The organism is Chryseolinea lacunae (assembly GCF_016735595.1).
In the GTDB taxonomy this organism is placed as follows: Bacteria; Bacteroidota; Bacteroidia; order Cytophagales; family Cyclobacteriaceae; genus Chryseolinea; species Chryseolinea lacunae.
The window spans coordinates 1-57,671 of sequence record NZ_JAERRB010000006.1 but is presented as its reverse complement, the minus strand read 5'-3'; the positions used below and the strand labels follow the sequence as shown (position 1 = coordinate 57,671).

At 50.5% G+C, this 57,671-nt stretch carries 34 protein-coding genes; 29 read left to right on the top strand and 5 right to left on the bottom strand.

The window, feature by feature from the left end:
- Nucleotides 1-93 precede the first annotated feature (93 nt).
- The 7 genes from JI741_RS17940 to JI741_RS17910 all read left to right on the top strand — a co-directional run bounded on the left by JI741_RS17940 (nt 94) and on the right by JI741_RS17910 (nt 11,098).
- The gene (locus JI741_RS17940) at nt 94-1,020 is read left to right on the top strand and encodes a YybH family protein (RefSeq protein ID WP_202012155.1); all 927 of its coding nucleotides are present in this window, start codon (nt 94-96) and stop codon (nt 1,018-1,020) included.
- Nucleotides 1,021-1,160: 140 nt separating this feature from the next.
- A complete protein-coding gene (locus JI741_RS17935; protein WP_202012153.1) occupies nt 1,161-2,258 on the top strand; it encodes a winged helix DNA-binding domain-containing protein in 1,098 nt (365 codons plus the stop codon).
- Between the two features lie 291 nt (nt 2,259-2,549).
- Nucleotides 2,550-8,321, top strand: coding sequence for a tandem-95 repeat protein (locus tag JI741_RS17930; RefSeq protein WP_202012150.1), 5,772 nt, complete (start codon nt 2,550-2,552; stop codon nt 8,319-8,321).
- A gap of 238 nt (nt 8,322-8,559) precedes the next feature.
- Nucleotides 8,560-9,144 carry an outer membrane beta-barrel protein gene (locus JI741_RS17925; RefSeq protein WP_202012148.1) on the top strand — a complete coding sequence of 195 codons (585 nt, stop codon included), beginning with the start codon at nt 8,560-8,562 and terminating at the stop codon, nt 9,142-9,144.
- A 46-nt stretch (nt 9,145-9,190) separates the two neighbouring features.
- Entirely contained in the window at nt 9,191-9,805 is a 615-nt protein-coding gene (locus JI741_RS17920) for an outer membrane beta-barrel protein (RefSeq protein ID WP_202012146.1), read from the top strand.
- A 15-nt stretch (nt 9,806-9,820) separates the two neighbouring features.
- Nucleotides 9,821-10,243: a GNAT family N-acetyltransferase gene (locus JI741_RS17915; protein ID WP_202012144.1), complete on the top strand. Its 423-nt coding sequence runs from the start codon at nt 9,821-9,823 to the stop codon at nt 10,241-10,243.
- A gap of 36 nt (nt 10,244-10,279) precedes the next feature.
- Complete coding sequence (locus tag JI741_RS17910) at nt 10,280-11,098, top strand: sugar phosphate isomerase/epimerase family protein (protein WP_202012142.1); 819 nt, start codon at nt 10,280-10,282, stop codon at nt 11,096-11,098.
- 36 nt (nt 11,099-11,134) lie between these two features.
- Here the strand turns inward: JI741_RS17910 and JI741_RS17905 are convergent, their stop codons facing one another.
- Nucleotides 11,135-12,307 (bottom strand): LacI family DNA-binding transcriptional regulator, encoded by a 1,173-nt coding sequence (locus JI741_RS17905; protein ID WP_202012140.1) that lies wholly within the window; start codon nt 12,305-12,307, stop codon nt 11,135-11,137.
- A 233-nt stretch (nt 12,308-12,540) separates the two neighbouring features.
- Here JI741_RS17905 and JI741_RS17900 point away from each other — a divergent pair, with 233 nt between their 5' ends.
- The 9 genes from JI741_RS17900 (at nt 12,541) to JI741_RS17860 (ending at nt 28,297) form a co-directional block, all read left to right on the top strand.
- Nucleotides 12,541-15,582, top strand: a complete 3,042-nt coding sequence (locus JI741_RS17900; RefSeq protein WP_236676149.1) for a SusC/RagA family TonB-linked outer membrane protein — start codon at nt 12,541-12,543, stop codon at nt 15,580-15,582.
- A gap of 38 nt (nt 15,583-15,620) precedes the next feature.
- Nucleotides 15,621-17,132, top strand: a complete 1,512-nt coding sequence (locus tag JI741_RS17895; RefSeq protein WP_202012138.1) for a RagB/SusD family nutrient uptake outer membrane protein — start codon at nt 15,621-15,623, stop codon at nt 17,130-17,132.
- 20 nt (nt 17,133-17,152) lie between these two features.
- Nucleotides 17,153-18,022, top strand: a complete 870-nt coding sequence (locus JI741_RS17890; RefSeq protein ID WP_202012135.1) for a sialate O-acetylesterase — start codon at nt 17,153-17,155, stop codon at nt 18,020-18,022.
- On the top strand, nt 18,019-19,980 hold the full coding sequence (locus tag JI741_RS17885; protein ID WP_202012133.1) for a glycoside hydrolase family 2 protein: 1,962 nt from the start codon (nt 18,019-18,021) through the stop codon (nt 19,978-19,980). Before JI741_RS17890 ends, JI741_RS17885 begins: the two co-directional genes overlap by 4 nt.
- A 17-nt stretch (nt 19,981-19,997) precedes the next feature.
- Nucleotides 19,998-22,280, top strand: a complete 2,283-nt coding sequence (locus JI741_RS17880; RefSeq protein ID WP_202012131.1) for an FAD-dependent oxidoreductase — start codon at nt 19,998-20,000, stop codon at nt 22,278-22,280.
- A 10-nt stretch (nt 22,281-22,290) separates the two neighbouring features.
- The gene (locus tag JI741_RS17875) at nt 22,291-24,861 is read left to right on the top strand and encodes a glycerophosphoryl diester phosphodiesterase (RefSeq protein WP_202012129.1); all 2,571 of its coding nucleotides are present in this window, start codon (nt 22,291-22,293) and stop codon (nt 24,859-24,861) included.
- Nucleotides 24,862-24,908: 47 nt separating this feature from the next.
- Nucleotides 24,909-26,570 carry a sodium:solute symporter family protein gene (locus JI741_RS17870; RefSeq protein ID WP_202012127.1) on the top strand — a complete coding sequence of 554 codons (1,662 nt, stop codon included), beginning with the start codon at nt 24,909-24,911 and terminating at the stop codon, nt 26,568-26,570.
- Nucleotides 26,571-26,656: 86 nt separating this feature from the next.
- On the top strand, nt 26,657-27,229 hold the full coding sequence (locus JI741_RS17865) for a hypothetical protein (protein WP_202012125.1): 573 nt from the start codon (nt 26,657-26,659) through the stop codon (nt 27,227-27,229).
- A 33-nt stretch (nt 27,230-27,262) separates the two neighbouring features.
- A complete protein-coding gene (locus tag JI741_RS17860) occupies nt 27,263-28,297 on the top strand; it encodes an AI-2E family transporter (protein ID WP_202012123.1) in 1,035 nt (344 codons plus the stop codon).
- 92 nt (nt 28,298-28,389) lie between these two features.
- Here the strand turns inward: JI741_RS17860 and JI741_RS17855 are convergent, their stop codons facing one another.
- The 3 genes from JI741_RS17855 to JI741_RS17845 all read right to left on the bottom strand — a co-directional run bounded on the left by JI741_RS17855 (nt 28,390) and on the right by JI741_RS17845 (nt 36,649).
- Entirely contained in the window at nt 28,390-33,012 is a 4,623-nt protein-coding gene (locus JI741_RS17855; protein ID WP_202012120.1) for a TonB-dependent receptor plug domain-containing protein, read from the bottom strand.
- A 4-nt stretch (nt 33,013-33,016) separates the two neighbouring features.
- Nucleotides 33,017-35,875, bottom strand: a complete 2,859-nt coding sequence (locus JI741_RS17850) for a TonB-dependent receptor (RefSeq protein WP_202012118.1) — start codon at nt 35,873-35,875, stop codon at nt 33,017-33,019.
- Between the two features lie 201 nt (nt 35,876-36,076).
- Nucleotides 36,077-36,649 (bottom strand): OmpH/Skp family outer membrane protein, encoded by a 573-nt coding sequence (locus tag JI741_RS17845; protein WP_202012116.1) that lies wholly within the window; start codon nt 36,647-36,649, stop codon nt 36,077-36,079.
- Nucleotides 36,650-37,096: 447 nt separating this feature from the next.
- Here JI741_RS17845 and JI741_RS17840 point away from each other — a divergent pair, with 447 nt between their 5' ends.
- The 3 genes from JI741_RS17840 (at nt 37,097) to JI741_RS17830 (ending at nt 39,218) form a co-directional block, all read left to right on the top strand.
- The gene (locus JI741_RS17840) at nt 37,097-38,020 is read left to right on the top strand and encodes a helix-turn-helix domain-containing protein (protein ID WP_202012114.1); all 924 of its coding nucleotides are present in this window, start codon (nt 37,097-37,099) and stop codon (nt 38,018-38,020) included.
- Nucleotides 38,021-38,066: 46 nt separating this feature from the next.
- Nucleotides 38,067-38,522, top strand: coding sequence for an SRPBCC domain-containing protein (locus JI741_RS17835; RefSeq protein ID WP_202012112.1), 456 nt, complete (start codon nt 38,067-38,069; stop codon nt 38,520-38,522).
- 150 nt (nt 38,523-38,672) lie between these two features.
- Nucleotides 38,673-39,218 (top strand): RNA polymerase sigma factor, encoded by a 546-nt coding sequence (locus JI741_RS17830; RefSeq protein WP_202012110.1) that lies wholly within the window; start codon nt 38,673-38,675, stop codon nt 39,216-39,218.
- A 27-nt stretch (nt 39,219-39,245) separates the two neighbouring features.
- Here the strand turns inward: JI741_RS17830 and JI741_RS17825 are convergent, their stop codons facing one another.
- Nucleotides 39,246-39,554, bottom strand: coding sequence for a GNAT family N-acetyltransferase (locus JI741_RS17825; RefSeq protein WP_202012107.1), 309 nt, complete (start codon nt 39,552-39,554; stop codon nt 39,246-39,248).
- A gap of 206 nt (nt 39,555-39,760) precedes the next feature.
- Here JI741_RS17825 and JI741_RS17820 point away from each other — a divergent pair, with 206 nt between their 5' ends.
- From JI741_RS17820 to JI741_RS17775, 10 genes are all read left to right on the top strand, one after another.
- Complete coding sequence (locus tag JI741_RS17820; protein ID WP_202012106.1) at nt 39,761-42,175, top strand: ABC transporter permease; 2,415 nt, start codon at nt 39,761-39,763, stop codon at nt 42,173-42,175.
- Between the two features lie 193 nt (nt 42,176-42,368).
- Nucleotides 42,369-42,572, top strand: coding sequence for a hypothetical protein (locus JI741_RS17815; protein WP_202012104.1), 204 nt, complete (start codon nt 42,369-42,371; stop codon nt 42,570-42,572).
- Nucleotides 42,573-43,178: 606 nt separating this feature from the next.
- The gene (locus tag JI741_RS17810) at nt 43,179-44,189 is read left to right on the top strand and encodes a hypothetical protein (RefSeq protein WP_202012102.1); all 1,011 of its coding nucleotides are present in this window, start codon (nt 43,179-43,181) and stop codon (nt 44,187-44,189) included.
- Nucleotides 44,190-44,304: 115 nt separating this feature from the next.
- On the top strand, nt 44,305-45,375 hold the full coding sequence (locus JI741_RS17805; protein ID WP_202012100.1) for a hypothetical protein: 1,071 nt from the start codon (nt 44,305-44,307) through the stop codon (nt 45,373-45,375).
- Between the two features lie 57 nt (nt 45,376-45,432).
- Nucleotides 45,433-49,446, top strand: a complete 4,014-nt coding sequence (locus JI741_RS17800; protein WP_202012097.1) for a PKD domain-containing protein — start codon at nt 45,433-45,435, stop codon at nt 49,444-49,446.
- Nucleotides 49,447-49,462: 16 nt separating this feature from the next.
- The gene (locus tag JI741_RS17795; RefSeq protein ID WP_202012095.1) at nt 49,463-53,932 is read left to right on the top strand and encodes a DUF6443 domain-containing protein; all 4,470 of its coding nucleotides are present in this window, start codon (nt 49,463-49,465) and stop codon (nt 53,930-53,932) included.
- 9 nt (nt 53,933-53,941) lie between these two features.
- Nucleotides 53,942-54,241 (top strand): hypothetical protein, encoded by a 300-nt coding sequence (locus JI741_RS17790; protein WP_202012093.1) that lies wholly within the window; start codon nt 53,942-53,944, stop codon nt 54,239-54,241.
- A 79-nt stretch (nt 54,242-54,320) separates the two neighbouring features.
- Nucleotides 54,321-55,724 carry a putative outer membrane beta-barrel protein gene (locus tag JI741_RS17785; protein ID WP_202012091.1) on the top strand — a complete coding sequence of 468 codons (1,404 nt, stop codon included), beginning with the start codon at nt 54,321-54,323 and terminating at the stop codon, nt 55,722-55,724.
- A gap of 157 nt (nt 55,725-55,881) precedes the next feature.
- On the top strand, nt 55,882-56,799 hold the full coding sequence (locus tag JI741_RS17780) for a DUF2167 domain-containing protein (protein WP_202012089.1): 918 nt from the start codon (nt 55,882-55,884) through the stop codon (nt 56,797-56,799).
- A 274-nt stretch (nt 56,800-57,073) separates the two neighbouring features.
- Nucleotides 57,074-57,361: a hypothetical protein gene (locus JI741_RS17775; RefSeq protein WP_202012087.1), complete on the top strand. Its 288-nt coding sequence runs from the start codon at nt 57,074-57,076 to the stop codon at nt 57,359-57,361.
- The last annotated feature ends 310 nt before the right edge of the window (nt 57,362-57,671 follow it).

The window sequence follows — 57,671 nt, the reverse complement described above, 5'->3', positions numbered from 1 at the left end:
TTTCACATTGTATGTCCCCACACTTCTTGTGAAATTGATTCCAGACAAATTCGACAATGCGTATTGTTTTTAAAGGAATAATAAAATCAAGCTATGCCAAAAATCAAATTCATTCTCCTTCTCGCTTGCCTCGCCGTGATGATTCGAAACGCCTGGTCTCAGACAAAACCCGATGAGCAGGCACAGGCGTATTTGAAACAATTCAGATCTGATGTAGCCAAAAGCATGGTTGGAAAAAAGCCAGAGGCGATAGTCGCCTACTATGACGACAATCTCCGGCTGATGCCCGCGTTTCAGAAAACCATTGTAGGCAAAGCGAATGTGTTGGCATACCGGAAAGCTTTTGCTTCGCGTTTCGATGTTCGGGAATACAACATGATGGAAATGGACGTGATTGACCTGGGTACGCTCGTTGCCGAGGTTGGAACGTTTACGCAGAAAATGAAATTGAAAAGCACTGGCAAAGACTTTGATTGGAAGGGCAAGTATTTAAATCTCTGGAAGAAGCAAGAAAACAAAACGCTGCGTCTCATCACAGAAGCCTGGAACTATGATCACCCAACCGACGATGCCAATCAATTGAAGTTCGCTGACGTGCCCAATGAGGATGTGGCGGTCATGTCGCATGTGAACATAAACAACAATATCAGCTTTGAACTGGCGGCGCTGAATCGCTTGATGGAAGCCACCGTGAGCCAACACGACGCGGCCATCTGGGCACAGTTCTATGCCGACGATGGCATGTTTCTGTATTCCGGACAGCCTTTGCGCAAGGGCAAAAAAGCGTTGGAAGATTTTTTGGTGGAGCATTGCAAGGGACTTCCGGTTTTTGAAAAGCTGGATATCCGTAACGACCACATCGATCATCTTGGAATGTATGTCATTGAGTATGCCAGTCATTTTGCGGCGGTGAGAAGTGGCGACTGGTCGGGTGTGGGGTTGGGTAAAGATTTAAGAATTTGGAGACGGGAAAAGGATGGTTCATTGAAAATCATGTGGCACATCGCGATGTATGATTGAGACCTTGTCCCACGGCTTGCGTGAATTTGAGATTTGGTTCTTTTCAATTTTTAGAATGACGTGCCTTGTTATTTAAAACAGGATGAGAAGTGCGATATTTGAATAGTGTCCGATAAGCGAAGGATATATTCAAACACACCATGACCATCGCAGACCTAGCAAAGCATCGGCTGATCAATCACGGCATCGCTGGATCAGAATTTGAGAAACCACAAGAGGTGGTGCAATGGCTCGGGGCCATGCAGGCGCAGGAGTTTGCCATGGCCAAGTGGGCTATTGCTTTACGCGCACGTGGCGTTGATGATGTGGTGATTGAAAACGCATTCAACCGCGGCGATATTTTGCGTACCCATTTGCTACGACCTACCTGGCACTTTGTGTCGCCCGACGATATTCGTTGGCTGCTCATGCTCACCGCGCCACGCGTGCACGCTGTGAATGCATATTGGTATCGGAAATTTGAATTGGATGCCGGCACGTTGAAACGAAGCCGAGCCGTTTTCGAGAAAGCATTGGCGGGAAAACATTTTTTAACACGCGACATTCTGAACGAGAAACTGGCGGAGAAAAAAATCCATGCCGACGGTCTTCGCCTGGCGTACTTGTTCATGCATGCTGAATTGGAGGGATTGATTTGCAGCGGCCCGCGCCAGGGCAAGCAGTTCACGTATGCATGGCTCGATGAACGTGTGCCCGAAACTAAAACAATCGCGCGCGAGGAAGCGCTGGCCCGGTTGGCCAACCGTTATTTCACATCGCGAAGTCCGGCAACGGTTCACGATCTGTCATACTGGTCGGGCTTAACGCTCAAAGATGCGCAGGCTGCCGCCAACCTGCTCCCGGCAACATTCGAAAATGAAAACGTGAATGGAGTAGAGTATATCGAGAAACCCGGTTCATCCAAAATCAGCGCGACAAGCCAAACAACGTTTCTCATGCCTGACTACGATGAATATGGGATGAGCTATAAAAACAGGGAGGCTTTGGTCGATCCGAAACGTCAACACAAACCGGCGGTTGACACTCCGGGCTCCAATCACATGCTGGTGGTGAACGGGGTGATCAGTGGAACGTGGCAGCGAAAACAAAAATCGCCGGGCGGAATAGAAGTCATGCCATTCTATACGTTCTCAAAACAACAGACACAGGCTGTGGCCAAGGCCGTGAAAGAATACCTGGCGTTTGCCATGCCCAACGATAAAGCGGAAGCGCCGAGGAAGAAAGTCCGGGCAAAGTAGACAGCCCTCATCCGACACATTAAAACTCAGAGCACATACTAGCATATACTATAGACTACCGTGTTCTATCACGACCCCAATCCGGCATTTATAGCCCCTCCCAACCCATCCGTTCCACCAAAAAAGGCTCCCCAAAAATGGAAGACCGTCGGGTTTAATCCCAAAAAAGGAAAATGAAGAGTGGTGTATCTTAAGCAGGACTTTCGTTTTCAGAGCTTAGATGCTGTTTTTCATCCGGATAACGGCTTTGGTACACGCCTTGGATACTAGAGGTCAACACGACCCCTAACTATGAGTACTACCATTCTGGCAAAGACAAAAATTGGCTACAAGCTGCTTGCCGGCATCGTCATCACATTACTGTTGATTACGGCAGCAGCCGTTTCGGCCGCGCCGCTAGCTGGCGCGAAAAAGACGGTAGCGTTTGTTCCGGCCAATGTGGCGCCGGTTTTGGCTGGCATCGAACCGGGGGCGTTGGCCTATGCCGAAGGCGCCGCCGCCACATCAATCACGGCCAACATCACCGTGGCCGATGCAGACAATGCGAACATGGTGAGCGCCACGGTGCAGATCACCGGCAACTATGTGAGCACCGAAGACGTGTTGTCTTTTACGAACGCCTCGGGCATCACCGGCACCTGGGATGTCTCTACCGGAACCCTCACCCTCACCGGTTCGGCCACCAAAGCAAATTACCAAACGGCGTTGCGCGCCGTGAAATATCAAAACACAAATACAGACGCGCCATCCACTACCGCAAGAACCTTGAGCTTCACCGTGAACGACGGAACGGTGAACAGCAACACCGTGTCGCGCAACATCAACGTGAGTGGTGTGAACGATGCACCCGTGCTCTCCGGCATCGAGATGACAAACCTTGCCTACAGCGAAGGGCAAGCGGCCACACAAATCACATCGTCGATTGCCGTTTCGGATGTCGACAACGTAAACATCGCGAGTGCCACCGTAGTGATTTCTGCCGGTTTTGAATCCGGCAAAGATGTGCTGGCGTTCACCAACGCGTTTGGCATCACGGGTTCGTTTAGCGGGAGCACGCTCACGCTGAGCGGTGCTTCGTCACTGGCCAACTATCAGGCCGCATTGCAGTCCGTCACGTTTCAAAACAACAATAACAACAATCCCTCCACGACCACCCGCACCATCACCTTTAGAGTGAACGATGGCGCTACAAACAGCACCACCCTGTCGCGCAACATCACCTTCACGGCCGTGAACGACGCACCGGTGCTGGCCGCTATTGAAGCCGCTGCCCTGACGTTTAGCGAAGGCGGCGCAGCAAAAAATATAAGCGGCGCCATCACAGCGGTTGATGTCGACAACGCAAACCTCACCGGGGCAACCATTCAGATCACCGGCAACTTCGTGGCCACGGAAGATGTGTTGTCGTTCACCACGGCCAACGGCATCACCGGCACTTTCGACGCGGCCACGGGAACCATTGCATTGACCGGCACCGCGACCGTGGGCAACTATCAAACGGCCCTGCGCAATGTGCTCTACAAAAACACCAACACCGACAACCCTTCATCGTCCACACGCACGCTTAGCATTACCGTGACAGACGGCACCGACGCCAGCAACACCGTGACACGAAACATAACCGTCACTCCGGTGAACGACGTGTCGGTGCTGTCGGCGGTTGAACCGGCGGCCCTTTCTTATACCGAAGATCAGGGAGCCACCACCATCACCTCAACCCTTGCCATCGCCGATGTTGACAACACCACGCTGGCCAGTGCCACGGTGCAAATCAATGCGCCCGCTTACAACGCATCGCAGGATGTGTTGGCATTTGCAAACGCGTTTGGCATCACCGGTTCGTTCAACAGCACCACGGGAATTTTGACACTTACCGGTGTCGCCTCTTTGTCGGACTATGAAGCTGCGCTGCGTTCGGTGACGTATGAAAACACAAACCATCTGGCACCGTCCACCACCACACGCGCGGTGGCCTTTAGAGTGAACGATGGCAGTGGCAACAGCAACACCATGATCCGGAACATTACCATTGCCGTGGTAAACGACGCGCCCGTGTTGGCCGCAATTGAATCGGCCGACATGGCCTACACCGAAGACCAAGCTGCCACCGCCATGACTACGACCCAAACGGCAAGCGATGGCGACAACACCAACCTGGCCGGAGCCACCATCCAGATCACCGGCAACTATGTGAGCACAGAAGATGTGTTGTCTTTTACAAACGCCTCGGGCATCACCGGCTCGTTCAACGCCACGACCGGCACCATGACATTGACGGGTAGTGCATCGGTTGTAAATTATCAAAACGCATTGCGTGCCGTACGATACAAAAACAGCAACCTGGCCACGCCATCGCCGGCAACACGGACCGTGAGCTTCACCGTGACAGACGGCAGCCTGAGCAGCAACACCACCACGCGGAACATCACGGTGACACCCGTGAACGACGCACCCACCGTGGTGGCCGACAACGTGACCACGCCGGAAGAAACCACCATCACCATCGACGTGCTGGCGAACGACTCGGATGTGGACGACACTATTGACCCGACCACCCTGGCCATCACCGTGTCGCCGGTGAACGGAACAGCATCGATCGATCCGGTGAACGGAAAGATCACCTATGTGCCCAACGCAGAATTCAGCGGCACCAATACCATTAAGTATACGGTGAAAGACGTAGCCGGGACAACATCACTGGCGGCCACAGTCACCATCACCGTTTCGCTGATCAACGATGCGCCTTCCTTCACGATCGGTGCAGACCAAACGGTGACAGAAGATTTTGGAACACAAACCGTGACCGGTTGGGCCACCAACCTCAACGATGGTGATCCGTTCACCACGCAAACCCTCACGTTCACAGCCACGGCCGCCAACACAGCATTGTTTGCCACGCAACCCGCCATCAGCGGCACAACCGGAACGTTAACATTCAAGCCGGCCAACAACGCGAATGGTTCAACGACCGTTACCGTGACGCTGAAAGACAACGGCTCGAACACGGCGCCCAACGTGAACATCAGTGCGTCACAAACCTTCACCATCACGATCACAGCTGTGAACGACGCACCCGTGGGCGTGGACGATTTTTATAGCACAAGTTCCAACTCGGCATTGACGGCCAACGCGCGCACCAACGACACCGACACAGAGAACAACACACTCAGCCTGTCGCCTGCACCATTGGTGCCACCGGCACACGGTTCGGTGGTGATCAACGCCGTGGGAACGTTTACCTACACACCCGATGGTAGCTTCACCGGCACCGACACGTTTACGTATCAGGTATGTGACAACGGCACCGACAACGGCGTGCCGGCCTCGCGCTGCGGACAGGCCGTGGTGTCGATCACCGTGAATCCTCCCAACGCGAGCTACAACATTGTGGGAAACAACTCCATCGAAACGGCACCCGACTGTTTTATTCTTACCAAAGCGTTGAACAATCAGCAAGGTGCCGTATGGAACCGGAAGCCGCTGGATTTGCGCTATTCGTTTGAATTGAATTTCAATGCCATCTTCAGCGCACCGGGCACCGTGAACGACGCCGGTGCCGACGGCATCATCTGGATGTTGCAACGCGACGACACCCCGCCGCCACTGAACGTGGCCGGTTCGCCCATTGATGCGCGGGGTTCGGTTGGAGAATATTTAGGGGTGGGTGGCATTTCACCCGGCATCGGCATTGAAGTGGACACGTATCAGAACGCCGGCGAACCGGCATACGATCACATTGCCATCAGCAAAGACGGCGACGTGTATAGCATTCTGGCCAGCCCCGTGCCCGCCCTTGTTGACGGCACCAACACACCACTCGATATTGAAGACGGTGTGGAGCATACTGTAAAAATGTCGTGGGATAAACCTTCGAATACATTCAAGGTATACTTCGACGGCGTGGAGCGCATCAGCTATAGCAACGACATTGTGGCCAGTGTTTTTGGTGGCGATGCCACGCATGTGTATTGGGGATTCTCGTCCAGCACCGGAGGGAAGAACAACTACCAGGGCGTTTGCGGCATCACCATGAATACGACCAACCTGAACCCGGTCACAACAAACGATGTGGTCGCGGTAGACGAAGACCAGTCGGTGACCGCTTCGTTTCTGACAAACGACATCGATCCTGAAAGCGGTGTGTTGACGGCGACGGCCGAAACAAAAACAACAACCCACGGCTCCGTAGTGATCAATGCCGACGGAACGTACACCTACACCCCGGCGCACGACTACAATGGAACCGATTCTTTCACCTACCAGATCTGCGACGACTTTTCTACCTCGGGCTGCACAACGGGCACTGTGAACATCACCATTGCTCCCGTGAGCGACAATCCGGTGGCAACGGCCGATGCGTATCCGCTGAATGAAGATGTGACGTTGAACGTTGCCGCAGCGGGCGTGTTGACAAACGACGTGGATGCCGATGGCGACGTTCTGACCGCACTGCTGGTGAGCACTGCCACGCACGGCACGCTGACGTTTAACGCAAACGGAAGTTTCAGCTATGTGCCTGCCGCAGACTATAATGGCACCGACAGCTTCACATACAAAATCAACGACGGCGTGAACAACTCGAATATTGTTACGGTGAGTCTGACCATCAACCCGGTGAACGATGCCCCTGCCGCAGCCAACGATGCGCCAACCGTTCAGGAAGATTCCCAGGTAGTCATTTCTGTGTTGGCGAACGACGTGGATGTTGACAATGCCATTGATGCAACTTCGGTGACGCTGGCTACTTTGCCCGCACACGGAACTGCCGTGCTGAATGCAACAACGGGTGTAGTGACCTATATGCCGGATCTGAATTATTACGGCACCGACTCGTTTACCTATACCGTGAACGATGCAACGGGTGCTACTTCGAACACCGCCACCACGAACATCACGGTGACGCCGGTGAACGATGTGCCCGTGGCCTTTAATGACAACGCTGTGCTCGATGAAGACACGCCCACAACGATCGATGTGCTGGCAAACGACACGGATGTTGACAACTCGCTGGCCCCAGCGTCGGTGCACGTGGTGAGCGCGGCCGCTCATGGCACGACGACACTTGATGCGACAACCGGTGCAATCTTGTATACGCCGGCAAAGGATTACTTCGGCGCTGATTCCTTCACCTACACAGTGAAAGATGTTGACGGCGGTGTTTCTAATGTGGTGACGATTTCGCTGGATGTGCACCCGGTGAACGATGCGCCTGTGGCAGTGAACGACAATGTCGGCACCCTGGAAGAAACGGCGGTAATCATTACCATACTCGCGAACGACAGCGATGTTGACAATGCCCTGGATGCATCGACGGTTACACTGGTGGATGCGCCCGCGCACGGCACGGTTTCGATCGACAATGTTTCTGGAAAAATAACCTACACACCGTCCAATGCCTATCTGGGTGGCGATGCATTTAGCTACACCATCAGCGATGCATCGGGTGCCGCATCAAACGTGGCGGCGGTGAATGTTTTGGTGACGCCCCCCAACCGCAAGCCCAACGCGGTAGACGATGGCCCGATCGTGCACAAATTTTTGATCCCGCTTGCCATTGACGTGCTGGCCAACGACAGCGACGTGGACAACACCCAGAGTGAACTCACCCTGGTGTCGGTGACGCAGCCTCAGGTAGGCTCGGTGAGTATTGTGGACGGCAAGGTGGTATATCAACCCTCGGGTACGGAGTCGGGCGTGGTGACATTCACCTACACCATTTCCGATCCGGCAGGTCTGACCGACGAGGCCACCGTGACCATTGAGTATGTGTATCAACCCCTCACGGTGTCGGAAGGATTTTCGCCCAACAACGACGGCAACAACGATGCCTGGTATATCCGGAGCATCGAAAGCTTCCCCAACAATTCTATTAAAGTGTTTGACCGTTGGGGACTGCTGGTGTATCAGGCAAGTCACTATAACAACACGTCGGTGATCTGGGATGGACGCTCTAACGCAGGGCAGGAGTCCGGAAAGCTTTTGGATCAGGGAACGTATTTCTATGCGCTAAGCCTTGGCGAAGAAACAAAATCGATCAGCGGTTACGTGATGATTGTTCGATAGGTACGCTATTTTACTGGAGCCCGGGAAGCATGACCGTTCTACACGGTTGTGCTTTTTCTTTTTCTAAGAGATCGTCATTTTTTTTAATATCCCCAACGGGATCGGTAGGGTATAAATTTTTTGAAAGCGATCGTGACGCGCTACTTTTGGTCCAAAAGTTGTTTCATAAGAAAGGCTTTACGTGCGTAAAGCCTCCGTTTGTACATGATACGATTAGCTTTAACCAACCAACTCCTATATGAAAAAGTTACTACTCCTGGTGGTCGTACTGATCCCCGCGTTTGCCCATGCGCAATTCAACAAGGGCGATGCTTTTTTGGGCGGCACCATTTCCGGTTCGTCCGACTTCTCGAATAACCTGAGCGTGTCGCCCTTCTTCGGCTTTTTTCTGAATTCCAAAATTTCCCTGGGTGGCCGCGTCGAATACGGTTCGACGCGCTCAGAGCAAAACCTCACCGCAAACGACGGCAGCACGAGTCACCTTGTTACAAGTACCAAAAGCTTTTTTGTCGCCGTGGTCGGTCGTAAGTATTATCCCCTCTCCGATAAATTTTTCTTTGCCCTTCAAGGCGAATTGAACTATGGCAGATCGAATGTGATGAATGAGAACAATGGCGTGGAAAGCCATGACGACGTGTATTCACTGGGCCTCAATGTGAAGCCTGTCTTCGCTTACTTTCCATCACCAAAGTGGGGTATTGAAGGCAGTGTGGGAAGCTTGGGCTATACCTTCAGCAAGGCTCTTTCCGGTTCTTCCAACCACATCGCCTCGCTTGACGCCGGCACTGTTACCCTGGGGTTTGCCTATTACTTCAGGAAATAATCGCTCCTTCTTCAAACCATTTATTTACTAAAGAATCTGCACCCTTATGAAATACATATTACTCATACTTTTCCTGTTGCCCGTTGTGGCAAAGGCACAATTCACCAAAGGCGATGTGTACGTCGGCGGCACCCTCAACGGGTCGTTCAATAAAAATGCTGCCAAGGAGATCGCTCCTTATCGTACGTTCACCGATAGTCGTAGCATCTGGATTTCGCCGCTGGCGGGCTTCTTTTTGTCGGATCGATTTGCATTGGGTGCCAAACTTGGCTTGGGTTTGTCGAAAAGCGAAAACGAATCTACGTTCAACAACAGCACGGCAAAAAGCAGAAGTTATGCTGTCGGCACAGTGGGCAGATACTTTTTTCCGATCAATGAGAAATTTATGTTTGCGCTCACGGGCATTGTCAACTACTCACGGACACGCGATGAGTACCAGGCCAACGACAGTGAGGCCGACGTCAACAAATACTACCTGTTGTCGCTGAACATCAATCCGACCTTTCTTTACTTTCCCTCCAGGCGTTGGGGCTTCGAGGCCAATATCGGAAATATTGGATACGGGCACTTTCACCATTTGGGAGAAGGCAGGTCCAGTGATAGTTTTCAGGCCAGGTATGGATCCATTTCCCTTGGGGTTGCGTATTACATCAGAAAGTAACCTCCCCCATTCACTATGAACTTTACACTCCATCACCGAACACCAACCCTCACAGAATATCAGGTGTTGAGAAGCCTGGTGCTCTGGCCTGCGTTCGAAGAGCGTGCAGCACAGACGAGCCTCAATGCCACCCTTTTTGCCGTGGTGGTGGAAGCTGCCGACGGCCGCATTGCAGGCATGGGTAGGGTGATTGGTGATGGCGTGCTTTACTTTCACATTCACGATGTGATTGTGGCTCCCGACTTTCAACGGCATGGCATAGGCAAAATGATCATGAACGCCATCCTGACCTACACCGAAGCAAACGCGGGCCGAAATGCCCAGATCGCCCTGAGCAGCAGCAAAGGAAGGGAGCCGTTTTATCGCGCGCTGGGATTTACCGAACGACCTTCGGAAAGATTGGGTGCGGGCATGGTGAAAGTGAAATTCGTCGATTGACATTCTTCCGTTACTTTTGTTTCTCTCATCACCCCTATGAACCTCCTCTTCTTCTGTCCCCGCTGGGGAAGTGAACATTTGTCGTGGAACGATTTCTTTGCGAAAGTGAAGCACGCCGGCTATGATGGTGTAGAAATGTCGTTGCCGGAGGATGAAGCGGAGGGCAAGATAATTTCAGACGGTCTCCGCGAACATCAGCTCCGTTTCATCGGTCAGCATTGGGAAACGACCGACAGCGATCTGGACGTTCATGCCGAGGCGTTTGCCAGGCGACTGCGCCGACTGGCCAATGCACAACCGCTTTTCATCAACACACAAACGGGGAAAGATCATTTCACATTTGCACAAAACGAATCGCTGATATCGCTGGCCGCAACCCTTGCAAAGCAGACCGGAATACCCATCGTGCACGAAACACACCGCGGCAAATTCAGTTTTGCATCACACATCACAAAACAATACCTGGAAGCACTCCCGTCCCTTCGCCTCACGCTCGACGTTTCGCATTGGTGCACCGTGGCCGAAACGTTCCTGCACGATCAGCCGGAAGCGTTGGCCCTGGCCATCGGGCGCACCGATCACATCCATGCCCGCGTGGGCTTCACACAAGGACCACAGGTGAACGACCCGCAAGCACCGGAATGGAAAGAAGCACTTGACTTTCATTTGTCATGTTGGGATCGTGTGGTGGAAGATAAAAAACGCCGGGGTGTGAATACCGTCACGATCACTCCTGAATTTGGCGCCCCTCCATACTTGCCACTGCATCCCTACACGCTTACTCCGCTAGCCGACCAATGGGCTAGCAACGTGTTCATGATGGAACTTTTGAAAAAACGATATCAGGAATTCTAAAAATTGAGAAGGAGAGAGGCGTGGGGATCGGATAGCTTAACTCACCAAGGGTTTGCGTAGCGACGATCCGCGCACAATAAGCTGTGTCTTTAAAATTTCTGTTCGGGGCACCAGCACGTCGTCTTCACTTTCAATTTCATGCAATAAAAGTTGAACAACGGTTTTGCCGATCTCGTCGAGCGGTTGGGCCAGCGTGGTGAGGCCGGGTTCGATGAGCGCCGACGTGGGTTCGTTGCTGAAGCCCACAATGGCCAGCTCGGACGGAATTTTAATGCCTTTGCTTTTTGCGATGAGAATGGTTTCGATGGCCGCCGGGTCGTTGACAGCGAAAATGCTGTCGGGCAGGGTTGGGAGTTCCAGTAATTGCCGGGCTGCTGCCTGCGCGCTGGTCTTGGTGAGGTTGTAATACACAATCAGCTCGTCATACACCGGCAAGCCATATTTGCGAAGCGCATCGAGGTAGCCCTGAAGCCGTTGTTTGCCCACTTGCAGATTTTGCGGACCCGCCAAATGCGCAATGCGTGTGCACCCTTGCTGAATCAGGTGTTCCACACCACGATACGCCCCATCATAATCGTCAACCAAAACCTTCGACACATCAAGGCCATCGCAGATGCGATTGAACATGACAAGGGGGATGCCGGCGCGCTGAAACTTGTGAAAGTGGTCGAGACTTTTTGTCTCGGCCGTTACCGACGCCACCACGCCATCCACACGGCTGGCCATGAGCACGTTGGTGTTGGCAATCTCGGTGTCGAGCGACTCGTTCGACTGGCAGATGATGACGTGATAGCCGGCGGGGTTGGCCACCTGCTGTGCACCTATTATAATATAGGGAAAGAAGCTGTTGATGAATTCCGGCACGATGATGCCCAGCGTGAAACTCCGGCTCTTGGCCAGACCCAGCGCGAGCAGGTTGGGTTGATAATCAAGTTGGTGGGCCATGTCGAGCACGGCCTTGCGTGTGTTGGCATTGATGTCGGAGTGGCCCTGCAGTGCGCGCGATACTGTTGACTTTGAGATTTGCAACGCGCTGGCAATGTCCATGATGGTGGTTTGATGCCGGCGGTGGTGATGTGTTTCGGGCGAAAGGAGCGAAGGCTGCGTGAAATAGTAGTCGCACCGCTTGCAATAGAACCGTTGCTTACCCCTGATGATGCCCGATTTGGCAATGGCATCCACCTCCCCGCATTTAACGCATTTGATCATAGTCTCCCTCCTTTGACGGCGCGTTCCATGACTTTCGCCACGTGAAAAGTAGTGAAAAAAGCCGGCCGAAAAAAAGCTGCTATCGATTGAAATCGGGTATGACAAACCGGCACCGCACCTATCGAGAGCGGTTGCGAAAGCGCTCCCGGTACATTCTGAAACACGATTTCAATCGATTTCAATCGTTTTTAGAAAGTCCCACATTACATTTCCACCCATAATTTCAAATGCTTATGAGAAAATGTTCTACTGCAACGCGTGTTTTCCTGCTGCTGGGAATCATGCTGTATTGGCTCGGCAGTCCGGCGTCTGTGTGGGCACAGGGCGCTGCCCTGAAAGGCACCGTGAAGTCCGATGCGGGCGAGGTGCTGCCCGGGGTTAACGTGCTCATCAAAGGATCGTCGCGAGGCACCACTACGGATGGGGATGGCGTGTTTATGCTGGATAATGTGAAACCCGAAGATGTGCTCACCTTGTCGTTTATCGGCTACACCACACAGGAAGTGACGGTGGGCAACCAAACCACACTGAACGTGACCCTGGCCACCGATGTGGAAACCCTTAGCGAAGTGGTAGTGGTGGGCTATGGCACACAACGCAAAATAGAAACCACCGGCTCGATCGCTTCGGTGAAATCGGCCGACCTCGTGCAAACCCCGGTGTCGAACGTGGCGCAAGGCCTGCAGGCCCGTGTGGCTGGTGTGCAGATCACCCAGAACTCGTCGGCTCCCGGCGGGAACGTGAGTGTGCGCATCCGCGGAACAAACTCCATCAACGGCACATCGGAACCCCTATACGTCGTGGATGGCATCCAGATTGCCAACAGCGGAAACATCAACGATGTGAGCCCGCTGTCGACCATCAACCCCAACGACATTGAATCCATTGAAGTGCTGAAAGATGCTTCGGCCACCTCTATCTACGGTGCCCGCGGTGCCAACGGCGTGGTGCTCATCACCACGAAACGCGGAAAAAGCGGATCGACACGGGTGTCGTACGAAGGTTACTATGGCGTCCAGGAAGTGCGCAAGACGCTCGACATGATGAACGCGTCGCAGTTTGCACAGCTGGAAAACGAAGTTTTCAAAACCCAGGTGTATGCCGACCCCGCCGCCGAAGGACAAGGTGTGAACTGGCAGGACCTCATCTTCCGTTCAGCGCCCATCCAAAACCATCAGCTGTCGGTGAATGGCGGATCGGAAAAAACTCAACTCGCCCTGTCGATGAACTACTTCAACCAGGACGGTATCATCATCAACTCAAACTTTAAACGTTACTCGCTGCGTCTCAACATCGATCACAAAATCAACGATCGCGTGAAAATGGGAACCAGCCTCATGGGAAGCTTCAACATCAACAACGGCATCCCTACCGGCTCACAAACCGTTGGCGACGCCGATGTGGTGACAGGGAGTATTGTGGGTGCCGCGCTTGGCGCACCACCTACGTTGAAACCCTATCGCGACGACGGATCGCTTTTCCCCTTTGCCGAACAGCGCGACGGCCGCTACCGCGAAGTGACCAACCCATTGGGATTGGCCGCCATCAAGAACCGCACCGACCTCAAGCGCGTGCTGGTGAATGTGTATGGTGAAGCACAATTGTTGAAAGGACTTACCTATCGCGCCTCGTTCAACGCCGATGTGCAGGGAAGCATCAACAACTACTACTCGCCACGTTCCATCATTGCAACGAAGGATCTCAATGCTACATCAGGATCGGGCCGCAAAGAACATAGAAACGGTCTCACCTTGTTGCACGAAAGCATTCTTACCTACACCACGGTGTTGGCGCAGGATCATACATTGAAGTTCACCGGCGTTTTTGCCACGCAGACTTCTCAAAACGACGTCAACCTGATTCTTGGAAATGGTTTCCCGAACGACGCCACTACCAACGAGCGTCTGGAGTTGGCCAACACCGTGTCGACCAGCAGCTTCAAGTCGAAAGAACGCCTTGACTCGTATATGGGTCGCGTGAACTATGGCTATAAGGATAAGTACTTCTTCGACGTCACGGCCCGCGCCGATGGTTCGAGCAAGTTCGGCGCAAACTATCGCTATGGTTTCTTCCCGGCTGCATCGGCCGCATGGCGTATCATTGAAGAGAGCTTCATGCAGAACGTAACGTTTATCAGCGATCTGAAACTGCGCGGAAGCTATGGCCTCACCGGAAATGCCGGCGCCATCGATCCCTACAAATCATTGTCGCTTCAAACTACGGGTGGCGACTATCAATTTAACCACGGCTACACCAAAGGCCTGAGCCCTGCGGGTATCTCCAACCCGGATTTGCGCTGGGAAAAATCGTTGCAGGCAAACATCGGTCTGGATGTGAGCTTGTTCAGCGATCGCCTCGACCTGACCATTGATGTCTATAAAAAGACAACCAAAGATTTGTTATACGATCAATCGCTGCCATTCTCTTCGGGCTATCAAACCATGATTGCCAACCTGGGGGGCATCGAGAACAAAGGGATCGAGCTGTCGGCGAACGCGCGCATCATTTCGTCGGGCGATTTCAAATGGAATGTGGGGGCAAACTTCACCGCCAACCGGAACAAGGTTACCGACATCGACGGCAAGACACAGGAGAAGTTTATCACCACCTATACGCTATTAAAAGTGGGTGAACCTGTGGGTGTATTCAAAACGTATCTGTTCGACGGCATCTATCAAACCGGCGAGACCATCATTCCGGGTTCGGATGGACGCATCGGCGGAACAAAAGTGAAAGACTACAATGGCGATGGCCGGATCACATCCGAAGACCAGGTGATCACCGGCAATCCCAATCCGAAATTTATCTATGGCATTTCCACGAATGTGTCGTATAAGAATTTTGACCTCAGCATATTTCTTTCGGGCACGTACGGCAACAGCATCTACAACGTGAGCCGTGCCTCGTTCGAAAATCCGCTGGGACAACGCAACCTGCTGGAAGGTGTGGTAGATCATTGGACGGCCGACAACCCAAACAACGAGTACGCAAGCCCGTTACAGGGTGGCCGTCTGCCGATATCCGATCGTTTTGTAGAAGACGGATCTTACCTGCGCTGCAAAAACATCACACTGGGCTACCGTCTGCCGACGATAAAAGGTGTGAGCAGCATCCGTGTGTATGTGAGCACGAACAACCTGTTCACCATCACCAAATATTCCGGCTACGATCCGGAGGTGAACACCTACGCAGGTTCCAACACAACCATTGGTGTTGACAACCTGGTGTACCCGCCGGCTAAATCATTTTTGGGTGGTGTGCAGGTAACTTTCTAAACGACCGCTATTCCCAACTCACGAACATTGATACTACTATGAAATACATTCATTCATTTCTCCTTCTGCTGTGCTTTGTCGTTGTGATGCTGAGTGCTTGCAAGCTCGACGAAGAGCAGTATGTGTACTCGTCTATCTTTACCACAAACTTCTACAAGACATCGTCCGATGCTGAGGCCGCCATTGCAGCAGCCTACGATCCGATCGCCGACATGTATAACGGACCGGCGGCGGTGCTGGTGTCTGACTTCAGCGCCGATCAAACCTATCCGCGCGTAGCCGTTTCGCGCAACACGCTCACGTTGTTTACCTACGACGTGAACTACACGGCGCAGCGCACGGCCGGTCGCTTGTTCGAGTCGCCACAACAAATCTGGATTTCGTGCTACGACGGCATTGAAAAGGCAAACCGCGTGATCGAGAACGTGCCCCGCGCCACCATGGACGCCACACGCAAAAAAGAAATCATCGGCGAAGCGTTTTTCCTGAGGGCTTTCTATCACTGGATGGCTACCAAAAATTTTGGCGACGTGGTGATCAAAGTAAAAGCGAGCGAGCTGATCTCGGATGCATTTTTTCCGAAGAGTGCAAAGGCCGACGTCTACAAACAGATTTATAAAGACCTTGACTCGGCCACAGCAAAATTGCCTGTGCACACGGCGTCGTTGGTGAAAGGCCGTGCGTCGAAAGAAGCAGCGCTGGCCTTGTATGCGAAGGCGGCACTCTATAATGAAGACTGGGCTACGGCCGTGGCAAAAGCGCAGGCTGTGTTGACAAACCCTTACCTTACGTTGATGACGAATGTGCTCGACGTGTATGATGTGACGAAAGAAGACGCTGCCCGTGTGGAAAACATCTTTGCTTTCGAAGCGGAGTCTACAGCGTCCGTCACCGGTTCCACTTCAGCACGCAGTCACCAGATGGTGGGACTCTGCGGCCCTCCCGGCAGCAACGGTCCCAAGTATGGTCTGACAACGTTCGGCTCTTTCTTTGCCTACCAGTCTTTCTTCAACTCGTTTGATCCCGATGACAAACGCAGGCTGTTGCTCGACACCACGTATGTTGACAAGACGGGAAAAACTATTCCGCAAAAGAGCATCACCACCATCACCACGAAAGGTGTGTTGGTTAAAAAATACATGGACCCCATTTCCACATCGGGCAACACCAACAACATTCCGATTCTTCGCCTGGCCGATGTTTACCTCATCGCCGCCGAAGCCGAAGCGCGTCTGAATGGTCCCACGACGCTTGCCTATGGTTTCATCAAAAAAGTGCGCGACCGCGCTGGCCTCGAAGACCTTGATGATGCGTTGGGCACCGACGCGTTTGTGGACGCCGTGATTCAGGAACGTTCATGGGAATTTTTCTCGGAAGGCGACCGCTGGTATGACCTGACCCGCACCGACAAATTCATGACCCTCATTCCGCTGGCCGTGAGCGACTATTATCCTGTGCGCACACCACAACCCAAAAACAAATATTTCCCCATACCACAGGACGAGCTGAACGCAAACACCTTGTTGGTACAGAATGATCCCTGGAAATAGAACGAAACCGTGCGCGAAGAATGAATAGGCAGGCCAGCAACAATGTTGAATTTTGGAAACGACCACACGTGCTGGCCTGCTGTTTCGTTGTCGTGAGTATGTTCGGGTGTATGACGGAAGGAAATGCTCAATCAAAAAGTTTGTGGCTGATTGCCGGGCAGAGCAACGCTGTGGGGCAGGGCGATAGCACCTTGTCGCCGGTGTGTGAGGTGGGGAGCGCGTGGGAGTATGTGTATGCTTCCGACGTTTTGATTCAGTTGGCCGATCCGGTGGGCGAACGCGGATTAAATTTTGAAGCGGCGCACAGCGGAAGCATTGCGCCAGCGTTTGCCAAAACGTTTTCTACCTATGCCCACAAACCGGTGGTTGTGATTGCTGCCGCGCGTGGTGGAAGCGCTTGTCATCGCAGAGCCGAGTTGAACAACTATGGCACGTGGGACACTTCGGGCGACCTGTTGTTGTTTGATGCAGCAATACAAAAAGTGAAGGCTGCCGAAAAGAAAACAAAAGAATCGCTCGAAGGCATTGTGTGGCTTCAGGGCGAGCGCGACGCCAACGCGATTAACGCTGGCACGCTTACGGCAGCGGAGTATGAACAAAGTCTTGTGGATCTGGTGAATCGTTTCCGGAAATCACTGGGCGACCAGGTGCCGTTTTATATTGTGCAGACCGGCTATTACACCGATCACCCCAGGGAAGGTTTTGACGCCGTGCGTGAAGCCCAGAGACATGTAGCCACAGCGTTAAAAAACACATTCATCGCCTACACAGAAACCCATACATTTGAAGCACGCGGATGGATGAAGGATCAAATACACTACAACCAAACGGGATTAAATCATATCGGCACCACCGTGGCCGAAGTCATTTCAAAACGTAACGATCAATGAAAGTCAATTATCTTTTTCTTATTCTGTTTCTTCTTCCTTTTGGTATTCAGGCGCAAGCCTCGAAAACACCGTTGCATGGCGAGTGGGCCTTCGCGCTGGACCCGGTGAACATTGGTGACCGTGAGGACTGGTATAAACCCACATTCCCCAGCAACCGCTGGGACAAGGTGACGGTGCCGCATTGTTTCTCCGTCGACCCAAGATATTCCCTCTATACCGGCACAGCCTGGTACATTAAGAAATTCAAGCAAACAAAACTACCCGCGGGTCATCGTGCTTTTCTTCGGTTTGAAGCCGTGTTTTATAAAGCCGGTATTTGGGTGAACGGCAAAAAGCTTGGCGAACACGAAGGCGGCTACACACCCTTTGAGATCGACGTGACCGAAGCGTTGTCGGAAGAAAATACACTGGCCTTGCGTGTGAACAACGCGTGGGACACCACCACCATTCCCGGTGCCAAGACGCGTGTGAATTTTGAAAACGAAAACAGCGCACAGGTTTTTCCGTGGATAAACTACGGCGGCATCAACCGCGAAGTATACCTCATTGTGCGCCCGACAACATTCATCCAGCGGGTGAAGATTGTGGCCGATCCCGATCTTATAAAGAAAACAGCCTCCATACAAGTAAGGGTCGATGTGGCAAACGCCGATGCTTCAAAGCCTGCACCCGCACTGACCATCTATAACAACAAGACAAAAATTCCTGTGAAGTGGAAATCAAAACCCGGAACCACAGGATCTTATACACTGGAAGGCACACTGGCTGCCAAAGATGTGAAGTTGTGGAACCAGGACGAACCCGTGCTCTATGATGCCGAGGTGGTGGCTGGTGCCGATACGCTTCGAACAAAATTTGGTATTCGCAAAGTGGAGGTGAAGGGCACAAGTCTTTTGCTGAACGGTGAACCCATTCGCATGGGTGGATGCAACCGCCCGCTTGACTATCCGAAGTATGGATCGATGGATCCTGCAATAGTGCTGGAACAGGATCTGAATCTCATCAAAGCCGGAAGCATGGAGCTTTCGCGCATCAGTCACTATCCCGTGTCAACACAATTGCTGGACTGGGCTGATGCACACGGCTTGTTGATTATTGCCGAAGCCGGCAACTGGCAACTCACGCCTAAACAGATGGCGGATCCGGTGATGCGCAAAAAATTTCAGTCACAGTTCAGCGAAATGGTTGAGCGCGATTGGAATCATCCATCGGTGATCGCGTGGAGTGTGGGCAATGAATATCAATCGCAAACCCCCGAAGGCCAGACGTGGACAAAAGATATGTATGCCTACGCAAAGCAACTCGATCCTTCACGCCTCGTCACCTTTGCCAGCATGATGGTATGGCGCGAAAACATTAAGACCGCCGAGGGAGAAGCATCGCAGTATGTTGACTTCATCAGCGCCAACATGTATGGCAACTACCTCGCCAACCTGAAACATATTCACGAACTCTACCCGAACAAGGCCGTCTACGTCAGCGAATTTGGTATCCGCACCGACGGTGTGAAAAACGAACAGGGACGTGTGGATCACCTCGTGAAAGCAATGCAGGATTTTCGGCAGTGCGATTTTGTGGTGGGTGCCTCGGTGTGGACCTTCAACGACTATCAAAGCCGTTTCCCCGGCACAAATGCAAACGGTTATCGTCCGTGGGGATTGGTGTCGCCCGAGCGCGAGTTGCGCGACATGTATTTTACGTGGCAGGAAGAATTTTCTCCGGCAACACTTTCGGTGACACGCACAGGCAACAAACTTTCGGTCACCGTGTCGGCGCGAAAAGATCTGCCCAGCTACACACTTCGGAACTACAAACTTCTCTGTGGCAACCAAACGTTCGACATCGCGCAGCTTAAACCCGGCGAAAGCAAAACGTTTGAGTGCGAGGGCAGCGCCACACAATTGTCGCTGGTGAAACCCGGTGGTTTCACGGTACTCAAAAAATCAATTGGACAATAACGTTAACGGCAGGAGATATGATTATAGCAGAACGCGCATCGTCACGGTCTTTTCAACAAAAGCTCATCGCGTCCGATCTGGTGGTAGTGGGCGGAGGATTGGCCGGTGCATGCTGTGCCATCACGGCAGCCCGTGAAGGCATTAAGGTAACGTTGGTGCAGGACCGGCCCGTGTTGGGCGGCAATGCTTCGAGTGAAGTGCGCCTGTGGGTGCTCGGTGCGACGTCGCACATGGGCAATAACAATCGCTGGGCACGCGAGGGTGGCGTCATAGACGAAATTCTGGTCGAGAACATGTATCGCAACCCCGAAGGCAACGCCGTTATATTCGACACGGTGTTGCTCGACAAGGTGACAAGCGAACCCAACATCACACTGCTGTTGAACACGGCGGTGATGGAAGTTCAGAAATCTACAGACGATACCATTAGCGGAGTGAAAGCATTTTGCAGCCAGAACTCCGTGGAGTACATGCTCATTGCGCCGTTGTTTTGTGATGCTTCGGGCGATGGCGTACTGGGCTTTTTGTCGGGCGCTGCATTTCGCATGGGTGCTGAATCGCGTGAAGAGCTGGGCGAAAAATTTGCGCCCACAAAAGATTACGGCGAGTTGTTGGGACACTCGCTTTATTTTTATAGCAAAGACACGGGCAAACCGGTGAACTTCGTGGCGCCGTCGTATGCGTTGGAAGACATCACGTCTATTCCGCGCTACCGGAAATTCAACACAAAAGAATTCGGGTGCAACCTGTGGTGGATTGAATATGGTGGACGACTGGACACGGTGCATGAAACAGAAACCATCAAGTGGGAATTGTGGCGTGTGGTGTATGGCGTTTGGAATCACATCAAAAACTCGGGCCAGTTTCCCGAAGCGCGCAACCTCACGCTGGAATGGGTTGGAACAATTCCGGGCAAGCGCGAAAGCCGTCGCTTCGAAGGCGACTATATGCTACGACAACAAGACATCGTGGAGCAACGCGAACATAAAGACGCCGTAGCCTTTGGCGGTTGGTCAATCGACCTTCATCCTGCCGACGGTGTGTTCAGCGAAAAGCCCGGGTGCAATCAGTGGCATGGCAAAGGCATTTATCAAATTCCTTATCGCAGCTACTACAGCCGCAACATCAAAAATCTTTTCTTCGCAGGGCGCATCATCAGCGTCAGTCATGTGGCGTTTGGGTCGGCACGCGTGATGGGCACCAGCGCCTATGGTGGACAAGCCGTAGGCATGGCCGCCGTGTTGTGTAAAAGATTGAACGTGTTGCCCGCCGCACTGGGCGACGACAAACACATGAAGACGTTGCAGCAAATGCTGATGCGTTCCGGTCAACACATTCCCGGACTCACGTTGGCCGATCCGGAAGACCTGATGCGGACGGCGACAGTCTCGGCGTCGAGTGTGGCAAGTGTGAACGAACTTCCGGAAGAAGGTTTGCTGAAGACACTCGATCCGGCCGTGGCGCAAATGTTGCCGGTATCAGCGGGTAGCCTTCCCGTGTTCACGGTGCATGCGCAGACGACGACTGCGACATCGCTGGAGGTGGAGTTGCGCATTTGCAGCAAAACCGGAAGCTACACACCCGATGTGGTGCTGGAACAAAAAACTGTGGCACTAACTCCGGGAAGAAATTGTGTGAAGATCGCGTTCGACACCGTGCTGGCGTCGACACAATATGTGTTCATCACGTTTCGTAAGAATCCTGCCGTGCAATTGCACTTCACGTCACGTCGCGTGACGGGCGTGTTGTCGGTGTTTAATCTGGTGAACGAAGCCGTGTCGAACTACGGCAAACAGGAACCACCCGAAGACATCGGCATTGACGCATTTGAATTCTGGTGCCCGCAGCGCAGGCCAGAAGGACAGAACCTCGCCATTAAAATGAGCGAGCCATTGAAGGGCTTTGAAGCAGAAAATATCCGGAACGGCATTGCCCGCCCCACCGACAAACCCAACGCATGGGTGGCAGACTTGAACGACAAAAAGCCAACGTTGACGCTGACGTGGCAAACGCCAAAAATCATCCGCAACATTGTGCTGAAATTCGACACTGACTTCGATCACCCCATGGAGTCGGTGCTGATGGGCCATCCGGAAAACGTGATGCCCTTTTGTGTGCGCCGTTATGTGTTGCGCGATGACGAAGGCCGTGTGGTATATGAGAAGACGGACAACCATCAAACCATGAACGTGATTCGGCTGGCAACGCCCATGCAAACCCGGCAACTGACGCTGGAGGTGGAGCATCCGTCGGCAAACGTTCCGGCCGCTGTGTTTGAAGTGCTGTGCTATGAAAATTGAAATGAGAAGTATGAAGACTATAATGATTTGGGCAGGTGTGTTGATGCTGGCGTTGAGCGGCTGCGGGCAAAAGGAAATAGCGTTGAAAAACGAAAACCTGAACGTGCAATGGAAGAAAGGTAGCGACGGCTGGCAGTTGAATGAACTGCAGGTGCTGGTGAGCAAAACCTGGACACCCGTGGGCACACCGTCGGGCCGCTACACGCTGTTGTTTAGTGAAAACAAACCCGACACAACCTCCACGGTTTTTAAGACCAGCACCGGCGTGGTGTTTCCGGAGAAAATTTATCGCTATCAACAGGACTTTTGGAAACAGGCAACGGCATCCGTTTCGCTGAACACAGCGGGGCAAGCCGTGGACTTCTTTCCCACCGAAGCAAAAACAACATCGCCCGACGCCATCGTGTTTTCAAGCGACAACGACTACCTGACGCTGACCGCCACATGGACACTCGACAAAACATTTTCGTCCGACATCGTTGTGAAACAACACGCCGTGGTGAAGAAAGACGGCTACTATTCCCTCAGCTCTCCAACGCTGGTCACCATCGCCGAGAAGGACATGGCGTGGGCCGCAGTGCCGGGATATTTTCAGGGCAACGCGATTCAGAAAGACTTTGTGCGTGGCTATGCCTACGGTCAGGGTGTTCCCGAGCGACCCGTGATCTACCGCGAGCGTTGCGTGAGCACACTAACGTCTATCATCGACACAAAGGAGAACGTTTCGTTTTCCGTGATACCTGCTCCGGGTTTGGGTCGTGACCCCTGGGCGAAAGATCAAAAGACACACGAAGACTGGAACATTGGTGTGTCGCATAAAAATCGCGCGGCAGCGCTTTCGCCTTCGCTTTATTTTCCGGTGCTGGGCGAAAATCCTTCGCACCTCAAGGCGGGCGACACGCTGTCGTTTGAGTTTCGCTACAGCCTGCAAGACGGCAATTGGTACAAGAGTTTGAATCACGCTGCCAACGACATCTATCAATTCAAAAAAGGACTTGCGCTGCGCACTAATAAAGAGTCGCTCATGCACCGCGTGGAGGCCATGCACCACTACCTCACCGACCCCAAGACATCGCTGTGGAATGTGGAAACCTTTCAGGGCATGAAGATCGGCGGGCAGGAATATCACGGCGGCGTGGTGGGTTCGCAAAACGATGCCATCAAAAATTCGGACTATGGCGCCATGTGGATGCTGGCCAACGCCACCGGCGATCCGATACTGCAAAAGAACGTGTTGCCCTATGCACTCAACTTCAAACTGGCCCAGCAACAAACAAAACCCGGATTTTTTCAGGGCGCCGCCATGGGGCAGTATTACCTGATGAAGCGTAAAATATTTGTGGAGGAATGGGGAGAATTTGTAGAGCCCATCAGCCTCACGTATTACACGATGCTCGACATGGGTAACATTCTTCTGTTCGAACCGGAAAATAAATTGCTTCGAGATCGCCTGCGCCTTGGAGCCGACCTGCTGTTGCACTGGCAGAAAAGCGACGGCAGTTGGGAAGTGGCCTACGACCAGGAAAACCAGAAGCCCTTGTTCACCGACATCCAGGATCTGCGCCCGACATTCTATGGCCTGATTGTGGCCTACAGAATTTTGAAGGATGAAAAATATTTAGCGGCCGCAGAGAAAGGTGCAACCTGGCTGATGAAAGAAGGTGTCGAGAAAGGACAATTCATTGGTGTGTGTGGCGACGCGCGCTATGCCCCCGATTTTGCCACAGCGCAGACAGCGCAGGCGTTGCTCGACCTCTATGACCTCACGCACAAACCACAATACCGCGATGCGGCCATCGCCACCGCGCGGATGTATACCACCTCCATCTATACACACCCCATCCCAACCCGGGCAGCAAAAACCGTGAAGGGAAGGACGCGCGAAGATTGGGAGATCGCGCAAGCCGGTCTGGGCTTTGAACACGGCGGCATCATGGGTTCGGCGCAACGCAACGGTCCCATTCAACTCGCCAGCCATGCCGGCCTGTTTGTGCGGGCCTTCGCGCTCACCGGCGACTCGTTGCTGATCGATATGGCGCGCGCATCGGCCATCGGCCGCGATGCTTTTGTGGACTCGGCCACACACGTGGCGTCCTACTATTGGCAAGCAATGAACAAAGGCTCCGGTCCTTATCCTCACCATGCATGGTGGCAAATTGGATGGATCACCGACTACCTGATGGCCGAAGCACAACTGCGGTCCGACAACAACGTGGTGTTTCCCCGCGGCTTTGTGACCCCCAAAGTGGGGCCGCACCAGAGTTATGGTTTTGCCGCCGGAAAAATTTACAAGGAGTCGGCCAACCTGATCCTGCGCGAAGGACTGTTCTCGGTAGCCAACCCCAACATAGAATGCATCGCCGCACGGGCCACATCGGGCAACCGGTTGTTTGTGGTGTTGCTGAACGACCGCAACGAAACCCTGCACGACATGCTGCGCATCGACGCGGCCAAATGGAAAACCGGGGCCACGGTGAAAAGCATCACCGAACTGACCACGCAGAAAACAACACCGGCCGGGGAATTTGTGGAGATCACGCTGGCACCTTATGGCCTGCAAGTTTTTGCCATCGACCTTTGATTCAATCTCCATCCTAACTTAAGTTTACACCCCACAGCCCGTACTTCATGGAACAACTGGATTTTATTGTGATGATCGTTTTTGCGTTGCTGATTTTTTCCATCGGGCTGGCCTTCACCCGCATGGGCAGCAAGAGCAGCCAGGCCTTTTTTGAAGCCGGTGGTGAAACGCCCTGGTGGATCAACGGGCTGTCATTGTTCATCAGCTATTTTTCGGCGGGCACGTTTGTGGTGTGGGGCTCCATTGCTTACAAGCATGGCGCTGTGGCAAATGTTATTCAACTCACCATGGCGGTGAGCGGTTTGCTGGTCGCCATGTTCATAGCCGCCAAGTGGAAACGCACGGGCACCCGCACAGCGGCGGAATATATCGGCAAGCGACTGGGCACCAATGCGCAGCAGTTCTATACCTATCTCATTCTCATTCTCAGTCTGGTCAACACCGGCGCCGTGCTCTATCCCGTGGGCAAGATGGTGTATGTAGCCACACCGTTTTCGCTGAACGCGTGCATCATTGGCATTGGGGTGGTCATTGTGTTATACACGGCGGCGGGTGGACTGTGGGCCGTGCTGGTCACCGACGTGGTGCAGTTCATCATTCTTATGGCGGCTGTGCTCATCGTTATTCCGGCGGCCTTTGGTGAAATCGGCGGCGTGAACAACCTGTTTGTGAAAGCCCCTGAACATTTTTTCGAACCCTTCACCTCCGACTACACGGCGGGCTTTATGCTGGCGTTCATCGGCTATCAAACGGTTTACATCGGGGGCAACTGGGCCTACGTTCAACGCTACACCAGTGTGGCAAGCGAGCGGCAGGCGAAGAAAGTGGCCTATCTGTTTGCCGGTCTCTACCTTGTAAGCCCCGTCATCTGGATGTTGCCGCCCATGATCTACCGCATCATCAACCCAAACCTGCAAGGTCTTGATCCCGAGGGAGCGTACATGATGCTGTGTCAGCGCGTGTTGCCGGCAGGGTTGATTGGCTTGGTGTTGTCGGGCATGGTTTCGGCCACGTCGAGCAAGGCCAACACCACCATCAATCTTGCGGCTACGGTGTTTGCGCAGGATGTGTATCGCGTGTTTCGTCCACAGGCTTCCGACAAAGAACAGATTCTTGTGGCGCGTGTATTCACGTTGCTGTTTGGTGCGGGCACCATTGGTGTGGCTATGCTGGTGCCACAGGCCGGGGGAATTGTGGAAGTGGTGCTGAGCATCGCGGCCATTGCCGGCGGTGCGTTGTTTGCGCCGGTCATCTGGTCGTTGTTTTCCACACGGCAAACATCCGTTTCGGTGGTCACCACCACCGTGGTGGCGTTGCTCATTAATTTGTTTTTTAAAGTCATTGCACCATCGCTCATCGGCCTCAAGTTTAATCGCACGGTAGAAACGCTGCTGGGCGTAGGCCTTCCGTTGTTGTTGCTGGCGGGTTTTGAAATCTATTATTATCTGAAAGGCATGCACTCGGCGAAGGCGTTGCAACTGCGCCAGGAACAAGCCGTGCCGCCAGTGCTTTCGGAAGCACACCACGTGGAAGCAAAGCGCCAGAATGTGTTTGGCACAACTGTAATCGTGATCGCGTCGGCCGTGGTGGGATTGGGCATTTTTATTCTGGGCACGCTGTCGGCCACCAACACGGTGGTGATGCTGGTGGGCGGTGCCATCTTCACCTTGTCGCTGGTGGGCTATTGGCGCATTCGCACTACGGCCTGACCGGGCGCGCCCGCCTTCGCAATTGTCGGGTTTGTTTTTTATCTTCGTTCATCGCGGGCTGACCAACCTAACCCCGGCGCGAACGCATGGATAAATTTTTCCACATCCGGATGCTCATGGGCACCATACTCGGTTTGAGCATTGCCCACCTGCTGAAAGGCGTTGTGAAAATTATTGAGCACCCCGGGAAAGTAAAATCCTATAGCGTGCACATGCTGTGGGTGTTGTATCTGCTGCTGCTCATCGTGCATTTCTGGTGGTGGGAATTTTCACTCCACCTCATCACCACCTGGAATTTTCTTACCTATCTCTACCTCATCGTCTACACGGCATCATTCTATGTGAACGCCACCCTATTGTTTCCGGAAGTAATGACCGACTATGCCGGCTACAAAGACTACTTCTATTCGCGACGCAAGTGGTTCTTCGGCGTGCTCACCGCCACATTTCTTCTCGACATCATCGACACCCTCATCAAGGGAGAGTCGCACATGACCCACCTCGGCTATGAGTATGTGTTCTACATCGCCTTCCACGTGGTGGGCTATTTGCTGGCGATAAAAATCGAAGACGAGCGTTTTCACAAAGCCTTTGTGGTGACGGTGATTGTGTATCAGTTCGTCTACATCTTCAGGCTTTACTTCACGCTTGAATCCTGACCGGATAATAAAAAAACTAAACCTCTCTCTCGCATGAACGAAAACAAATACCTCACCAATGCCACGCACGCCGTGCTGCTGATTTTGGGTGTGCTTGCCCTGATGATTGTCGGGCAAAAATTATTCATCCCACTCACCTGGGCATTTTTGTTTTCGTTTGTGCTGCATCCGTTTTGTCGTTTCCTGGAGAAACACCGGTTTGGCCGTACCACGGCATCATTGACGGCTGTGTTGGTGTTCTGTTTTGTGAGTGGCTTTATTCTCATATACCTTATTTATGAAGCGGTGCGGATACTGGAGAATGAGCCCGTGTTATATTCTAAAATGAAGGAACAGATCACAGCGCTGCTGGCCAAATTCCAGGAGGCCACCGGCGTTGCGCTGTATGATCCTCAGGCCGAAAGCAATTCATCGTCAGAACCCCTCATGAAAGCGCTGCCGTGGGTGGCCAAACAAGTGAGCTCCATTGGCGAAAACCTGGTGACCGTGTTGCTGGTGCCCATCTATCTTTTTTTCATGCTCACGTTCAGAGGAACGATCAAGCGGTTTGTGCGACACCGCTTCGAACAGGAACACCTTGACTTTCTTTCGCTGCTGTTGAAGAATTCTCGCAATGCCGTGCAGAGCTATCTCAACGGAACGCTGGTGCTCACCGCACTTGTGGCTTTGGTCACATTCATCATCTTGTTGTCGCTGGGCATACGTCATGCATTTTTCTTCAGCGTGTTCTATGCCATCCTCAGCCTCATTCCCTACATCGGACATTTGATTGCCTTCATCATCATCATTGTGTTTGCCTGGGTCACGAAAGACTCTGGCCTGTCGGTGATTCTGGTGGCTGTGGCGTTGTATGTGGTGAATGTGAGTCAGGAAAATTTTCTGCGTCCAAAGCTGATCGGCAATAAAATGGAAATGAACTCGATGGTGGTGTTCAGTGCCGTGGTAGTGGGAGGCATGATCTGGGGGCTGTCGGGCATGGTGTTGTTCATCCCGCTGCTGGGCGTGTTGAAGGCCATCACAGTGAGTCACGGTTCGCTGAAGTCTTACACCACGTTGTTTGAACCGTAAAGCCGGCGAAGCCGCTCACGCGCGAAGGCATGGCGGCTCACCGGCAGAATTGAATTACGCACAACGGCATTATAAAAATCACTTGATCTTTTTTACTGGGCAACATTCACGGTCAACCCCTTTGTCCAATGTTTCCATTCATGACTGTAGTACAAATAAGCTGCGTTGGCTGCGCCCGTATAGCGGCCCGGAATTTCGGCTTTCAGGTCGAGGTTGATGGTGCGTGTTTCAGAAGGTCCCATCTCGCGATAATAGAAAGCGATGCGGTCTTCCAGAATTTCATAGAAGTCAAAGACACCTTTCTCCTGTAGTTCCTTCAGTTGCCACGGTTGCACGGCCAGTCCTGCGGGAATTCCCACAACCGCTAGTGTCATGGGCAAGCCGCTCGCTGTTTTGTTTGCCAACTGAATGCGGAGCCTCACGGTTTCATTTGCACGAACCGACGATTGATTCAGTACGGTTTCAATTTTCACGGGGCAACGTTCGTGCGATGGCGGTGTTTTTGAACTCCACTGCAACTGAAGGCTGTAGGGCAATGGAAGCTTTGTTCCTTCGAAGGCAACGCGAACCGTTTGTGAACCATCGGACGTGAGTTGATGGGCAAAACGATCAAGCACAAGTTTGTCTTTGGTGTCCTTTTCGAAGTGGCGGCTTTGCGAGCGTTGGCCATTCACCGTGAGCGCAACGTCGCCACTTTCCTGGATGGCGCGCATCACGTTGGCATAGGCAGTCAATGCCTGCAGCGACACCGTTATGGCCTGGGTTGACCCGAAGCTTCCATATTGACGATGTTCCAGAAGAAAATGAATGCAGCGATCAACGACAGCCTTATGGAGCAACCCTTCCTTGAGCAACGCTTGCACCCAGAAGCCGATCGTTTCGTTTTCCAGCGACACACCCTGGCTCCAGGTAATTGAATTTTCTGCAGTGACGGACTTCAATTGCGTTGATGTGACATGGTGACGGAAGTGTGTTACAAATTTTTGATAGTCGTCCATTGCGTTCAACTCAAAGGCGGCGTTTGCCAAAAGAGCCATGCGATACAAATCTTTGTTGCTCCACGCTTCGTCGCGCGCGGTTTCATATTCTCTCCGGATGTCTTTGCTTCCGGTGAGTGCCAACGCATAGACGATGTAGGCATTGTTGGTGTTTTTGGGTGCCGAAGAGAAACCATACTTGCCATGATTTTGACGAAACCCCCCAGCGTTATCGCGGCGCGACATCAGCCAGTCGCGTGTTCGCGTGAGCATGGCTTCGTCTACGCCCGGATAAACTTTTTTCATCTCGTGAAATTCTACCAAACCATAGGCACTCAATGCCTCGTGTGCGGGCGGATGTCCAAACCACTCAAAGCCACCGTCCTTTATTTCGTAGGCAGCAAGTTGCTGGTAGCCGCTCTTGATATACCGCAGTGCGATGTCTTCTGCAGCGGGATTTGAGATCCCTGCTTTGCGCAGATACTGCAGGGCGAGAATGTTGGGGAACGTGCTCGACGAAACTTGCTCGAAGCAACCGTGTGGTGCGCGCAGAATGGACTCGGCCCCGGTGAACAGGTCGCTGATCACGTCGGGATAGGCCGTGAGCCTGGCCTGCAACGAACCTTTCTCGACATCGTGCACTGCAAACCGAAACAAAGTGTCCAGCGCTTTTCCACCAAAGTCAAGCTGCACGGGGAAACCCACGGGGTGAACTTGCAGCGACTTGTGAATCTCGTCGCGATAGTCTCCACTGCTTAGCTGTATCGTTACGGGATACACACCGGCTTTCGCCTGGGGCACAAGGGTGATGTAGGTGGTTTGTGTTTGGTGCGCCGCCACATTCACGTTCACCGTTTTGGCAGACGCGGTCAGGGCATCGGGCACGGTGATGACAAGTTCACCGCTCAGGATTTTGGAAGTGGTGTTTTTGATGCGCACAGGGATTTTCAGCGTGTCTTCATAGCCGATAAATTCAGGCAGCTTTGCATCGATCGAAAAGGGAAGCTCAGTGAAATAGGTTTCTTCTGTTCTTCCCAGCAAGCCCAGCCCCGACATGCCTTCTGCGGTTATGCGAAACGTGCTGGTGATATCGCCGTTGAAAAACGACAGCGATGCCTTGCCTCTGTTATCGGTGACCACCGTCGGGTTCCAATACACCGTGGTGCGAAAATCGTTTCGAGGTGCACCCTGTTCTTTCCTGGAATAGACCGGTGCATAGAACTCGCGCACCGCCGAAAATGCGCGCGGAAAAATGGTGAGATGGTCATAGCGCGATGCTTTCCTTTTTGTCGAAAGGTTCCCACGCCAGATCCGCGAACGCGTGTTGATGACAATGACACCGTTGATGGCCTGGCTGCCATAGAGCGCCGAGGCTTCGGGCGATTGAAGCACCGTAATGCTTTCGATGTTGTTTGGGTTGATGATGCTGCCGGTTGAGAAATTTGTGTTCAGGCTGTTCCCCACGGGCACACCATCGATCACAAAAAGAGGTTCGCGATTGCCGCTGGCCAGGGAGCTGGCGCCGCGTATGACGATGCCGGTGTGCGATCCCGGATTGCCGGGTTGGGATTGAATCTGAACGCCGGCTACTCTTCCTTGCAGCGCAGTCTCGAACGACAGTGCTGGCGCGAAACCTTCCAATGCATTCCACCGGACAACCGATACACTCCCGGTCATATCGCGTCGTTCCGTTGCAGCATAACCCACCACAACCACCTCACTCAGTTGCTGAATGTCCGGGTCCATAGACATATCGAAACCTGTGGACGAATTGAGGCCAGGATTTTTTTCCACGGCTGGGCCGACGTTGTCCTGCAACGTTTCACTTCGAACGTCCGAAGAAGGCGCAGCGTCATCGCCCACACCCGAAGGAAAAATGGTGTCCATGCTGGTGTTGCCTTTGTGAAGAACCATTTTGTTGGGCCTGCGGGAGAGCAAAAGAATGGGTGTGGTTGGATCGATATTTTTGAACATGAATTTGCCGTCGCCGGTGGTTTTCACGTTGGCGATGCGTCTTCGGTTGTTAAGTTCCATAAGGATCACCTCTTCGTTTGCGCTGAGTTTTTTTCCGTCGCTCACCGAACCCAGCAGCAGGTTTTCTTTTTCGGGCGCATAGGTAATTTCTTTTGGTGTAGCCAGAGTCGACCAGTTAAACCTTCTCCATCCTTGCGTCATCAGCAGGTAGTCAAGAGCCAGCGTGGCTTTTGGTTCGGTCTTGTCGAAATAGAAGGAGGGTTCTTGCACGGCGCCCTTCAGTTCCGACGACAACAGGCACCACGAAAGAATATTGTCCTGTTTGTCGTCGGCCATCGAAATGAGTTGATCGTCGACCACGGCCAGCGAGAGCTTTGCAGGGATAGGATGGCCGTTGGCATCCGTGGTCTCAATGTCGAGCGATACTTGTTCGCGCGGCTGATAGTGTTTTTTGTCGGACTTTATTTTGATGTTCAACTGCGTTTTGGCATTCACAAACACGAGACGCTCGCACTGTTCAAGACCTTGTGCATCAAACAGGGTGAACACGGCAATGCCCGGGGGAAATTTTTTTGTATTCACGGCGACGGTGTTTTTACCAGCCTTCAACGTCACTTTGCCGGTATGATAAAGTTCGCCCTGCACCTGGCCGACCAGAAAACCATCGGTGGCAAACGGTGCATGGATCTCAAACGTGGCATCGTCATCGTCCTGCGCTGCTTTGGTCAGGCCAAAGCCCTGCGCTTGTGGCTTAGGGAGCAGGGTTGCGCCAGCGATGCCCACAGGTTTAGTGATGATAGCCCGATACTGCTTGCCTGGTTTCGCAACAAACGAAAACGCGCCCATGCCCATGTGATAGCTTTCGAATGTGCAAACAAATTTACCATCGTCATCCAAAACCTGCCCCGACACATCGGCGCCTTTGCCAAATTCGTTCACGGCTTTGAACGCTACTTGTGTCGGCACATCTTCAACAAGGTCGCCACCTTCGGGAAAAAATTGAAGCGCAATTTTGTTCAGCACAATAGGAACGGATCGGGAGATGGATTCTTGCACGCCGTTGTTCTCAACCAAAACCTGCAACAGACCGTCGGAGGTTTTTAAATCCTGCGGAAGCGTGAATGTTATTTTCGTTGCGCCGGTGTTGTCGGTCTCTGCTGTGGAAGAAAGAATGTTGCTGCCGGCCAACGACACCGACCATTTTACATGGGAGCGGGCAGGTTCATTTCGCAAATCTCTCACCGAAAGATCGGCCGTAACGCGGTCGCCGACGCCATAGGCTTCCTTTTCAAAATCCAGTTTCAGCAACAGCCGTGGTGTGATGACGCGTTGCACGATAATCTCTTTCTTGAACGCATTATCGTCGCCACCATTTTTCATCCATTGCGTGTAGGCTTTGATCTTGTAAAGCCCACCGGCGGCGGCTTCGGTTAGTTTAAAGTCGCCGCGGCTTGTGCCTTCTTTTACAAAGAGCTCCAGGCGTGTGGCCAGGTTTCCCTTGGGATCGATGAGCTCCACATACACCACGTCGCTGATGGTGGTGGCCGTGTGATGGTTGCTGTTCAACACAAACGCGTTGAACCAGATGTCTTCTCCGGGCTTATAGAAAGTTTTGTCGAATTGCAGATACACTTTTTCTTCGGGGTATTGCCGATTGTAGTGTTGCAAAGAAGCTTTCAGTTTTTCCAGGAAAGGAATGTTGTCGAACGATGCCTGCAAAACAAATGCGAAGAGCAGGAGGGCGATGTAGACGATGCGTTTCATAAGTTTAAAAGAGAAGGGTTACGATGGCACTGAAGCTGCGGGTACTGGGTGTGTTGAAGAGGTCGAGGCCCGACCCGGTGGCATAGCCGAACAATGTCGACGACGGGTCCACACCTTCGTAGGGCGTGACCAGAAAAAGATTACGACCAACAAGCGAGAACCTTGCTTCCTTGATGAACTGCCGCTGGTTGACGCGGGGTGTGGCATACGAGAGCGACAACTCACTCATCCGGAACCACGATGCATTCTGAATATACTCTTCGCCCACGCCAGCCCAGCCATAGCGCACCCACCGGTTGCTGGCCACGGGTTGCGAAGGATCGGCGAAGTTCACGGACTGTGTGTTCACCTGCCCTTGCTCGTTCACACCTTCAAACACATAGGCGCTGGTGTTGCGTAGCTCTGCCGTTGTGGCAGACTTGCCGAGATAGTCCAGCATGCGGGCTGTTCCGTTCCAGGCCTGGCCACCGTGTTTGAAATCGAGCGTCGTGGAAATTTTGAATTGATGTATGTTCAGGAAACTGGTGAAGCCCAGGACCCAATCGGGTTGTGGGTTGCCAATCATTTTCAAGGTGTTGTCTACCAGCGGAAAGCCATCGGCACCAATGATCATGTCGCCGTTTTCGTTTCGTTGAAACGTTGTGCCATACAGCGCGCCCACCGGCTTGCCCGGCGCCAACACGGAGGCCACCGATTCAAAACCCGCCAGTGCAATGAAGGGATCGGTTGTAGCCAGTGCATCCACAACGTTATTATAGGTGCTCCACTTCAGGTCAACACCCCAGTACGTTTGGTTCCAGTTCGAAGAGTTGAAGGCCAGTGCGACCGATGCGCCCGTGTTGCTGATGGATGCCGCGTTGCCCAGGGCGAAATGACCGTTGCGATATATTGGGCTCACAAAGTTGTCGGTTTGAAAATTGAAATAGGAAAACTCGAACGAAAAATACCGGAACGCATCCAGGCGCACACCCGTTTCGAGTTTGCGTGTGGTTTCCGGTGCGAGGCCCGACGGGAAGAAAAGCTCCGTCGATTCATTGAAGGTGTTGTAAGCCTGGAGCGTCTGACGTGTGGAGAGATATGACCAGTTGTTATAGATCAAGGGTGCTTCGTGTAGCGTGCGTGAGAGTGACACATACGGTCTTAGTAAGTCGACTTGGTCGATGTATAGTTTGTTTGCCAGGTCCACACTGAGACTGGCTGTAGGAAAGAAGTTTGTATACGAATCGGCCGGCGCTGTATTCGAGAAGTAGCTGCGGTTTGCCAGCTTTAATAGAATGAAATCCTCATAACGCTCCTGCAGGTTCACCGACAACTCATGGCTTGTTCGCGAAGGTGTTTGTTGCATCTGGGTGCGCATACCGGCTGCTTCAAGAGAATAGTCACCTTCGCGAAAGCGTGTGCCGTCGGTGCGGTTGAGCTTCCGGAATTCGGCGTTGACGACATAGGAGGCGTTGACTTTCAAATCGTGTGAAGGATGTTTGTAGGTCGGCGACACCATGGCACTGAGCAGGGTTTGATCGTCTACGCGATGTGTGATCCGGCCGTCGGCAAATCCCGCATAGCCTATGGGAAATCCGTGCACGATATCGTTTTGTTGTTTTTCTATGCTCGCCGATGCGAGATAGCCAAACGGTTTTTCCGTGCGTTGCAGGTTTAGGTTGGCCAGCAACCGGTTTTGTTTTTCGCGATCTGGAAAGTTGCTGAGCAGGTCATAGGGATTATCGACAAGTTCAGGCGCATGCGACCGGACAGAACCATCGGCAAGCCGGTAGGCCTCCGTTGAATGAAGCGCCGCATTTCGCTGCAGACCGTTGGCGTTGTCGAAGGTGGGCGGTGTGCGATAGATCGAGCCGACAATGGTGGCCAGGTTTGCCCCGCGATTCATGAGCCGGCCGGATGAATGATTGTACGAAAACAGTCCCTGCAATTTTGTGCGATCGCACAGCTGCACATTTCTCAATGACAGCGACGCGTTTTGTCGCGTGTAGTGTGCGTTTGGAAGAATGCCCTGGCGATTTCGGTTCTCAAGCGACACACTGATATTTCCTTTTTTGAAGGAGGGCACTGTGAGCTGAAGCTCCGTTGATGTGGAGATGGCGGTTCGAAAAACAGAGGCATCATATGCGGCGGCCGATGCTCCACTGCCCGTTCCCGCCGTCACCAACCTGCCTTGACGATCATACGGATACACACTGCCGTCGTATTCGAGCGTTCGGAGAAGCGGACCCCAGCTGAAAATTTCGTTGTTGTCGGGGCCTTGCCATTGCGCGCTTCCGCCTTGCGGCCGACCTTGTGCATAGACATTTTGAAGCGACGGCAGTTTGTTGATGGTTTCGAAACTGACGGTGTTGGTGAACTGACCACTTATGCCGCCCACGGGGTTGGGGTCGTTGGCAACAACCGTATAGTGCTGCCCCACGCGTCGAATGGCCTTGATGCGTTCGGGCGCAACGTTGGCGCGGTTGGTATAGGATGGGGTCTTGTCGGAGAGCACCGTCACACCCGGTGTGTTCAACGTGGTGGAGTCTTTGAACAGCATCGCGTAGAGCGAGGGCTGCGGTTTTTCTATGCGCTTCTGCGCGGGAATTCTCGGCGGTGTCTTAAAATTTTCGGGGCTCACCACCACTTCGCGTGTTTGCATGCCGATGAACGCAAACACCAGCGTCGATCCAACAGGCGCCTGTATGGAGTAGTAGCCATCCGCATTGGTGACGGTTCCCGTCTGGGTGCCCTTTATTATCACATTCACACCGGGAAGCGGACTTCCGTCGGTGTCGTGCAGCGTTCCGCTGATGGTGCGGGTTTGGCTGTGAGCTTGCCACGATGCAAGCAGAAACAGCAGCAGGGTAAAGGTTCGCAGCATAGACTTTTTGATTTAGGTGTTTCTATGATGCAGAGCCGGTCGGGATTCCATACGATCCCCCGAAAAAGTTATTTGTTTTTATACAATGATCAAAAAATCATGAATGATCAAAAAATCATGATAGAGCCACCAACCGCTGCATAAAAGAAAAAGGGAAAGCGTGCGAGCTTTCCCTTTTTACTATAGAGTGATCTTGGTGACTTAGTGCGTAGCCGGAGCGGGCGTGGTGGCCGCGACGGGTTTGGGAGTTACGCCCAGTTTTTTCAGAATCAGATCCGACACATCCATGGAAGGATCGCTATAGAGCAACAGCCGGGTGCCGCCAATCACGTCGCTCACGATGAACTGGTAGCCGTTTTCCTTCGCGGTGTCTTCAATGCCTTTGCCGATTTTTTTATAGACGGGTTCCAGCAGTTGATTTTGTTTATTCTGAAGTGTGGTCTGGGCATCTTCCCGCAGCTTCTGAAGGTTCTCCTGCATTTGTTGCATTTCGGTTTCGGTGTTGTTGCGCACCGGTTCCAACATAGTTTCGCGGCCCGAAATGTATTCGGCATATTTCTTTTTCAGCTCGGCATCCTTTCCTTCAATTTGTGCCTGAAGTTGTTTTTGAAGGGTCTGCATGGTAGACTCCACTTGTTTGGCGTCGGGCAATTGTGTGAAAATATAGTCGATGCGGGCATAGCCGACTTTCAGGGGTGTTTGTGCCAGGGCAGCGCCGCAAAGCAACAGGGTGATGAGGGTGAGTGTGCAGGTTTTCGGAGAAAGAAGTTTCATAAAGACGCTAGTTTTTTTCAGGTGTTACGGTAAGATGAGTTTGGTGCCTGGATAGTTTTAGGGCACCCGAAAGGTAATCAGAAAGTGTTCATCGGTGGACTGCGACCGGCCAAAAAATATCCATGCGCGTACAGCCGGTGGGGTATCAAATAGTCGAATCGACTTCAAATAGCGCGTTTTAAGGGGTTGGCATGCATATTGGATAATGGCTCATCAGCGATTAGTTTAGGTTGGATGAAATATTCATCCGCTGGCCCCGAATGGCAATTCGGGGCCTTTTTTTTGCCAACACAGAGTACTTGAAAAAATAACTGGAGGGTCAGTGTCGTATGCTGTGCCATACTACTGACGCAGACCGCGGGATTTTTAACACGGCTCCTGCAGTTATCTACGGCATCGCGCAGAATAATGAAGTACCTTTAACCTTGAGCGCGAAGATCAAGGACCATGGAAGAGAAAATCGTAGTGCAAATCGAAGGCGGTTCGCGTGAATCTACCGTATGGACCTGCGACGACATCCGGTTGGGGCACACGCGTTCACGATGCGCGGTCAACACCACATTTTCGGCCAGTAGCCAGTCCGATGTGGTGCGCCTGCATTTCGGGATGAGAGGAGACTATCGTTTCACCTATCAGCAGTTGGGCCAGACCTTCGACCTCATTGGCAGCCACCACAACCTCATGTATTCGCAAGGCTTCGACATGACGGTGCAAAACAAAACCGCCGAGATCGAAACGTTTGGCATCCAGTTTCCGAAAGATACATTCATCGCCTACACGCAAAACACCACGCCGGAGCTGGAAAAGTTTTCTAATGATGTTCTGGCCGGTCGCAGCGTGATGTTGTCGCCGCACTGGGGAGCCATCGATCCGGGCATTCAAACCGCGATTCAGCAAATTCTTCACAATGCCTACACGGGCGACGTGAAGAAAATGTTTTTGTTGTCGAAGAGTGTCGAGTTGTTGGTGCTTTCGGCCGAAGCCTGCACCAAACCGGTGGTCCGGGGCGAACCGTTTCTGAAAAGCAAAACCGATAAAGAGAAGATCATTGCCGTGCGCGACCTGGTGAATGCACGCGCACATTGTCCACCCAATCTCTCGGAGATTGCCCGCGCTGTGGGATTGAATGAATACAAACTGAAGCGTGGGTTCAAGGAAATATTCGACACCACCGTGTTTGGCTACCTCACCGCCCAACGACTCCATCTCGCCGAACGCTACTTGCGCGACACCCGAAAGACTGCCGCCGAAATTTCGTCGGAGCTGGGCTATGCCACGCCCCAGCACTTTAATAATGCGTTCAAGAAAAAATTTGGAATGACACCCTTTGCCGTGAGAAAAAATCCGGAAAACGCAATCCGCGAAACATGACCACCAGCATCTTTGCACCGATCAACGCATTAAAACTATCAGATCTATGAGCAAACCTTTGATTGTTACCAGCACCATCACCATCGATGCCCCGGCCGCAAGCGTATGGGAAGTGTTAACCAACTCGGCGTATACAAGACAATATATGTTTGGTTGCGAAATTGAGTCGGACTGGAAAATTGGAGGGCCATTTCTTTGGAAGGGGGTATTTGATGGCAAAGAACTGGTGGCCGTGAAAGGCACGCTGGTGGAAAAAAAAGACGGGTCGCGATTGGCCTACACCACGTTCGATCCCAACACGCCCATGGAAGACAAGCCTGAAAACTATACCACGGTGACCTACAGCCTGGAGACCATCCAAAACCAAACACGCCTCACGGTCACCCAAGGCGACTTTGCCACGGTGGCGGATAGCGAACGGCGCTATGCGGAAACCTATAACAAAGGCGAAGGCTGGAATCCAATCCTGGTCGAAATCAAGAAACTTGCGGAGGTTTTATAGGCCGCATTCCGGCAAAAACATTCCCTCCAAAACCCGCCATGGTCGCTGTTTTTGCGGCTTTTTTGAAGGCGAGACTTTTTCCACCGAAGTCTGTTTGTAAAGATTAAATTCCTTTGCTTCATTGCCGGGAATATCAGACGCACAATGGACATGGAGCTGAAGCAATGGGACGCAATGCGGGGAGGTGACGAAGAAGCTTTTGCCTGGATGTTTAACCGCTACTTCAAATTTTTGTACAACTACGGTCGCAAGATCGGGGCCGACGATGCGGCAGTGCAAGAGGCCGTGCACGAATTGTTTGTGGAGCTCTGGCGCTTTCGCGACAATGTTTCGCCCACCACATCGGCACGCTTCTACCTCTATCGTTCGCTCCGGCGCAGGCTTTTGCGAAACGGCGCTCAGAAATCTTTTTTCACATCCGAAGGTGCCCTCATCGAAGAAGCATTTCACTTTTCGGAATTGTCGTCGGACGAAAATTTGAACGAAGCACAGCCCAGCGATCAACGTCTTTATCGCCTTCAGAAATTGCTGAGCGACTTGTCGCCGCGTCAATACGAAGCGCTTATTCTTCGCCTCCAGGATGGTTTGTCGTTTGCCGAGATTGGAACGATCCTCTGCGTTAACGAAACAACGGCCCGCGAGCTTTTGCAACGCGGCCTCACCCAAATGAAACAGTACGCCAAATACGTGCTTTAACCCACACGCACAAATTCAACGCGAAGCCTACGACGGATGGTGCCAGTCCTGATTCCAGATGTCGGCATACTGATCGGGGTGGCGTTTGAATTGGGCCAGCACATACGGACACAGCGCAATCACCTTCAGGTCGTGTGTGCGGGCGTAGTCCACCATCAGGGCCAACATCTTCCCGGCCACACCCTGGCCTTTCAGCTTTTCGGAAACTTCGGTGTGATAGACCGTCAGGTTTTTGCCAATGACACTAATGACCATTTCGGCAAGGCGTTCGCCGTCTTTTTCCAGCAGGAAAGCACCGTGGCCGGCGCTGTTCAAATGCAATTGTATATCGTCCATGGAAGCTGCTCTAGTTTTTTCTGTGTTGACAAATATCGGAAGCCGGCGGCGATGCACCATGTTCGTTGACGAACAATTTTGTTCGGTGACGGAGGGAGAAGAAATCGCCACCTTCACAGATGTCCCTTTTTCTACGCCACGGCGCCTTTTCAACGTGGCATTGATATTGGAACGTGGCATGGACCACACCTCTTAAACACGTCGAAATGATCCGGAACTATCTGCGCATCGCCTACCGCTCCCTTCTCAAAAACAAAGCGTTTTCATTCATCAACATTGTGGGCCTCGCTGTGGGCCTGGCGGCGTTTCTGTTTATTGTGCACTATGTCAGGTTCGAACACAGCTACGAAGGGTATAACAAAAACGCGGAGAATATTTTTCGCATGACCCTCGATCTCTACAACGGCTCGGAATATGTGGTGACCGACTGCGAAACCTACGCCATGACCGGCCCCGGTCTGAAAGAAAAAATGCCGGAAGTGGTCGACTACGCACGCATGTTTCACAACGATGGCCTGCAGGAAATAAAAACAGGCGACCGTAAATTCCTGGATGAAGGCATCTACTTTGCCGACCCTTCGGCGTTCGACATGTTTGCCGTTCGCCTGCTCACCGGCGACACCACCACTGCGCTCACCGCGCCGATGCTGGCCGTCATCTCCGAATCGAACGCCCTCAAATATTTTGGTCGCACCGACGTGGTGGGCGAGCCACTGGAAATCGATCGGATGCTCTACCACGTCTCCGGCGTCATGGCCGACGTGCCTCCCAACACGCACTTGAAATTCAACATCCTGTTGTCACACACCAGCGTGATGAAGAGACATCCCTGGTACAAAGACGACACCTGGGAAAACAATAACGAATTTACTTACCTCAAAATGAAGCCGGGCACCGACGTAGACGCCTTCAACAAAAAGCTGGTAGCTTTCTCGGAAACGATGAAAGATAAAATCAACAAAGACCGTCTCGCCGCCGAGCCCATGCGCGACATACATTTATACTCACACAAAACATTTGAACCCGAAGTGAACGGCAATGCACGCACCGTTTCGTTTTTGATGCTCATCGCCGTCTTCATCATCATCATTGCCTGGGTAAACTACATCAACCTGTCAACAGCCCGCGCCATGGAACGTGCGCGCGAGGTGGGCATACGCAAAGTGATGGGTTCGTTAAAGTCGCAGTTGATTTTTCAATTCCTCTCCGAAGCAGTCTTAGTGAACGGCCTGGCGTCGCTTCTGGCATTGGCACTTTTTCAAACCGCGTTGCCCTTATTTCGTCAGCTCACAGGTCAACCGCTATCCATGCACGTGCTGGACGACACCACCTTTTGGATGTTGTGGTCGGCCCTGCTGTTGGCAGGATCGATCTTGTCGGGATTGTATCCGGCCTTTGTGCTGTCATCCTTCAACCCTGCCACGGTACTGAAAGGAAAATTCCGTTCATCCACACACGGCCAGCGGTTGCGACAGGCCCTTGTGGTGTTTCAATTTGCCGCCACGGTAATTTTGCTGGCCTGCATGTGCACGGTCTATCTTCAGATCACCTACCTGCGCAAATACGACCTGGGCATGAGCATCGATCAGACGCTGATTGTGCGTGCACCCGACCTCGAACTTTCCGACTCGCTCTATCGGTCGGCCGCCCAAAGTTTGAAAACGGAGTTGTTGCGTCGACCCGTGGTTCAGGGTGTGGCACAAACCACGTCGCTGCCGGGCCTGAGCCTGCACGAACTGGCCACCACCAACAACGTGAAACGCCTTGGCCACAAAAACGAAGGCGGAAGCTATAACTATTATGTGTTCTCTATCGACGCCGACTTTGTGCCAACACTGGGCATGAAACTCGTAGCGGGCAGCAACTTCGAAAGCGGCAGCCCGAACATCGACAAGGTGATCATCAACGAAGAGGCCGTGCGTCGCCTGGGTTTTGCAAATGCGGAAGAAGCTATCGGCAGCCGGCTCGACTACTATACGCGCTGGAAAGGCGAGCCCGCAGTGATCGCCGGGGTATTGAAAAATTTCTACCAGCGGTCGCCCAAGGAAGAACACATACCCATGTTGTTCAGCTACACCGATTGGCCAAGTTATTTTGCCATACGCCTCAAAGGGCAGGACGTTACACAAGCCGTCGCCGACGTGAAGCAGGTTTGGGCTGACGTGTATCCCAACAGTATCTTTCACTATTTCTTCCTCGACGACAACTACAATCAGCAATACCGCGCCGATGCGCAGTTTGGAAGCGTGATCGGAACCTTTTCGGCACTGGCAGTTTTCATAGCCTGTCTCGGTTTGTTTGGCTTGTCGTCGTTCACCATTGTGCAGCGCACAAAAGAAATCGGCATCCGCAAAGTGCTGGGCGCATCGGTGCTCCAAATAGTGAGACTGCTCTCTCGCGACTTTGCCAAAGTGGTGCTTATCTCCGCCGTAATAGCCATGCCGTTGGCCTACTTCGCCATGGACGCCTGGCTCGCCAACTACGCCGTGCGCATCACCCTGAACGCCTGGATATTTTTATTTCCCGTGGCCATAATCCTGCTGCTGGCCCTCACCACGGTGAGCTTCCAGACGGTGAAGTCGGCCCTGGCAAATCCCGCAAAGGCATTGAAGCAGGAGTGACGAAATGGGGTGGTGTTTCATTATCCGTTGGGGAAAACGGATTTGCATTGCCATGCCCGCCAGCGCACATCAAAATCCGGATTTGAACACGGTCTTTACTAGCCGGCCCGTTGCAGGCGGTGTGAACGCATTTTTGCCGTGGCACACAGATTGAAATGGGGTAGGGCAGTATATTGTTACATTTGGCACGACCATGAAAAAGATCGACATCCTGAACTTCATCACCAGCTTCCGCAAAGCCCCCAACGACATCAAAACCCACGGCGAAATCCTGGCCCACCTCGGCGCCACCCACGAACCGGCCATCAACCAGATGCTGGAAGAATTGAAACAGACCCGGGTGGTGAAAGAAGTGGAGCAGAATGGTGAACGTGCTTTTCAGGTGATGACGAAGTGAGGAGAGGTAGTTAGGGTAGAAAGGCACTTTGTTGCTTCACTCAAATTTGTCCTTTGACGAGAGCCTAATCGATCTCGTGCGAAACACGCGAAGAGATGGGATCTAAATTGTTTCTATTATTAAAGCATTTGGTTGTAATTCAGTCTTCCCCTTGGGAACAATTTTCAGCAAGAAAGAGTCCCTTTGTATAAAATAGTTGCTGGCTTCACCATGATGCCATGTAAGAAAGTGGGGAATTCTTTTAAATTCGGAATTGGCAACAATGCATTATTTCTTTAAGCAAAGTCGCCTATCTCATTGATGGTAATAATAGTGCCCCGTTAAGACATTTCACTGATACGGCAGACTTTGAAGCGTATGTTTTATGTCGAGGAATGATTTTTATTTCATGTAAGAAATATCCTTCTTGCTGCTGATAATTTGGAGCTGCAAATAAAAGATCGTATTGTTTAAACTTTGTTGTTTTTTTGCGATTTCCAGAAATTCCAAGCCACTCTATAAACTATAATTTGCCCCTTGTTGGCCGAGAACAACAACGTTATTGCTATGCAATGGCTACTGAGGAGATGGAATATAATGTGTATTTGAAAAACCATATATATATATATGAGAAAACTATTCTTTGCGATCTTAACTCTCGGACTTTACGGAGTGCAAACAGTAAATGCCCAATGGAACAATCAAACCACCTACATTTATTACAATGGAAATGTTCGGATAGGCACAAACGTCAATTCTCGTGGAAGATTTGATGTTTCGGGTCCAGGCGACATTTATCTCGCGGAAAGTACCACACTTGGTACTGGTCAGTCCCTATATTTGCCTGGCCATATTTTTATGGCACCTTATAACGGAGGAGACATGACCTTCCTTCAGGCCAGGCGGTCTGATACCTCGGGCTCCACGTCTTTGCGAATCCGAACAACAAACAGTGGTGTTATTACGGAGGCCATTCAGGTTGATCCAAATGGAAATGTAGGGATCGGATTCATGACCCCTTATGAAAAGCTATGCGTCTATGGCAATGCTTTCGTGACGGGTAATGTTAACATATCACAGCAGTCTGCTTTTGGTATGAGTACAGCCACCGACAAATTCACCTACGATGGCAAATCCGTTGGAAATTACTCATTGGGCTGGTATCCGGACTCTTGGCTGTCAGGAGCCGCCTCCGGTTACTTATCGGCTCATGCAGGACTGAAAATTTTTACAAATGGTGCAGCTCGCATGGTGGTAACCTACAACGGTAACGTTGGAATAGGCACTACAAATCCCAATCCTTATGCTAAACTCACCGTGGCCGGCGATATTAACGCCAGAGAGGTAAGAGTCACCGTAGATGCGGGCGCTGATTTTGTTTTTGACAATGACTATTCACTTAAAGATCTAAAGGACGTGGATCAATATATCAAGGAACACAAACACTTGCCTGGAATCGCTTCTGCGGAAGAAATGAAAAGCGAAGGTGTCGAGCTTGGTAAAATGGACGTGAAGCTACTACAGAAGATCGAAGAGCTTACCCTTTATCTGATAGATTTGAAAAAGGAAATTGAAAATCTGAAGGTTGAGAACAAAACACTCAAAGTTGAAGTGGAAACCCTGAAATCTGACAATTGAATGTTGGTTTGTATTTAAGTGAATTTCTCTGCGTTCACTTGCCACAGAGATTCAGACTGAAAGAAATACGTTATAAGAAGTACAACTCTTGGCTAAGAATATTAATTTAAATAGAATGAAAAACCTCAAATCTACATTCATCACCACTCTAATCGGCATGGTCTTTACAGCGCATTTTTCGTTAGCCCAAACGTGGGTAGGCGGAAATTTGTCTATTAACGTGGCAGATCGAGGAATTCAATTTTACGGCAGTGGCGAAAAAATAATAGGTACAGCCGGATATGGAATTCAATTTCAAACTTCAGGCTCGACGCCTCAAATGACACTTTTGAATAGCGGATATCTGGGAATAGGTACAACGACACCGACGCAAAAATTAACGTTAGGTGGAGGCGGAAAATTTCGAATTGAAGATCCTGGTAACGCTTATTCTAATTTGATTTATTCCTTTGCCACGATCTCAAATTATCGCAGCGGGTTGGTTTTAGAGTCGAATGCCGCTATTAATTTTGGATTAAATGGCCCGAATGCTGTAGGTTCACCGTTCCGCTGGCTGTCTTCAGACAATTCCACAATCGACTATAGTACTAACAATGGTGAATTGATGCGACTCCAAAAGGATGGGAAATTGGGCCTTGGCACCGTTGCACCCTCTTCAAATTTTCATATTTACGTGCCGTCAACCTCTACTCCGATAAGCGGTTTGTCTGTGGATGTTCAAAGCTTTGTGAATGGCACTAACGCCAATAATAGCCATTTTTTTAGAGTTCGCGACGTGGGGGGAAACACCACGGCATTTATAGTCAAAGGCACGGGATATGTTGGCATTGCCACAGCAAATCCCGATGCATACCTAACCGTTAATGGCGACGTGCATGCTAAGTCTGTTCGAGTAGATCTGAATGTAGCGGGTCCGGATTATGTTTTTGAAAGCGACTATAAACTCCCTTCTCTTTTTGAACTCAATGCGTTCATTCAACAAAACAAACATTTGCCTGAAGTGCCCTCCGCCAAGGAAATGGAGAAAAACGGATTGGATCTGGGAGACATGAATTTAATCTTGCTGAAGAAAGTCGAGGAATTAACCCTTTACACAATTCAGCAGCAGAAAGATATACTGGCCCAGATGGAGATGATAAAAAACCAACAGCGGGAGCTTGAGCTTTTAAAAGCAAAAATCAAATAACATATTGGTTGAACTGTCTAACAATGTTGCACTTAGAAATTTTTCCCTAGAAAATTTATGCGTTTCATATTACTTTGTTGTACAATTTTTTTGGCCACCACTTTGCATGTATCTGGTCAAATTGGTGAGTATCTGAATAGTGAATATTATAAGAATTTTATTCCCCAAAAAAGCAAGTCGGCAACGCTTGGAACGTTTGGCAATGTTCCGATCAATTATTTTACGGGGCTTCCAGAGGTATCTATCCCCCTCCTGACGCTGAAAGGAAGGGAACTGGAGGTGCCTATAAGTCTCAGCTATGACGCCTCCGGCGTAAGGACAGATGAAATTTCAGGACCCGTTGGGATTAAATGGAGCCTGAATGCAGGAGGGTATATATATCGGGAAATGAATGGTTTACCAGATGAAGATGTGGACAATGGCTATTGGAAATATAGCAATGAAACTAACTACTTCAATGTCGACGATCAGGGAAAAATGGCATGGTCTGATTACAGTCAAAAGAACGAGCGGGATGGGCAACCCGATGAGTTTAGCATCAATATACTTGGACGAACGATCAAATTTGTGTTCAATAAATCCAAGCAAGCGGTGCCAATTCCCCGTGAGAAAGTTTCTATTGCATATGAACTTGTTAACAATAAGATTGACAAATTCACAGTAATAACAGAAGACGGTATTAAATATGTTTTCGGAGGTTCTACATCCATAGCCGTAGAGGAGACTATGATGGAGACTCTTTCGATCGGATTCAGATATAACATGACTCAGGTTGCGGGATCGGATTTGAATAACGGCATAAGTTCTGTTAATGAAAGCAACCCGATTACACATGAAAAGGTCATCGGAAAGTACAACTCCAAATGGCATTTGGTGTCTATCACGACTCCATCCGGAGAAACAATGACATTTACTTATGCCGCGGCCGATGGAGACGTGGTTTATGCAACAAGGCCAAGTGCTATTCGCGTTTTTCCTTTGGGTGCGACGTTGAATAGGTACGTGTATAACAACGCTGAAAAAAGCCTTCCGGTAGTTTTGAAATTTCCAGCATCCGTCCCAGGCTCGGCGCCTGCGGTCCCTCCTATGGTCCTTATTACTGAACCTACAACGTGGTTTGATCCGGTCAAATACAAATGGACCCCAGGAAGTGTAAATCTATATCACACAATTATCACTGAAAATAGCCGTCGTCTTGTGGATATTAAATCGTCCACAAACCGCAGTATTGTTTTTGCAAAGGGCTCTCCAAGGGAAGATCTTCCCAATGGTGTGAGATATGATTTGATTACACTTTACAACGGTGTTATGGGCGAAAAGTCTGTAAAACTAAACTATACGACGCAACTGGCCGATGAGGCCAACGATTACTTTTGGGTGAGTGAAGCGAGGTTGATGAAGGAGTTGGGAATTTTTACTCAACCCGGTACGGCGTACTACGCTAATTTTGTGAAGGCATTTAGTGCTTCACAAGTATCAAATCCCCTTTTACGCAAGTATGTATATGAGGGGCTACGTGACTACAATTATAAGCGTTTGTTCTTGCAGTCTATCGAAGAGGTGCCTACAGGTGCCACCCTTAAGCCAATTAAGCTGTATGAATTTCAATACGAAAGTACGCCATTAAAACGGCGTACCACGATGCTGCACGATGGCTCCGGATTTGCACGGAGTAACAGCGGCGGGATTTTTGACTATGTTTTGCAAACCGGTAAGGCTGCAAAAGTTTCCCAGGGAATAACTATTGACTTGTCTTCCAATAGAGTGCCGTTGAGTGGAATTTTAACAAGGATGAAGTATCCAACAGGAGGTTCGACAAAATTTGTCTACTATCCAATAGTTGATGCAGTAACACCAATTCCAAAGCTGCAGTTTGTACAGGACCTTGATGAAAACGATTTGGTGACATCGCAAAAGGAAATAGAATATTTGCACACCGTTACCGTGGGGGGAGGGATATTCACTTCATACGAGGATTTTCTGGAATCGCACGATGGCGAAAACTCGTGGATGAAGTACCAGGTCATATCCACGACAGCCCAAAATGAATCATTCGTTCGGCCCCATGGCGTTGTGCAGATAAATGATCAGGTTAAAGTTTACCATGGTGTCAAGGCTGGCGATGTCAATACAGGCTTTGAAATATTTAAGTTTAAGAATAGCGCAAATACAAATTCGTCAATCTACTCAATTCCGGCAGAGAACAATGGTGTCGCGATGACGAATATTTTTCCGTTCCCCAAGAGCCTGGAGAGAGACTACTTCAGGGGGCAAATTGAATTGCATCAGGTCTTTAAGAAAGGAGGCGTTGTACCCATTCAGGAAACGGCCTATGTCTATGACATCAATATTCTTGGCTACAAACCGGAAATAGTTTGGGGTTTCAAAGGAGGATCCTTTACCTGGAAAACATCTGAAAGCGTGTCGTTCTGGCGAGGACTGGAGGTTAACGCGGAACAACGCTACCGGTTTGCCAGGAATTCATATTCGTCAGATTGGATAGTGCTGACGCAGAAGAAGGAAACGGTATATGATCAAAGTGACTTGGCAAAAAGTGCGGTTACGCTTACAGATTTTAGCTATGATAAAGATTTCATGCAAGTCGTCCAAACTTCAACCACGCGAGAAAGTGATCTGTCAACCAAAATTATAGCGAAGACAAAATTCACTACACATGATGATTATATCTACCCTAAGACATGTGTTTCGACATACGTGAATTGCAAAACGGGTTGTGCTGGGTTGACCGATTCCGGAGATATTGCAGCATGTTTGAGAAACTGCGAGAACCAACTCAATGGCTGCATGAACGAGAATGCGGCACAAGATGAGGTCAACGCCTTGGTGCACCTTCGAAAAGCAAATCAATTGTCTACTGCGGTTGAGACTTCAACTTTTATTGAAACTGCAGGAGTTTCCAAACTTCAGTCCGCCGTTTGTTATAAATTCATTAACTGTGTAAATGGCTCGATAAAATATGTACGCCCTAAAGAAGTTTGGGGTATGAAGGGATCGGCGGCACTGGAGGCCGATGCATACAAGGAGTCTTCTGTGCCTGGATCGAATTTGTTTGTGATAGATTCACGCATGAGACGTCTTCATGCCTACTCTGGCTATGACGTTTCGACGGGAAATGTTTTACAGCAAACATCTCTCGATGGAACTGTTTCCGCCTATGTGTGGGACCCCACCAGCAAGTCTTTGATAACAGACTTCACAGCGAACCCAGGTGCATCGTCGCACACCACCACCTATACGTATGGAAGTGGTGGACTGAGCGCGGTAACCGATCCAAACGGAATAGCAACATCATTTTTTTATGATGGATTTCAAAGACTGCGGTATACCAAGGACAATGAGAACAATATTTTAGGTCGCTTTAGATATCATTATTACAACGAAAATGATGATTTGAATGCTGACCTTTCTATTCAGGGAAGCCCTTATGTGGAGAAAACACTGACTTTCGCAAGTGCCTTTGATTATCCGGGGGATTTTACGGTTTCCTATAAATGGGATTTTGGAGACGGCATTCAGACAACCACAACCACCAGCAGTACTACCCACAGTTTCACGGCGGCGGGTACCTACAGCGTGACCTTGACCGTTTCCTCTACGGAAAGAAACCCAATCTCAATTTCAAAACAGATAACGATCCATCCAAAAATGACGGTTAGCATGTGTGCGGATGGTCCAACGCAGGTAAATAAATGCTCACAAACAGTGCTTCGCTTTGGGACATGTGCATCATCGGTCAACAATTCCTATAGTAGTCCAACGATCCTTAAGGCCACTGGCACGGGTGGTTGCATTACTGGAGCGGGAACAGTTAGCTATAGATGGGAATTTCAGCGAGTATGTGGTGGCACAGTAACGATTCCGTGGAGTGCATATAATACGACAACGGTGCCGAGTTCTTATGCCCCGGAGGAATTTGGTAGCCGTACAACGGGAAGTTGTGGTACGGTCTACTTCAATGTTAGGGTCATATTAATTGATAAGTGTGGTGGAGAATCTGAGCCGTCATCAGTCACACAATTAACCGTGGTAGCATCTAGTTCGGGTTGTTGATAAAAGTTACAAGAAAATGAGAAAGATATTTTTACTGACACTCTTTTGCGGCGGGTTTTCATTACATGGAATTCACGCGCAAAACTTCATCTACATCAATAGCAACAATAGTATTCAAACGGGAACACCGTCTAGTTCCTTTCAATTTTCGAAGCAGGTAATACTTGCTCCTGGTTTTTCTGTCAACGGTACGAACGGAGTCTGGTATGCCCGACCTGCGGCTATAGATCTCAGTAATGTTCCCCCAAGTCAAGATAAAAATTATGTGAGGACGGAGACTGTTTTTGTAAAAGGAATCACTACAGAGACTGCAGTCGCGGCTTTGCCAATTGGGTCGAAGTCACTTACCTACAATTATGTGGATGGTCTGGGAAGGAGCTCTCAGGACGTGAATGTGAAAGCAAGCCCAGGAAAGTCTGACTTAGTTCAATTTCACATATACGGCAACTTTGGCCGGGAACCAATAAACTATTTGAGCTATGTTTCTTCTGCTAATAATGGGTTGTTTAGAACGAATGCGATAAATGAACAGGCTAAATTCTATAGTGGAACAGCAGGAGTTGCTGTAGATAGTGAACCCTTTTCAAAAAATGAATTTGAGGATTCTCCGCTCAATCGGGTAACAAAGTCTTACGGAGCGGGATGGTCGTGGCATACCGACGCGGAAAGTAAACCAACCACCAATACACTAAAACTCAACAACGCCAACGAGGTACAGAAGATAACCCTAACAGGATCGCTTCCAACCATACAAGCGAACAACTTTTATCCAGTCAATACCTTGCAAGTGCAGGAGACAACGGACGAAAGTGGGCAGATAAAGCGGGTGTATACCAACTTTAAAGGCCAGGTTATTCTTGAGCGACTGGGTGATCCAACCGAATGGCACGACACCTATCACGTCTATGACGATTATGGGAATGCCGTCTTTGTTTTTCCACCGGACGCGTCCTTCAGGTTTGCAGAATATACGGCAGCTGCTACGGTTGCCGACAAACAAGCGTTTCTCAACCTAAGAACCTTTCAGTATACCTATGATGCTTATGGTCGTGTAATATCCAAGCGAATTCCTGGAGCGGAATCCGTTAAAATGATCTATGACAATTGGGACCGCCTGGTGCTGACACAGGATGGTAACCAGCGAGGTGCCACCGAAAGCGCCACCAGTCAATGGACCTTTACCAAATACGACGTTCACAACAGAACCATTCTTACGGGCTACATCACGGGCGTGCAGACTACATTGGAAGCGGCCGTCGCAAATGCCACCGTTCACCATGAGGACCGATCGAGCGCCAATGCCATCGGCTACACCAACGTCGCTTTTCCTTCGCATTCGGATGCAAATTTGCGCACCATTTCATACTATGACGACTATGCTTTTAAGGGCTATGCCGGTTGGGATGCGCAAGGGTTGAGCTATACCTACGTAACTGTTTCCGGGTTCACACCAACGGCGGATGTTTTCACTACGACCGTGAAGGGCTATGCGACCGGGGCAAAGGTCAAGAATCTGGATGACTCCCGCTGGTTGAATAGTGTCACCTATTATGACAAGCAATACAGAACCGTTCAGACCATCTCCGAAAATCATTTGGGCGGGCAGGATGTGGCGAGCACACTCCTTGATTTTGTTGGCAATCCCTTAAAATCCCAAAGCACCCACACTTCGCCCGGAAATTCGCTAACCGTTGTTGAAGAATACACATACGACGACGCAAAACGTCTTTTGACCCGGTCGCATCAAATTGACGCAGGCCCTAAGGTGTTAATGGTGTCCAATCGCTACAATGAGTTAGGACAACTGATTGAGAAAAACATACACTCCACAGACAATGGCGTAACCTTCCTTCAATCCGTCGACACCCGCTATAACATCAGAGGGTGGATCACCAGCATCAACAACAGCACGCTCACCAACGACGGCGTGAAGAACGACGACACGAACGATGTGTTTGGCATGGAGTTTCTATACGACCAATCGGTTTCGGTGAATGGGTTTGACGCGCATAAGAAATTTGACGGCAACATTGCGGCCATCAAATGGAAGACCGATACCAAAACCGGCACACCGGTGGAGAACATCTACGGCTATTCATACGATATTTTTAAACGTTTCAAGCAAGCCACCTACGGTACGAATGAGGCCGCCAATTGGAGCGGAAAGACCGGTGCTTACAATGAAGCGGTGTCATCGTACGATCGCAATGGAAACATTGGCGGCACTTCTACACCTGCGTTGTCACGCTACCGGTGGCTTGCAGGAGCCAAGACAAACATCGACAATCTGGCCTATCGCTATTCGGGCAATCAGCTGCTAAATGTGTCGGATGCCGTTGCCGGTAAGCAAGGTTTTGCAGACGCTCCAGGCATTCCCTACACATTGGATGAGGTTCAGTATGACCGGAACGGAAATTTGATAAGCGACCTGAACAAAACGATAGGTTCGATTACCTACAATCACCTAAACCTCCCCACGGCAATAGAATTTACACCACAAAATTCCAGCACACGGAGAATCAAATATACATATGATGCCTTGGGGGTAAAACTGGGTAAGACGTTTGAGGTAGGAACGACCCAGGTTGGAAAGACTGACTATGTGGAAGGGATTCAGCTCGACAACGGTAAGATTGCCTTTATAAGCACTGCAGAAGGCAGGGCCGTGTACAATGGGACCGGCTATGACTATGAATATCTTCTGAAAGATCATCAAAACAACGTACGCGTTGTGTATGGATCAGTGAAAGAAACAGTAAACTACCTTGCCACGGTTGAGGGTAGTGTAATTGCAAATGAAAGAAATGTCCAGGGATTCAATTTTCCGAACCCTCCAAATGATTTAGGGACTTTCAATTATACAAAGCCTAGCGATCAGGTTCCTGCGCCTGTTAGTGCGGCTGTGGCCAATGGATTTTTGAACACGGGTCTTGGGGCCATCGGTATGTCCAAAAGTTTGCGTGTGCTGTCGGGCGATGCGGTTTACATGGAGGTTTATGCACGATATTCCCCGGGCAAAAACTTTAGCCACATGGTAACAGCAGCTGTGTTGGCTTCGGCTGTGACCACATCATTTAACATAAAGAGTAGCGAACTACCAGTTCTTTTTCAGAACATGACAGCCGTTGCGCCGGGTGCTGCTGCTGCGATGCCGTCAAATACTACTCTAATTCCAAGAAGCTACCTCGTTTATCTTTTCTTTGACGACAACTATGTCTTTCAGACTTCTTCAGCTGTGCCGGTTTCTGATGCTGCTGCCAGTGGTTTTCAGAAACTGAGCCGATCGTTCACGGCCAATAAAAATGGCTATCTCTATATGTATGTCGCCAACGAGAGCGATGGCAACATCAACGTAGATGTGTTCTTCGACGACTTCCGCATTCTGCACCAGAAGAACAATGCGACCCTCCAGGTGCTACAGGCATCGGATTATTATCCGTATGGTCTATCGTTCAATGAATATCAAGCCGATCGTTTGAAAACCGTTGGCACAAATCCAACGGTGTATGGCAGGACTCTCAGAAACCGGTACTTGTTTCAAAACCAGGAACTGCAGAGCGACTCTGATTTGGATTTTGATTTGGGATTGTATCAGTATAAATACAGGATGCATGATCCGTCGATTGGACGGTTTGGTGGAGTGGATCCGTTGGCGGAGAAGTATTTGTACAATGGTACATATGTGTTTAGTGAGAATAGATTAGTCAATGGTGTAGAGTTGGAGGGCCTGGAATTCAGCAATACGTTGTTGGGTGTTAATAACCCAGCGATGTACCAGTACGGTCGGGACTTTGCCTTGAGTACCTACAGAAGTACTGTCGATCTTGGGCTGGGAGCAGCAAATTATGCTTCGACGTTTGCGAGTGGGTTATGGAAATTATACGGACAATCGCTATTTGGCCCGGCTAAAGTATGGAACACGAATGCTGGTGTTACAGACTGGGGAAGCCCGCAGAATTATAGAGCGGTGGCGGGAGGAGCCAAAGCAATAGGCGAGACTGTGGTAGGAGCTGCGGCAGCTGAAACCGGGGGTATTGTCATCAGGCTTGGTGCACCTGTAGTTCCTTATTTTAGAGCTATATTTGGGTCGTCTGAAGCGGCCGCATTAGCCGCTAAACCGAATCCATTTATCGGTGCTCGGCCAGTAGCAAGTGGGGCTGTTCCGCTTGCTGGAGGAGCAGCTGCAGAGTCGGGAGCCGCTCAGGGGGGTAGGGAGTTATTTAACTTTACTAAAACGGCTACTGCTCATATGGATGAAGCAGGTCGTATGATACCCGTTCAAACGTTAGACAATGTTATTAAAGCCCCACTGGCTGTTGTAAAAGACCCACGGAGTGCGACAAATGCAATGATGCACTATTCTCAAATGTGGAAGAATGGAAAGCTGTATAATGTTGAAGTTTTGTACGACCAAGCAACTAATACAATAATGCACTTTAAGTATAGTAACGATGCTATGGGACCTTTGCTTAAAATACCTAAATAAGTTTTAGTGATGTTTCCTAAAGACGATAAAAGGAGGCTGTATCAATTAATTGATATGTTCTTAGCAAAGCAAATAACAGCTTCTGTATTTTGCGACGAATTTTATTGCTCGTATGATTTGGAAATCGACTATGATACATTGTCTCCTTTGGAATACTCTGCCTTTTCAGAGTTAGAAAAAGTTTCAAGTCGTTTTTCTCAGTTTAATGAAGATCTCGGAAAATATCCTGGTGTTTATTACAATAATGAAGAGCTAAAGCAAAAGATATTCGAAACGAAAGAGAAATTAAAAGATGAACGCCTGCTTTGAATGAAGTTCAGTAATTGGCTCTAGTCATTCAATTGCAGAAGAACGAAGGGCTTTCGCAAATTCAATCAAAAAAATAAAAATGCTGGAAAAAATCAGATCAATTTTTGAACTAGAAGTATTCACAGTTTTTTTTGTTTTTTTGTTGACAACATCTGCCTATAGTCAGGATTTCACGATCTCGCTGTCTCCAAGGCATCAAAAAAAACTCAACGCGACAAGAAATGGCCATAGCCGACTTGTTAGATACTACAAGTATTATAGGCGCGACAGTTCTCGGTTTGTGCATGACCAAGAAAGAAGTTACAAAAGAAGGCTCGACAGTACCTTTAAAGCAGAGTCAAAACAACGACACTTGCAAAAAAAACTTGCAAGAAAGGGGATGATTCGGCCACAGGTTTCAGGGTCTGATAGTTTGAGCACCGAATTGAATAGATGGTATAGTTTCTTGAGAGACTCATCAACGACAGACAGTATACGGCAAAGAGCAAACATCAAAGTTAGAGAGCTAGCTGTCCAAAAGGCAAAACAATATCCCGGATTTCAAAATCTCCTCGAAAAATATCAAATCAGCAAGGACACCGCCGATTGGAAGGAACTTGCCAAACACGCGCCAGGCTTCGACACGTTGTCCTCCGTTTTCAATTCAAGCCCCGAGCAGGTTTTCAAACTAGCAGAAAAGCAATCTGAAAAATATGCAAACGCTCTCGGCTCTAAAGCTTTAGGAGGAGGCATAAGTGAGGCCAGAGCGTTGGAGGGAATGACTGATCAGTATAAGCAACAATACGAGCAGTATACAAATCCCGAACAACTTAAGGAGAAAGGCAAAGCTGAGGCAGCAAGACAGGCCGTAGATCATTTCGCAAACCACACCAAGGAGTTGCAAGGTGCGCAACAAAAGGTGAGCAAGATTCTGGCGAAGTACAAGGAATTTTCGGATTCAAACGATTTGAGCACGGCCGTGAAGCGCACGTCAATGCAGGGGAAATCATTTAAAGAGCACCTATTGATCGGCGGAAATTTCAATGTGGTGAGTACACAACCGTTTTCACTGGATTTCTCGCCACAAGTGGGGTATAAATTCACTACGAATTTTTCGGTGGGCGTCGGCATGAACTACCGGTTCACGTATAGCGATAGCATCAAAAGTTCCTCCTACGTTTCTCCTTCAAACACCAGCTACAAAGCCTTCATCCACTACGATTTTTTCAAGTCATTCTTTCTCTATGGCGAGTTTGAGCGAAGTGGCATAAAAGCCAGTGGCAACGACAAATCGCGTAAGACCTGGCAAAACAACTGCTTCGTTGGTCTTGGCAGGAAGTTTCTTGTGCATCCCAAGCTGTACTTAACATTGACGGCATTGTACAACCTGAACAACAGCAATAACAATCCAGTGCATCCAAGGAGATTTCAGGTTCGAGTTGGTTTTCAGCTTAGCGAGCTGGCTATACGGAAAAAGAAGATCTTTTATGACCCGAATAGGTAGCTGCGTTGATGGGAGGAACAAATGGACACGATTGTGCGGCAATATGTGATTTGAGTGACTGCCGAGAAAAGTTGGCGGGGTGCTTTTTTGCAAGAAACATTACAACGGCTTCGCGATGTCGGAAAGAATATCTTTCTTGGCATCATAACCTTTATCTATGAAACCGTTACTCACGTTTTTGTTGTGCGTTAGCATGACCATGGCGCATGCCTTTACAATTCCCGTCGACAGTGCCCAAATGTTTGTGGACAGCCTGGAGGCAACGTTCAACTATCAGCATGGCGAAATCAAATTTGAAAATGAAATCGGAACGCTGAACGTCCCCGCCGGATTTCGATACCTCGACGCCAAACAAACCGAATATGTCATTCACGACCTGTGGGGCAACCCCGGAGGCTCGGGCACGCTGGGCATGATCTTGCCCGACGAAATTCCGATCACCGATGGCCGGTCGTGGGCCTTCATCATCAGCTACGAAGAAATGGGCCACGTGAAAGACGACGATGCCGACGACATCGACTATGACGAAATGTTGGGCCAGCTGCAAGAGGAAACCGTAGAAGAAAACAAGGAGCGTGAAAAGGAAGGCTACGAACCCATCACCATTGTGGGCTGGGCAGCCAAGCCCTACTATGACGCCGACAAAAAAGTGCTTCACTGGGCCAAAGAAATAAAATTCGGCACCGCCGAAGCCAACACCCTTAACTACAACGTGCGCATCCTCGGCCGCAAAGGCGTGCTTGTGCTCAACGCCGTTGCCTCGATGGACGAGCTTCCCGACGTAGAGAAAAACATCAGCCCCGTACTGTCGTCGTTCAGCTATTCCGACGGCAACAAATATTCCGACTTCAATCCCGATCTCGACGAAGTGGCCGCGTGGACCATTGGTGGTCTGGTGGCCGGTAAAGTGTTGGCCAAGGTTGGCATTCTTGCGCTGTTGTTGAAGAACATCAAGTTGATTGGTCTTGCCATTGTGGGAGCTTTTGCCGCCGCGCGCAAATGGCTGAAACGCAAAGTCGAGCCCCCTACCGTGCGCGATATTGGAGGAACGGATGCGCCGCCGCCGGTGGTGTAGTTCAAGTTCTAAAATAATCATAGCACCATCGTCCATTGGTATAAAAAAATCCTGATGGACGATGGTGTTACCTATTGGGATAAAAAATATCCGATACTGAAGATTGTTAATGGTGTTTTGGCTTGGTGTGCTACTTGAGAAATAGAATTTTTTCAATTCCAAGACTTGAATACAAAGAAGATCATGTTGAAATTCTTGATTAATTTCTAACGCAAGGGGTAGATACTGCCTCAAATAAGAAATCTTTCTCCCCAACCCCTGTATATAAATTAATATGAAAAATGTCAGCTGGTTTAAAGAGGAAGTGGAACCTTATCTTCAAAGTTTCGAAGTGAATTACAGATTTTTCGAAGACGGGGATTTTGGTGATCTTAATCAGGTTTCATTTGACTCGAATGAAAAAGGTGGCGAAGTTGATTTTTGGAGTTCTGGTTGGCTATCTGTCTTTTTATATGACTATTTAACAAGTACGATAATACTGCATGTTATGCTAAAACCAGATGAGGAAGAAGAAAAAGAGAAGGTCCTTATGCAGTTGAAAGAATTACTGAAACAGAAGTGACAAGCGCGCAAGTATTTTTTTCTGGTTGGAGTCTGTATTGCCATAACCGTGTCAGTAAACAGTCTTGCGTAGGCCCAGAACAAATTAGTGAGTGCTAGAAAAAAAGTAGCGAAATATCATAAGTACTATAAGAGGGATAGTGTCCGGCACGTCAGAAAATTGCGATACACCCCAAATTGAAATGACGTGTAATAGCTAGTACTTGATCTGACAGTTGAGCTAGGGATTCCTTCCTACTAGACAAAGGTAGCCCCCGCTCCAAATAAGTCAAGGGCTTCGCGAGTGGCCGCGCAGAATCCTTCGCACGCCC

Coding starts and splice junctions, on each gene's coding strand:
- JI741_RS17940 (WP_202012155.1), top strand. CDS start 94: ATGCCAAAAATCAAATTCATTCTCCTTCTCGCTTGCCTCGCCGTGATG.
- JI741_RS17935 (WP_202012153.1), top strand. CDS start 1,161: ATGACCATCGCAGACCTAGCAAAGCATCGGCTGATCAATCACGGCATC.
- JI741_RS17930 (WP_202012150.1), top strand. CDS start 2,550: ATGAGTACTACCATTCTGGCAAAGACAAAAATTGGCTACAAGCTGCTT.
- JI741_RS17925 (WP_202012148.1), top strand. CDS start 8,560: ATGAAAAAGTTACTACTCCTGGTGGTCGTACTGATCCCCGCGTTTGCC.
- JI741_RS17920 (WP_202012146.1), top strand. CDS start 9,191: ATGAAATACATATTACTCATACTTTTCCTGTTGCCCGTTGTGGCAAAG.
- JI741_RS17915 (WP_202012144.1), top strand. CDS start 9,821: ATGAACTTTACACTCCATCACCGAACACCAACCCTCACAGAATATCAG.
- JI741_RS17910 (WP_202012142.1), top strand. CDS start 10,280: ATGAACCTCCTCTTCTTCTGTCCCCGCTGGGGAAGTGAACATTTGTCG.
- JI741_RS17905 (WP_202012140.1), bottom strand. CDS start 12,307: ATGATCAAATGCGTTAAATGCGGGGAGGTGGATGCCATTGCCAAATCG.
- JI741_RS17900 (WP_236676149.1), top strand. CDS start 12,541: ATGAGAAAATGTTCTACTGCAACGCGTGTTTTCCTGCTGCTGGGAATC.
- JI741_RS17895 (WP_202012138.1), top strand. CDS start 15,621: ATGAAATACATTCATTCATTTCTCCTTCTGCTGTGCTTTGTCGTTGTG.
- JI741_RS17890 (WP_202012135.1), top strand. CDS start 17,153: ATGAATAGGCAGGCCAGCAACAATGTTGAATTTTGGAAACGACCACAC.
- JI741_RS17885 (WP_202012133.1), top strand. CDS start 18,019: ATGAAAGTCAATTATCTTTTTCTTATTCTGTTTCTTCTTCCTTTTGGT.
- JI741_RS17880 (WP_202012131.1), top strand. CDS start 19,998: ATGATTATAGCAGAACGCGCATCGTCACGGTCTTTTCAACAAAAGCTC.
- JI741_RS17875 (WP_202012129.1), top strand. CDS start 22,291: ATGAAGACTATAATGATTTGGGCAGGTGTGTTGATGCTGGCGTTGAGC.
- JI741_RS17870 (WP_202012127.1), top strand. CDS start 24,909: ATGGAACAACTGGATTTTATTGTGATGATCGTTTTTGCGTTGCTGATT.
- JI741_RS17865 (WP_202012125.1), top strand. CDS start 26,657: ATGGATAAATTTTTCCACATCCGGATGCTCATGGGCACCATACTCGGT.
- JI741_RS17860 (WP_202012123.1), top strand. CDS start 27,263: ATGAACGAAAACAAATACCTCACCAATGCCACGCACGCCGTGCTGCTG.
- JI741_RS17855 (WP_202012120.1), bottom strand. CDS start 33,012: ATGAAACGCATCGTCTACATCGCCCTCCTGCTCTTCGCATTTGTTTTG.
- JI741_RS17850 (WP_202012118.1), bottom strand. CDS start 35,875: ATGCTGCGAACCTTTACCCTGCTGCTGTTTCTGCTTGCATCGTGGCAA.
- JI741_RS17845 (WP_202012116.1), bottom strand. CDS start 36,649: ATGAAACTTCTTTCTCCGAAAACCTGCACACTCACCCTCATCACCCTG.
- JI741_RS17840 (WP_202012114.1), top strand. CDS start 37,097: ATGGAAGAGAAAATCGTAGTGCAAATCGAAGGCGGTTCGCGTGAATCT.
- JI741_RS17835 (WP_202012112.1), top strand. CDS start 38,067: ATGAGCAAACCTTTGATTGTTACCAGCACCATCACCATCGATGCCCCG.
- JI741_RS17830 (WP_202012110.1), top strand. CDS start 38,673: ATGGAGCTGAAGCAATGGGACGCAATGCGGGGAGGTGACGAAGAAGCT.
- JI741_RS17825 (WP_202012107.1), bottom strand. CDS start 39,554: ATGGACGATATACAATTGCATTTGAACAGCGCCGGCCACGGTGCTTTC.
- JI741_RS17820 (WP_202012106.1), top strand. CDS start 39,761: ATGATCCGGAACTATCTGCGCATCGCCTACCGCTCCCTTCTCAAAAAC.
- JI741_RS17815 (WP_202012104.1), top strand. CDS start 42,369: ATGAAAAAGATCGACATCCTGAACTTCATCACCAGCTTCCGCAAAGCC.
- JI741_RS17810 (WP_202012102.1), top strand. CDS start 43,179: ATGAGAAAACTATTCTTTGCGATCTTAACTCTCGGACTTTACGGAGTG.
- JI741_RS17805 (WP_202012100.1), top strand. CDS start 44,305: ATGAAAAACCTCAAATCTACATTCATCACCACTCTAATCGGCATGGTC.
- JI741_RS17800 (WP_202012097.1), top strand. CDS start 45,433: ATGCGTTTCATATTACTTTGTTGTACAATTTTTTTGGCCACCACTTTG.
- JI741_RS17795 (WP_202012095.1), top strand. CDS start 49,463: ATGAGAAAGATATTTTTACTGACACTCTTTTGCGGCGGGTTTTCATTA.
- JI741_RS17790 (WP_202012093.1), top strand. CDS start 53,942: ATGTTTCCTAAAGACGATAAAAGGAGGCTGTATCAATTAATTGATATG.
- JI741_RS17785 (WP_202012091.1), top strand. CDS start 54,321: ATGCTGGAAAAAATCAGATCAATTTTTGAACTAGAAGTATTCACAGTT.
- JI741_RS17780 (WP_202012089.1), top strand. CDS start 55,882: ATGAAACCGTTACTCACGTTTTTGTTGTGCGTTAGCATGACCATGGCG.
- JI741_RS17775 (WP_202012087.1), top strand. CDS start 57,074: ATGAAAAATGTCAGCTGGTTTAAAGAGGAAGTGGAACCTTATCTTCAA.